Genomic DNA, 57,671 nt, shown 5'->3' with positions numbered 1-57,671 from the left:
CGAGCACCACATGATCTCGGTCGCGAAGCTGAACAACACGCGCATCGCGATCGACATCGCGCGCGATGCGCGCACGGTGCTCGGCGGGAACGGCATCACGCTGGACTACTCCCCGCTGCGGCACGCCAACAACCTCGAGTCGGTGCGCACGTACGAGGGCACCGACGAAGTGCACACGCTCATCCTGGGTCAGCACATCACCGGTCACGCCGCGTTCCGCGGGTGACGAGCGGGCGCCCGGGCCGTCCTAAGCTTGCGGGGTGACATCGGCCCCCTCCCGCTCGCTCTGGCGGGGTCGGGCGATCGCCCTCATCGGGATCGTGCTGTTCGCGTTCTCGCTGCGCACCGCCGTGGCATCCCTCTCGCCCCTGCTCGCGAAGATCGGCGAGGACTTCACGGTGCCCGCCGCCGTGGTCGGTCTCATCGGCACGGCGCCGCCGGTCTGCTACGCCGTGTTCGGCATCGTCACGCCGCTCTTCGAGCGCCGTTACGGGCTCGAGCGCACGGGACTGGCGGCGATGGTCGTCGTGGCCGTCGGTCTCGTCCTGCGCGGCTTCGCCGTCGACGCCACGACCCTGCTGCTCGCGACGGCGCTCATCTTCGCCGCCGTCGGCGTCGGGAACGTGCTGCTGCCGCCGCTGGTGAAGAAGTACTTTCCCGACCGCATCGGCCTCGTGACGTCGGTGTACTCCACGATGCTCGCGATCGCGACGTTCACGCCGCCGCTCATCGCCGTTCCGGTGGCCGATGCCGCATCCTGGCGGCTGTCGATCGGCGTCTGGGCGGTCTTCGCCGCGATCGCGATGATCCCCTGGGTCATCCTCGTCGTGCGGAGTCGGCGCGCGGGTGCGGCCGCCGACGACATCGAGACGGCGAACCCGCGCGTCTTCGGCCGGCTGTGGCGGCTTCCGCTGGTGTGGGCGCTCGTCGTCACGTTCACCGCCTCCGCCGTCGTCGCCTACGTCTTCTTCGCGTGGTACCCGCAGGTGCTCATCGACATCGCGGGACTCTCACCGGCCGAGGCCGGCGCGATGCTCGCACTGTTCGCCTCGATCGGGATGCCGTGCTCGCTGCTCGTGCCCATGCTCGTCGTGCGCTTCCACGCGACGCGTGCGCTGTTCGCCGTCGCCGTCGTGACGGGCCTCGGCGGGATCGCGGGGCTGCTCGTCGCGCCGTCGCTCGCCCCCGCCGTGTGGACCGTGCTGCTCGGCGTCGCCTCGCTGCTGTTCCCGCTCAGTCTCGTGCTGCTCGGGATCCGGACGCGCACGCACGAGGGCGCCGTGGCCTTGAGCGGGTTCGTGCAGAGCATCGGCTACGGCATCGCGGCGGTCTTCCCGCTCGCGTTCGGGCTGCTGCACGACGCGACGGCGTCGTGCAGCAGCCGCTCGTGCTGATCGGCGTCACGCTGCTCGCGCTGATCCCCGCGGGGGTCGTCGCAGCACGCTCCCAGACGGTCGAAGACGCCTGGGAGCAGCGGCACGGAGCCTGGTGACCCGTCGGGTCAGGCCGTTGTGCCGTACGAGAACGAGTCTTCGTCCTCGTCTTCGTCCTCGGTGGCCCACTTGTCGACGTATTCGTCGTCCGTGGACGGGTGAGCAAGCTCACGCTCGAGCGCCGCATAATTCACGCTCGGGCTGAACGACTTCAGTTCGCGAGCGATCTTTGTGTGCTTCGCCTTCTGACGGCCACGCCCCATGCGAGACCCCCTCACTTCTGAGCCGCGGACATTGCGCGGGCCCGACGCATTCACGATCCGGCATGTCGGCCGGGAAGAGTAGCATTCAGAATAACACGCAAGCCCAAGACCCCGGCGGTTCGTGAGCTGCTCGGGCAGCCCGAGAGGCGGAGGACGTATGGCCGACGACGAAGTCCGACCTGCTGACGCGAGCAGCGACGACGCCTTCCGAGGTGCTGTGCTGGCCGGGATCATCCCCGACCAGTCCCCTCGGGTCCTGCGGGAAGCGGCTCGCTATGCGCGGATGCTGGGGGCTCCGCTGATCGTCGTGCACGTCGACGTGACGCGCTTCGTGACCTACGAAGACCCCGATGGCTACGTGCACTCCGCGCCCATCGACATCGACATCTCGGCGGGCGAGGGTGCGCTCGAGAGCGTTCGCGCCGCGGCATCCGCTGTTCTCGAGGGCGCCGGGCTGCAGTGGAGCGTGCGGCAGCTCGTGGGCGACCCCGCCCTCGCGATCAAGCACCTCGCCAACCTGGTCGACGCGAAGCTCATCGTCGTGGGCACCCGCAAGCGGGGCATGGGCGAGTCGATCCGAGAGTTCTTCACGGGCTCGGTCGCGGCGCGCCTGTCGCACCGCCAGCATCGTCCCCTGCTCGTCGTGCCGCTGGGCGACCCCGTCCCCGACGACGAGGACATCTGGCCCGCTTGACCGCGAGACTGCAACGGCGGGCCGAGACTGCGGGTGAACCCCGCAGTCTCGGCGCCCCGATGCAGTCTCACCGGTATTGGGTACGGGGTCAGCGGTCGAGGGCGCGGGTGAGGGTGCGAGCGGCGTCGTCGATGGCGCGTTCGAGCTCATCGACGACGGATGCCGCGAGCTCACCGCCCCGCGCGACGTGCGAGCGCACGTCGCTGCGCACGCGTCCGCGGAATGCGCTCACGAGCGCGTCGGCGCGGTGCAGCTGCTCGCGGCTGCGACTGCGCACGTCATCCGACGGCGCGGGGGGTGCAGACTCCGCCTTCTGGCGCTCCTGCTTGCTCGCCGCCGCGAGGTCGGCACGCAGGCTCTTCATCGCTTCGCGCACACTGCCGCGCACTTCGTCGGCGATGAGGCGCACGCTGTCGGCGAGGCCCTCTTCGATGCCCTGCAGGTCGTCGGCGCGAGCGGCGACCTCGGCGCGGCCGGCCGGGGTGATCTCGTAGACGGTCTTGCGGCCGTCGACGGACTTCGTGACGAGCCCCTCCTCCTCGAGCTTCGCCAGGCGCGGATACACCGTGCCCGCACTCGGGGTGTAGGTGCCGCCCGTGCGGTCGGACAGCGCCTGCATGATGTCGTAGCCGTGGCGCGGGCCCTCATCGAGCAGGTTGAGCAGGTACAGGCGCAGGTCGCCGTGCGAGAAGACGGGGCTCATCACCACTCCTCCTCGTCGGCGCCGGCGGCATCCGTCTGCACGCCCACCCGCCGCAGCACCGTCAGGTCGCCCGAGACGGAGTTGGCGCGGATGTCGACGAACGTGCCGCTGAGCTCGCCGGTCGAACCGGTAAAGTTCGTCGCGGGACCCGTCTTCTGGCCGGAGCGCACCGTGCCGTCGATCTGCACGCGTCCGCTGACGCTGCGCACGACGTAGTTCGCGGCGAGGCCGTCGTCGAGCCGGATGGTCGCGTTGCCCGAGATGGTGTTCAGGTTGACGGTGTGGATCGCGCCATCGGGGTCGACGAAGACGGCCCCCGAGACGGTGTCGATCGTCACCTTGCGCAGCGCGCCCGTCACGGCGACGTCGCCCGAGACGCTGTTCGCCGACAACGACCCGTCGAGGCCGCGCAGCTGCACATCGCCCGAGACGGCGTTGACCGTCACGTCGCCGGTCAACCCGTCGACGATGATGTCGCCGGAGACGGTGTTCAGTCGCGCATCGCTGTCGAGTCCGGTGACGAGGGCGCTCGCCGACACGACCCCGAGGGTCAGCGCGATCGAGCGGGGCACGGCGACGCTGATCTCGGCCTTCGGGCCGCCGTCGCCGAAGTTGCGGAACACTTCGAGGAAGTTGTCCCAGCGCAGCTGCGGATGGTCGATCTCGACGGTGCCGTCGGTCACGTCGATCCGCAGATCCTTGACCGTGACGCTGTGCACCTCGATGCGGACACCGGGCTCGTCGTGCGCGACGACGTCGATCTGGCCGCCGACGAGTCCGATCTTGAGTGCGCGCACCGTCTCGATGTCGATGACGCGCGTCTCGCCGGGGTGGACGACCCACTTCTCGTAGTCCATGCTTCCTCCAGGTTTCATCTCGCGATATATCGCGTGCCGCGACAGTAACACGATATATCGCGTCATGCCGAGGAAATTCAGGGAACATCCACTTGACCTTGACGTTACGTCAACCTTTAGCGTGGGTCACACGAAGACAGGAGAGCCCATGGAGTGGTCGATCCAGCAGATCGCCAAGCTCGCCGGCACGACGAGCCGCACGCTGCGTCACTACGACCAGCGGGGGCTGCTCGCGCCCTCGCGCATCGCATCGAACGGCTATCGCCACTACGACGAGAGCGCCCTCGTGCGACTGCAGCGCATTCTGCTGCTGCGCGACCTCGGGCTCGGGCTGTCCCAGATCGCCCAGATCCTGCAGCGCGAGGGCTCCGAGGAGGCGGCTCTCAAGAGCCATCTCGCCTGGCTTCGGCAGGAGCAGGAGCGGCTGGCGCGACAGATCGCGTCGGTCGTATCGACCGTGACGGCATTGAGAGGGGGTGAACAACTCATGGCAGAGAAGATGTTCGACGGCTTCGACCACACGAAGTACAAGGACGAAGTCGAACAGCGCTGGGGCGCGGATGCTTACGCGGCGGGCGATGCCTGGTGGCGAGCGCAGGACGACGCGGCGAAGGCCGCGTGGATGCGACGCGTCTCCGACCTCAACCGCGACTGGATAGCGGCCGCGCACAGCGGTGCAGCGCCCGACAGCGACGAGGCGCAGGCGCTCGCGGAGCGCCACGTCCAGTGGCTGAGGTCCGTGCCCGGCGCACCGACGGCTCGCGACACGATCCGGGGCTACGTGCTCGGCCTCGGCGAGATGTACGTCGCCGACCCGCGATTCGGCGCGAACTACGCGACGGATGCCGGCGGGTCGGCCGGCGCCGAATTCGTGCGCGATGCGCTGCGCGTGTACGCGGACGCGAATCTCTGAGCCGAGAGACGACGGATGCCGCAGACCAGACCGGTCTGCGGCATCCGTTCTCTCAGCGTCGCTGCCCCGACAGCGCGACGCGAACTTATGTGCGGCGGCTGCCGCTGATGAGCCGGAACAACAGGGCGATGAGCGCGATGACTCCGACGATCAGGGCGACCCACAGCAGCCAGCTCAGGGCTTCACCGAGTCCGCCCACGATGGCGAGCACGATCGCGACCACGATGATGATGATCAGCGCGATGTTCATGGAGAGTCCTCCTTCTCTGAACGGCACGATCTGATCGCACCGCGTGCTTGAGCACGTCTCTACCATGGCACTCCCGTCGCGAACGTCGACAGGGGTTGCACCCCGGATTCTTATGGTGCTAGTGGGGTCGCGGCGCACGGGTGTCAAGCCCCTGCGCCCGCCCACGGCGTCCGCGTACCGTTCGAGGCACGACGAAGGAGGAGCCATGCCCCGAGGACGCGGATCGAATAGTCTGAAGAAGCCCGAGCTCTACGAAGAGCTGCGCGACGACGGAGCCTCGAAGGAGAAGGCCGCCCGCATCTCCAACGCCGCGGCCCGCGACGGCGCGAAGGAAGTCGCCCGGCGCGGGGGCAAGGCCGGCGACTACGAGGACTGGACGGTCGACGAGCTTCGCAAGCGCGCGAAGGAGCTGGGCATCACCGGGTATTCGGGCAAGCGCAAGGCGGAGCTCATCTCGATGCTCCGCAACCACTGACGGCGGTGGCGGATCGACTCATCCGGGTGCGTCCCGACGAGGACCCCGGACTGCGTCGCGTGCGCTCCGGTTCCGGCTTCAGCTACGTGCAGGCGGACGGGCGGGCGGCGACCGGCGCCGACCGCGAGCGCATCTCGCAGCTCGTCATCCCGCCGGCCTGGCAGGACGTCTGGATCTCCGCGGAGCCGTTCGGCCACATCCAGGCGGTGGGGACGGATGCCGCGGGCCGGCGCCAGTACGTCTATCACTCCGCGTGGCGGGTTCGACGCGACCGCGGGAAGTTCGCCCGTGCGCTCGCGCTCGCGGCCGCGCTGCCGAGCGCGAGGCGGCGCGTCACGGTGGCGCTGCGCGCCGACGAGCTGGACCGCGAGCGCGTCCTGGCCGTCGCGTTCCGACTGCTCGACACGGCGGCACCGCGCGTCGGCTCGACCCGGTACCTCGACCGTCACGGCAGCCGGGGGCTGACGACCCTGCAGCGACGCCACGCCGTCGTCGAGGAATCCGTCGTGACGCTCTCGTTCCCCGGCAAGAGCGGCAAGCGGGCGCTCCTCGAGATCGCCGATGACGACCTCGCCGTCGTGATGCCCCTGCTCGTCGAAGGGCGGCCGGGTGCGGCCCTGCTCGCCTACCGGCACGGCAGGAGGCGCGTCGCGCTCCGCCCGGGTGACGTCAACGACCATGTGCGCGCCCTCACGGGCGGGCGCTTCACGGCGAAGGACTTCCGGACGCTCCGCGGCACGATCCTCGCCGCCGAGGCGCTCGCGCGGATCGGGCCGGCGGCGACGGCCCGAGAGCGCAAGCAGGCCGAGAAGCTCGCCGTCGACGCGACGGCCGCCGCGCTGGGAAACACACCCGCCGTCGCCCGGGGGAGCTACATCGATCCCCGGGTCTTCTCGGCGTACGGGCGCGGAGAGCTGCTCGACCTCGGCATCACGCCCGAGTCGGCGATCCGCGATCTCGTCGTCCGCGCCGCCCGGCGCCGGGCGCGGTGACAGCGATCCGCGCTGTCGGCGGAGGCTCAGAAACGCCGTGGGATACTGAGCCGGATACGTTCTCGTATCCGCAGCGCCGGCTCTCGCAGCGCGAGTATCGCGCCGCGGCATCCTTCACGATCACGCAAGGGCCCCCGTGTCGAACCTCGCCGTCCTGAGCTTGAAGAACCGCGCGCTCATCGCGCTCATCACGATCGTCGCCGCGATCTTCGGCGGGCTCGCGCTGACGAGCCTCAAGCAGGAGCTCATCCCGTCGATCGAGTTCCCGGCGCTCATCGTCGTCTCGGCCTACCCCGGCGCGTCGCCCGAGGTCGTCAACAACGACGTCTCCACCCCCATCGAAGCGGCGATCCAGGGGGTTCCCGGCCTCGAGACGACGACGGCGACGAGCACGACGAACGCGTCGATCATCCAGGCGTCGTTCTCGTACGGCACGAACCTCGCCACGGCCGAACAGAAGATCGCTCAGGCGATCAACCGCGTACAGGGTCAGCTGCCCGACGGCGTCGAGCCCAACGTCATCTCCGCGAGCATCGACGACTTCCCCGTCATCCAGCTCGCCGTGACGGGCTACGACGACGCCGAGACGATCCAGGCGCGCTTGGAGTCCATCGTCATCCCCGAGCTCGAGGACGTCGACGGCGTCAATGCCGCCGAGATCGTCGGCGGGATCGGCCAGCGCGTCACGATCACTCCCGACCAAGCTGCGCTCGCCGCCGCCGGCTACACGCAGCAGGCGATCACCGACGCCCTCGACCAGAACGGCGTGCTGTTCCCTGGCGGCGATGTCACCGAGGCCGGGCAGACGCTCACGGTGCAGACCGGCACCAAGATCGACTCCGTCGAGCAGATCGCCGCGCTGCCGCTCGTGCCCTCTTCGGCCGACCAATTCGCCGCCGGTCAGCGCACGATCGGCGATGTCGCTTCGGTCGTGCAGGACCAGGACCCCGTCACGTCGGTGTCGCGCGTCGACGGCGAGCCGGCGCTCACGATCGCGGTGACCAAGCTGCCCGCCGCCAACACGGTCGACGTGAGCACGGGTGTGCTCGCGGTGCTCCCCGCACTCGAGAACGACCTGGAAGGGGCCGAGTTCACGGTCGTCTTCGACCAGGCGCCCTACATCCAGGAGTCGATCGACGCGCTCGCGAAGGAGGGCCTGCTCGGCCTCGTCTTCGCCGTGCTGGTGATCCTCGTCTTCCTGATGTCGGTGCGTTCGACGCTCGTGACGGCGATCTCCATCCCCACGAGCGTGCTCATCACGTTCGTCGGCATCCAGGCGCTCGGCTACTCGCTCAACATCCTCACGCTCGGTGCGCTCACGATCGCGATCGGACGCGTCGTGGACGACTCGATCGTGGTGATCGAGAACATCAAGCGGCACTACGTCGGTGACGCCGACAAGAAGCGCTCGATCCTGATCGGTGTGCGTGAGGTCGCCGCGGCGATCACCGCCTCGACGGTCACGTCGGTGGCCGTCTTCCTGCCGATCGCGTTCGTCGATGACGTCACCGGCGAACTGTTCCGGCCGTTCGCGCTCACCACCACGATCGCCATGCTCGCCTCGCTCTTCGTCGCGCTCACGATCGTGCCGGTGCTCGCCTACTGGTTCCTGCGTCCGGGCACGCAGATCCTGGATGCCGCGGGCCGGGCGATCGACCCCGAAGACCCCGCCGCCCCGCCGAGCCGACTGCAGAAGTCGTACCTGCCGGTCCTGAACTGGACCCTGAAGCACTCGTGGACGACGCTTCTGCTGGCTGTCCTCGTGCTCGGCGGCACGGCCGCCGCAGCGCCGTTCATGAAGACGAACTTCCTCGGGGACTCCGGCCAGAACACCTTCACGATGACGCAGAGCATCGGGCCGGCGGCATCGCTCGAGGCGGAGTCTGCGGCAGCCGAGCAGGTGGAGGCCGTGCTCGCGGACATCGAGGGCATCGAGACGGTGCAGGTGTCGATCGGGTCGAGCGGCTCCGCGCTGCGTGACGCCTTCGCCGGCGGCGGCACCGGCGTGACCTACTCGATCACGACGAACCCCGGCGTGGACCAGGTGCTCCTGCGCGAAGACGTCCAGGATGCCATCGCCGATCTCGAGGATGCGGGTGAGATCACGATCGCCGCGAGTGGCGGGGGCTTCGGGTCGAGCGACATCGCCATCGACGTCACGGCACCGGACAGCTCGACGCTGCAAGAGGCCACGGATGCCGTCGTCGCTGCGCTCGCCGGAGGTGAGGGCCTCGGTCAGGTGACGAGCAACCTCTCCGCCTCGCTGCCCTACATCGCCGTCTCGGTCGATCGAGACGCCGCGGCATCGCTCGGCCTGTCCGAGGTCGCCGTGGGCGCTCTGGTGTCCAACACGATGCGTCCGCAGCAGGTCGGCTCGGTCGAGATCGACGACACGTCCCTGACGGTCTTCCTCGCCGCCTCGCAGACCCCCGCGACTCTCGACGAGCTGCGCGCCCTCGAGGTGCCGACCGCGGTCGGGCCGGTTCCCCTGTCCGAGGTCGCGACCGTCCAGGAGAGCGAGGGCCCGACCTCGATCACGACGCAGCGCGGCCAGCGCACCTCGACGGTGACCGTCACGCCGTCGACCGATGATCTGACGGCGGCGTCGGCCACCGTCACGACCGCGCTGGCCGACGCCGACCTGCCGGCATCGGCCGACGCGTCGCTGGGAGGCGTGGTCTCGCAGCAGGCGGATGCCTTCTCGCAGCTGGGTCTGGCTCTGCTCGCGGCGATCCTCATCGTCTACATCGTCATGGTGGCCACCTTCAAGTCGCTGCGACAGCCGATCCTGCTGCTCGTCTCGGTGCCGTTCGCGGCGACGGGCGCGATCCTGCTGCAGATCGTGACGGGCGTGCCGCTGGGTGTGGCATCCCTGATCGGCGTTCTGATGCTGATCGGCATCGTCGTGACCAACGCGATCGTGCTCGTGGACCTCGTCAACCAGTACCGCGAGAAGGGGCTGACCGCGCGCGACGCCACCGTCGCCGGAAGCTCGCGACGCCTGCGTCCGATCCTGATGACCGCGCTCGCGACGATCTTCGCGCTGACGCCGCTGGCCCTGGGGATCACCGGTCAGGGCGGGTTCATCTCGCAGCCGCTCGCGATCGTCGTGATCGGCGGCCTGATCTCGTCCACCGTGCTGACGCTGCTCGTGCTGCCGACCCTCTACAACCTCGTCGAGGGCGCGAAGGAGCGCCGCCGTGCGCGACGCGGCGAGCCTGTCGTCGTCGGCGCATCGACCGCCGACGCACCCGCGACGCGTCGCGAGCGTCGCCTGCAGGAGGCCGCCGCCGCGGGGGGAGTCTCAGCCATCGCGGTCGCTGAGCCTGCCGACGCGTCGTCGTCTCGCGAGTCCGACGCTACGTCTCCCGCGCGTGAGCTCGAGCCCGAGAGCGGGCACGAACAGCAGCCCGCAGCCGCAGACGTGCCCGAGCCCGAGCACGAGCCAGGTTCCGCGGGTGACCCGACGGACGACGCCACGACGACCGGCGACGCAGCTGAGGAACGGCCGGCGCGCGAGGACTGATGCGCTCGCGCGTCGACGGCTTCGACGGACGAACGGCGCGGATCGGCGCGGGGTAGGTCGTCAGGATGTTCTCGCGCGGCGACGAGCGGGGGGTGAGCGCGGGGGATGCGGCATCCGCGGTCTCGTCGTCCTGCGCGCAGATCGCACGCGGAAGGCCCAGCAGCCAGACGCCCATCGTCGAGAAGGCGAGCGATTCGTAGAACGCGAGCGTGATGAGACCGGCGGCCAGCACGACCATGCCCGTTGCGAGCAGGATCACCCCGACCACGGCGAAGCGGCGGAATGCGTTCGACAGCGCGCGGCAGCGCAGGCCCGACGCGACGAACGAGAGGAACGACAGGGCGAGCCCCGTCGCGGCGATGTCGTGCAGGATCGAACTGACCGGGATCGGGATCAGCCCGACCATCATCATGTGCGCGCCGGCTGACGAGATCGAGCAGCGGATCCACATCGCCCGGCGCTGCGAGATCCGCTCGGGCAGGTCGACGCCGATCACGATGCCGTACACCGTGAGGAGCAGGCCCGACACGATCACGGTCGCGTTGAAGGCGCGCGCTGAGAAGTCCTGGAACGTGCCGAGCTGTGAGTAGTGCAGGTGCCACCAGTACGGGTCGCTCGTCGTGAGGATCGCCACGGCGACCCCCAGCACGAGTGCGCCGGTCGCGAGTGTGCCGAGGCGGTGCGACCCCGAGACGCGCAGAGCGGGTCGCTTCGAAGGGGCCCCCGACATCCCGATGGCGGCCAGGGCGACAGGTCGGGGTGTCTCCGAGAGCAGATAGGTCATGAAGTTACCGTGGGTAGCGGCAACGCCTCGCACGTGTACACCCGACCTCCCCCAGGCCCGGCTCGTGCGCGGAGCATGCCGGTGGCTTAAGTTCTCCCCAGCTGACGGCAAGTCACCGACCTTTCATAGGGTAATGGGTGTAAGAGGCGTTCGGTGAACAGTGATCTTTCAGCCGATGACCGGTAATGTTGACAAGTCGGCTTCAGGACGCCGCGCCGTGTTCATCGCACGCGCGGATGGGTTTGTGAGTCCAAAGGGGCCGATGGTGAGCGTCGATCGACGCACATGACCATCACTGAGAATGGCCCCCGGCCGACGGATGTCCGGGTACGCCCGCGCGCTGCGCGGGCGCTGTTTCGTGCGAGAAAACCCACAAGGACATCATCATGCCCAAAAACAAGAAGCCCGCCGGCGGTCGCCCCGCCAAGAACTTCGAGCCGCGCTATGGCGAGAAGAAGGGGTCGTACCAGGATCGCAAGCGCCGACCGGATGCCGCCGCTCCCGGCCGTGCCAGCGCGAACAAGCCCGGCAGCAAGAGCCCCCACCACCGCGGATATCGTCCCGCCGAGACCGACGCGGCCGAACCGAAGCGCCGCTGGTCGGCGCAGGAGAAGGCGGGCCGCGACGAGGCTCGCGGCATCCGCACGCACGCGCGCAGCGATCGTCCCCGCTTCGACGAGGACCGGCCGCGGCGCGACGAGCGAGCCCGCTCGGACCGGCCCACCTACTCGCCGCAGGGCGGATCGCGCTCGTTCGACCGCAACGACCGCGATGCTCGCGGCACCGGCCGCCCCGCGGCACGTACCGAGCGCCCCGCCGGTGACCGCGACCGCGGTCGCCCGCCGTACGCCGACCGGGTCGACCGCACCGAACGCCGCACGCACGGCGACGCGCGCCCGTCGTACCGCCGCGAGGAGCGTCCTCGGTTCGACCGGGATGACCGCGGCCCGCGCCGGGAGTCGGGCGAGCGTCCTCGGTTCGACCGGGATGACCGCGGCCCGCGCCGTGAGTCGGGCGAGCGTCCTCGGTTCGACCGGGATGACCGCGGCCCGCGCCGTGAGTCGAACGACCGAGCACCGTACCGATCGCAGGACCGGACGCGTTCGTCCGACCGCAGCTTCGGCGGCCGTGACGCGGGTCGCCCCGCGCCTCGCGCCGACCGTCGCGACGACCGCCCTCGCCGTGGCACGGACAACCGCCCCGGTCGCTCGGACTGGACGGCCAAGCCCGCGCGCGACGAGCAGCGGGTCGATGTCGTGCACGAGCGTCTGCAGGCCGAGGCACTGCAGGCCGGCGACGTCGCCGATCTGACGTTCGGCGACCTCGGACTCGGCGAGAACATCGTCCGCGTCCTCGCCGAACTGGGCGCCGCGCGCCCCTTCCCGATCCAGGCCGCCACGATCCCCGCCGTTCTCGAGGGTCGCGACGTGCTCGCGCGCGGACGCACGGGCTCGGGCAAGACGATCGCCTTCGGGGCGCCGCTGGTCGAGAGCGTGCTGCGCAGCCAGGCCGGCAAGCGTCGTGAGTTCGCCCGTGCGCCGAGGGCACTCATCCTCGCCCCGACGCGCGAGCTCGCACTGCAGCTCGACCGCACGATCCAGCCGATCGCCCGCAGCGTGGGCCTGTTCACGACGCAGATCTACGGCGGCGTGCCGCAGGCGCGTCAGGTCGGTGCGCTCCGCAAGGGCGTCGACATCGTGATCGGCACCCCCGGTCGCATCGAGGACCTCGTCCAGCAGGGCAAGCTCGATCTGTCCGACATCTCGATCGCCGTGCTCGACGAGGCCGATCACATGTGCGAGCTCGGGTTCCTCGAGCCCGTGCAGCGGATCCTGCGCCACACCGCCGAGGGCAGCCAGAAGCTGCTGTACTCGGCGACCCTCGACCGCGAAGTCGCGGCGCTCGTCGACGAGTTCCTCGTCGAGCCCGCCGTTCACGAGGTCGCCGGAGAAGACCAGGAGTCCTCGACGATCGACCACCGCGTGCTCCTCATCGACCACCGCGACAAGGCCGAGATCCTCACGTCGCTCGTCGACCGCGAGGGCAAGACGCTCGTGTTCGCGCGCACGCGTGCGTACGCCGAGATGCTGGCCGAGCAGTTCGACGATGCGGGCATCAACGCCGTCGCGCTGCACGGCGACCTCAACCAGGCCAAGCGCACGCGCAATCTCCACCGGCTCACGTCGGGCCGCGTCAACGTGCTCGTCGCGACCGACGTCGCCGCACGCGGCATCCACGTCGATGACATCGATCTCGTGGTGCAGGCCGATCCGCCGGACGAGTACAAGACGTACCTGCACCGCTCGGGCCGTACCGGCCGCGCGGGTCGTGCCGGCAACGTCGTGACGCTCATCACCCGTCAGCGCCGCCGTCGTATGACCGAACTGCTCGATCGGGCCGAGATCGAGGCGCCCTTCGACGAGGTGCGCCTGGGCGACGATCTTCTCGAGGAGATCTCCGGCCGGCAGGCGGTTCCCGAGTAGGCGACGACGTCGCCGTCGAACGGTCGCAGCGTGACGGCGATCAGGACGCGAAGAGCGTCTCGAGCAGCTCCGCAGCGCGCGGGGCGCCGCCGAGGCTGTTGAGCTGCTGCGCGACTCGGCCGGCGGCATCCTGGAACGCCGGGTCGTCCATGACACGGTCGTAGCCGTCGGCGACCTTCGCCGCCGACGGGGTTCCGGTCCGCAGGTTCACGCCGGATCCCGACCACGCCACGCGCGCGGCGATCTCGGGCTTGTCGAGATCGCCGCCCGCGATCACGAGCGGGACGCCGTGCGAGAGTGCGGCGAGGGTGCCGCCCCACCCGCCGTTGGTGATCATGGCCTCCAGGCGCGGAAGCAGCGCCGAATACGGAAGGACTCCGGCGACGCGCACGTTCGGCGGCACGGGGAAGGGCAGCTCGACACGATCCCGGATCCCGGTCGAGACGACGACGAGCACGTCGCGGTCGGCGAGGGCCTCGACCGCCGGGCGAATGAGATCGGCGGGGTCGATGTTCTGGGTGCCTTGCGACACGTGCACGACGCGTCGTGCGTCCAGGTCACCCCACCAGGCGGGTACTTCGCCCTGCGAAAGCGCCGTGAGGCGCCCGACGAAGTGGACGTGCGCGGGTCGATCCGTGCGTGCGAAGTCGAGCAGCGGGGCGCCGCTGGCGACCACGAGTCGTGGTGAGAACACGACACGATCGAAAGTGCGTCGCGACGGAGCCAGCCCGACGCGTTCGCGAGCGCGCGCGAGCGGGCGGCGCAAGGGCAGCGACAGCAGGGGCACCGCGGCGCGCAGTACCGAGTCTCGCGTGCGCACGATGGCCGTGCGGCCCGGTGCAAGGCCGAGTCCGCTCGGCGGTCCGGACGGAGCCGCCATGTTGAGCGGCAGCACCGATACGGTCGCCCACGGCACACCGCTCCGTTCGGCGAACAACACAGCGCCGACCGATACGTCGTCGCCCGCCATCGCGTCCCACGGCTCGCGGTCCCACTCCGCCTGGAGGTCGTCGACCTGCTCGGGCGCCGTGCCGATGAACACATCGGTGATGTTGATGAAGACCTGGCTGAGGCGCTTCTTTCCGATCAGGCGGGGGAATGTGCTCTGCAGATCGTTCTCGTCGAAGTCAGGCGCTTTCCGCCACGGCAGCAGACGCGCACCGGTTGCCGCCACCTGGTCGGCGAAGGCGGGACCGGTGTAGACCCGCACGTCGTGGCCCCGTGCAGAGAGCGCGTGCGCGACAGAGCACATCGGAGCGACGTGCCCCGTGAAGGGGGCGGCCGAGAGCAGTATTCGCGCCATCGGGTCTTCCGCGACCATTGTCGCGCGTGCCGGACGGTTCGTACAGACTCAGAAGAGCATCGCCGGGGCGGCTTCGGCCGCGCGGCCACGGGTCGTCGTGACGACTCGTGACCGTGTGGCCGCCGCCGACGGCGCGGACCTGCGTGGCGTGGCTTCTTCGTCGTGTCCGTCAAGGCCGTGCACGCGCATGAGGGGACGCACGCGCTTGGCGAGCCACGCTCGATAGGCCTTCGGCGCGGTCGTCGATGCCCCTGGATACAACCCGCGATACGCCGACACGAGATGCGGATGCTCGCGCTCGAGCCAGCGGAAATACCACTGCTTGGCGCCGGGCCGCAGGTGCAGCGCGCCGAAGACGACACGTACGGCACCGGCATCCTTGATGCGTTGCAGAGCATCGTCGATCGCCGCCACCGAGTCGGTCAGGTGGGGCAGGATCGGCATGAGGAAGACGGTGACGCGGAACCCCGCGGCGGTCGCGGCGCGCACGGTCTCGAGCCGCGCCGTCGCCGACGGTGTGCCGGGCTCGACGCTGCGCTGCAGGGTGTCGTCGAAGACGGCGATCGACATCGAGATCGACACGTCGACGGATGCTGCGGCCTCGGCCAGCAGCGGCAGATCACGGCGCAGCAGCGTTCCCTTCGTGAGCACCGAGAACGGCGTGCCCGAGTCCGTCAGCGCCGAGATGATCCCGGGCATGAGTCGGTACCTGCCCTCCGCGCGCTGATACGGGTCGGTGTTGGTGCCGAGAGCGACGTGCTCTCGGTTCCACGAGCCGCGCGCGAGCTCTCGCCGCAGCACGTCGGCGACGTTGACCTTGACGACGATCTGCGAGTCGAAGTCGCGCCCCGCGTCGAGGTCGAGATACTCGTGGGTGCCCCGCGCGAAGCAGTAGCTGCATGCGTGACTGCAGCCCCGGTAAGGGTTGATCGTCCAGTCGAACGGCATCGCCGAAGAGCCCGGAACGTGGTTGAGGGCGCTTTTGCACAAGACCTCGTGGAAGGTCATGTCGGCGAACTCGGGTGTCCTCACGGATCGGACGAGCCCGTTGAGCTGCTCGAGACCCGGCAGGGCCGCGGCATCCGGTACGCCCAGTTCCTGCCCTTGCCATCGCATGCACCTATGGGAACAGAACTACGAAACTATGTCAAGCGACCACGCGCGAAGATTCGAAGTGCCGCGCCGACTCGCGCGACGACTGGCCCCGAGGCCCCTCGGCGGGGGAGAATAGGAGGCGGTGCCCGATTCCGAACAGTCCCCCCTGATGCATCGCGCCGCGCACGCGGCAGGCGATGGCGCCGCCGCGCCCGGGCGGCTCTCCGACGGGATCCCGCTCACGCGTCGAGCGCTGCGCGAAGCTCGCGATGCAGCATCCGCGTCGTCGCAGACCCCGCCGATCTTCAAGGCCTCGCTGCCTCCGCTGCCCCCTGTCGCGGCGCGCCCGGCGCCCCTGCTCCCCGGCCGCCGCCGCCGTGCGCCGATCCGTCACGCGCGGATGAGCCACGCCGTGCAGGCCTCGGTCAGCGCGGCTCTCACGGTCGCCAGCCTCATCGTCGTGGGCTCGGCGTCGGCGGTTACCGTCGCGCTCGCTCCGGCGCCGGTGGCGATCGTCGCCGACGAGGCCGTCGCGGACACGCTCGGTGAAGTGCGCATCCAGGCCCTGCCCGGCCTCGGGGCGCTGCCGCTCACGGCCGAGGCGTTCGCTCCGGATGAGACCTCCGTCATCGTGCGTGATGTCCCCGACCCGTGCGGCGAACCCGCCGTGCTCGCCGCGATCGCGGCCGGAGACGAGGCCGCGGCGATCACCGCGGCGGGCGGCGCGACGGTGTTCCGTGACGCTGTCGCGTCGGGTCTGGCTCCCTGCATCCGTCTCGACGACCCCGCACGCACGTGGCTCGTCGTCGACAAGGCGCGACCGTTCGTGCCGATCGACTACGCCCCCGAAAGCCTTGCCGTGCCCGCCGGCATGCGAGACCTCGGCGGGGGCGAACTGCGTGCCGAAGCCGCCGAAGCGATGACGCACATGGCCGCCGCGTCGATCGCGGGCGGGGCGGGAGAGATCGGCGTCGCCAGCGCCTACCGCTCGTACGCGACGCAGATCGCGACCTATGAGCACCACGCGCGCGTGCGCGGTGGGGACCAGGCCGATCTCGTGAGCGCGCGTCCGGGATACAGCGAGCACCAGTCGGGCCTGGCGGCCGACGTCGTGCCGTGCGCCGAGACGTGCGGCACGATCGACGATCTCGCCTCGACGACCCAGGGGGAGTGGATCGCCGCGAACGCGTGGCAGTACGGCTGGGTCGTGCGCTACGAAGAGGGCGGCACCGACGTCACCGGGTACCTGTCCGAGCCGTGGCATCTGCGTTACATCGGCGTGGAGCTGGCCCGCGAATACCACGAGGGCGGCTGGCGCACGCTCGAGGAGTTCTTCGGACTCCCGCCCGCGCCGCACTACGACCACCAGCACTGACGCCGGGTGGAGGCATCCGACAAAACGAGGTACCGAGTACCGCGAAACGTGGGATGCGATGTCACAACGATGGCTTGACGACGGATGCCGCGGCTAGACTCGCCTGCGGCGACGAGGCCTACCAGGCCCGCCTTTTTTGGCTCACGAAAGGACGCAGCTCATGGAACGCGACATCTACGACGAGGACCACGAAGCCTTCCGCGACGTCGTGAAGGAGTTCGTCAAGCGGTACGCGACCGAAGAGAAGCGCAAGCAGTGGGAAGCCGACGGCGAGATCGACCGCGCGACCATGCTGGCGGCCGGCGAGGCGGGCATCATCGGACTGTCCGTTCCCGAGGAGTTCGGCGGAGCGGGGATGCTTCAGGACTACCGCTTCCGCTCGATCGTGCTCGAGGAGACGATCGGCGCGGGTCAGGGTTCGCTCGCGGGCGCGTTCGGCATCCAGGACGACCTGGCCGTGCCGTACATCGTGCACATGGGCACTCAGGCGCAGAAGGAGAAGTGGCTCCCCGGAATGGCCACCGGTGAGATCCTCGGCGCGCTGGCGATGACCGAGCCCGGTGCCGGTTCGGACCTGCGCGGCATCAAGACCACCGCGAAGAAGGTCGACGGCGGCTACCTCGTCAACGGTGCGAAGACGTTCATCTCGTCGGGCAAGACGGCCGACATGGTCGTGACCTTCGTCAAGACGGGCGAGGGCAACCGCCCCGACGCGTTCAGCCTGCTGATCCTCGAGGACGGCATGGAGGGCTTCGACCACAGCCGCAAGCTCGAGAAGATGGGCTTCCACGGGTGGGACACCGCCGAGATGTCGTTCGTGGATGTGTTCGTTCCCGAAGAGAACCTCATCGGGGGCAAGGAAGGCCTCGGCTTCATCCAGCTCATGATGAACCTGCCCCTCGAGCGCCTCTCGATCGGCGTGGCCGCCGCAGCGGCCGGTGAGGCGGCGTTCGCGTGGACGCGCGACTACACGCTCAGCCGTGAGGCGTTCGGCGAGCGCATCGCCGACTTCCAGAACACCCGCTTCACGCTCGCCGACATGGCCACGACGGTCGACGTGATGTGGGCCTATGTCGACCGGGCGATGCTGCTCTACAAAGACGAGAAGCTCACGGCCGAAGAGGCCGCGAAGGTCAAGTTCTGGACCACCGACCGCGAGGCGGAACTGCTCGACGCCGGTGTGCAGCTGCACGGCGGCTACGGCTACATCACCGAGTACCCGATCGCCCGCGCCTACCTCGACGCCCGCGTGCACCGCATCTACGGCGGCACGAACGAGATCATGCGCGACCTCGTCAGCCGGCAGATCGTCGGCAAGCGCTGACCCGAACCGCTACCTGAGGACGGCGGCGCCGACGAAGAGCGCCGCCGAGACCGCCCAGAACAGCACGACGAAGACGGTGTCGCGCGTTCGCCACGGCACGAGGTGCCGCTCGGTGCGGTCGCGGTGGGCGCCGAAGGCGCGCGCATCCATCGCGAGGGCGACGCGTTCGGCGTGCCGGATGCCGCCGGCCATGAGCGGCACGATGTAGCCGAACCACCGTGCGAGCGCCGCGAACGGGCCGCGTCCGCCGTGCGCCCCGCGCACGCGGTGCGCCTGCCGGATCACGTCGAGCTCGTGCCCGAAGCGCGGCACGAAGCGGAAGGCCGCGAGCGCCGTGTAGCCGATGCGGTACGGCACGCGCAGCTGCTGCACGCTCGCCCGCACGAAGTCGGGCCCCGCCGTCGACAGACCCGCGAGCAGGGTGAGCGCGATGATCGCGGCGAGCCGGAGTCCCGTCGCGAGACCGATGAGCAGGGCGCCCTGGTACATGGTCCAGTCGCCGATCCGCCAGGCGATCGGGGTGTCGGAGACCAGCGCGGCGTCCGCCCACACCGCGAACCCGAGCGCGAGCGCGAGGGTCGCGAGCGGGATCGCGAGCACGAGCATGCCGACGAGACGGGGCGTGAAGCGCACGCCGACCAGGAGGAGGGCGTACGCCAGCCCGAGGAACACCGCGGGCGTCGCGAGGTCGCGCACGAAGACGAGCACGACGATGACCGGCAGCGGGGCGAAGAGCTTCGCCAGCGGGTTGAGGCCGTAGAGGAATCGCAGGGGCGACGCGGCGACGCGCTCGGCGTACGGGTCGAAGCGGCCGCCGGGTGCGACCGTGAGGACGGGCCCCGTCGCGCTCATGACGAACCCCCGTCGGGAAGGTCGGCCAGCCGTGTGATGCGCGAGAGTTCGGGATGCCGCGTGAGCCCGCGCAGTGCGCGGCGCAAGGGCGGCGGGCGCAGCCCCGCGCGCTCGAGCAGTTCGTCGTCGGCGAAGACGTCGGCCGTGGGTCCCGCTCGGAGGACCCTCCCATCGCCGATGACGACCGTGCGGTCGGCGTATTCGGTGACCAGCTGCATGTCGTGTGTCACGACGAGGATGGTCGTTCCCTCGGTGTTGAGTTCGCGCAGAAGGTGCAGCAGTTCGTCGGCGCGGGCACGGTCCTGTCCGAAAGTGGGCTCGTCCAGCGCCAGCACGGGGGCGCCGGCCACGAGAGCGGTGCCGACGGAGAGGCGGCGCTTCTGACCGCCCGACAGCAGGAAGGGGTGCGTCTCCGCCCGGTCGGCGAGACCGAACCGCTCGAGCAGGGCGAGGGTGCGTTCGCGCACGTCGGTGTCGGGCAGGCGTCGCAGGCGCAGTCCGTGCGCGATCTCGTCGTACACCGAGTGGGCGATGAACTGGTGCTCGGGGTTCTGGAAGACGAAGCCGACGTGCGACGACAGGGTGCGGACGTCGGCGCGGGCGACGTCGAGGTCGCCGATCCGCACGGTGCCGCGCGGGGGCGGCACGACGCCGGCGATCGCCTGCAGCAGCGTCGTCTTGCCCGCGCCGTTCGCGCCGACGATGGCGACGAACTCTCCCGCCGCGACGTCGAGGTCGACGCCGTGCAGCACCTCGGTGCGCCCCCGCCGCACGGCGAGCCCCCGCACCTGGATCAGTCCACCCTCGGCCTCTGAGCCCGCCGGAGGGTCACCCCGCCGCGCCCCGGTCCCTGAGCTCGCCGAAGGGTCGCCCCGCTCACCTCGCCCGGTCCCTGAGCTTGCCGAAGGGTCGCCCGCCCCGAGTGCGGCCGCCAGCTCGTCGGGCGTGAGCGGCAGCGGGTCGAGTGCGTAGCCCGCGCGGCGCAGCCGCAGGGCGGCGAGCGCCGACACCGGCAGCCAGACGCCCATGTCGTGCAACTCGTCGGCGCGGTCGCGCAGCACGGCGTCGACCGATCCGTCGGCGACGACGCGTCCGCCCTGGTCGAGCACGACGACGCGGTCGACGAACCCGATGGCGGCGTCGAGGTTGTGCTCGACGAGCAGGATGGCGCGATCTCCGGCCGCGACGAGTTCGGCCAGCGCCGCATAGACCTCCTCGATCCCGCGCGGATCGAGGTTGGCGGTGGGTTCATCGAGTACGAGCAGGGGCGAGCCCATCGCCAGTGCGCACGCGATCGCGAGGCGCTGCCGGCCACCGCCCGAGAGCTTGTCGGGGTTCTCGGTGCGCCGCTCCCACAGGCCGACCCGGCGCAGCGCGTCTTCGGCGCGCGCGAGGACTTCGCCCACCGGCATCCGCAGGTTCTCGGGTCCGAAGGCGACTTCGTCGAGCAGCGTTCCCGTGACCAGCTGTGCGTCGGGATCCTGGAAGACCATGCCCACGTGCGTGCTGAGCTCGGCGACCGTCGCGTCGGTCGTGCGCAGCCCGGCGACCTCGACGTCACCGGTGAGTTCGGCGGGCACAGCGTGCGGAATCAGGCCGTTGAGGGCGAGTGTCAGCGTCGACTTGCCCGATCCGCTCGGCCCCAGCAGCAGCACGACCTCACCGCGGTCGATGTCGAACGACGCGGATGCGGGAAGCGCGATGTCCGCACCCTCGTGCCGGATCGCGAGGTCGCGCACGCGCACGAAGGTACGACGGCCCGATACCGCGGCGCCCGTGGGGCGCGAGGCATTTGGTTCGTGTTCGGGAAGGGTCACCGATGGTCCAGGTTGAGCGGTGGAGCTTCCAACGTAGTCGACCCCTACCCAGCGGCGGCAGCTGTGGCGGTGACGCCCGGCTAGGGACTGAGGTTTGACAGTCGGAATAACCTAGGGTTACTCTCAGTTGTCTAGTCGTATAGACAAATAGCTCATTCTGTTCACAAGGAGAGGCTGACGATGATGTCGCTGAAGGAAGCCCGATACGAGCTTGTCGAAGTCCCCGAGCCGATGGGGCCGGTATCGCAGCTCATCGACCGCCGGTTTGTACTCGACTACGCCTATGCGCAGGACGACTTCGGCGATTGGTACTTCGTAGACTCCCCGTTCGGTGGCCCGGTCGGACATCCTCTCGTGCTCGCGAACGAGCTGCTCTTCCTCTTCTACGACAAGTACGACGGCAACACCGCTCAGGGGCTGCATACGCACGAGCTTCTGCGATTCCGCTCGCCCGTCCGCGTCGGTGAGACGATCACAGTCGAGGGAGGCTACACCGACAAGTACGAGCGCCGGGGACAGGGCTACGTCACCCTCGAAGCGACGGCCCGCGGTGAGGACGGTCGCGTGCTGGTCGAACACGTGGGTCGCGAGATCATGCGCACGGTCGCAGGCGACGTCGTCGGCAAAAGCCGCTCGGCGAGCGGGGAGCGTCATCGCACGGTGCTGGGCACCGTCGACGATTCGGTCCCTGCGATCACCGTTGCCGCGCACGGACTTCCCGCGCGCGCTGCACTGCCGGGCCGCACAACGTCGTTCACTCAGGATCAGATGTCGGTCTTCTCCTGGGCGGGCCGCGGCTTCAGCAACGTCCACACGAGCGTCGAGAAGGCAGCTCTGTCCGGCCTCGACCGCACGATCGTCCAAGCACAGCAGCAGACCGGGCACATCGTGGCGAATCTTGTCGATGTGTTCGGCGCAGCGTGGTTCACCTCGGGTGAGCTCGACCTGCGCTTCATCTCGCCCGCATACGTCGGCGACGTCCTCACGACGAGCGGTGCTGTCGTCGGCGAGGACTCCGGCCGGCTCGAGGTCGAGGTGTGGGTCGACAAGTCGGACGGCACCCGCACCGCTGTCGGCTGGGGGTCCGCCCAGATTTCCGACGACCCCGCTCGTCCCACCACTCTGCTGTGACCCGCGCAGCAGGTATGACCGCCGAACGATCCCGTATGACGAAGGAGTCAGCATGACACAGCAGAACGCGGCCGCGGCGCCGCACGATCAGGCGCAGCGCACGAAGCTCGCGCGCCGGGCCGCCGTCGCGAGCCTCGTCGGCACCGCCGTCGAATGGTACGACTACTTCATCTTCGGCACTGCGTCGGCACTCGTCTTCGGCCGACTGTTTTTCCCGAGCGACGGCGACCCCATCTACGGCACACTCGCGGCCTTCGCCGTGTTCGGTGTCGGATTCTTCGCCCGTCCGCTCGGCGGAGTCGTCTTCGGTCACTTCGGCGACAAGTTCGGACGCAAGGCAGCCCTCATCACGACGCTGATGATGATGGGCATCGCCACCTTCCTGATCGGTCTTCTGCCGACGACCGACCAGATCGGCATCCTCGCCCCGATTCTGCTGGTGTTCCTGCGCCTCGTGCAGGGGTTCGGCGTCGGCGGTGAGTGGGGCGGTGCGGCACTCGTCGCGGTCGAGTACGCCCCCGAGGGTAAGCGCGGCGCCTACGGTAGCTTCCCGCAGATCGGCAACGCGATCGGTCTGGTGATGTCGACCACGATCTTCGCCCTCGTCTCGATGCTGCCCGACGAACAACTCTTGAGCTGGGGCTGGCGCGTTCCGTTCCTCTTGAGCATCGTGCTGATCGGTGTCGGACTCTTCATCCGCTTCAAGCTCACCGAGACCCCGACGTTCCAGGCGGCGCAGGAAGAGCTGGAGGCGAAGGCCGAAGCGGAGAAGCCGAAGGAGCGCATGCCCCTGGCAGAGCTGTTCCGCCGTTTCAAGAAGCCGCTCCTGCTCGCGATGGGGATGCGGTTCGGCGAGGCGGTCTTCGGCTACATCATCCTCACGATCGGCCTGACCTTCGCCACGAACTATACGAACATCGATGGAACCAACGTGCTGTGGGCCTCGACGATCGCGGCGGCGATCGCGATCTACACGTACTACTTCTTCGGCAAGCTCAGCGACAGGATCGGACGTCGTCCGGTGTTCATTCTCGGCTCCGTCGTCGGAGCGCTCGTGTCCTTCCCGTTCTTCTGGATCCTCGCCGCCGACAACATCGTCCTGATGTACATCGCGTACGCGATCGCCTATGCGATCGGCGTCGGGGCGGTGTACGGGGTCGAGCCGTCGTTCTTCTCCGAGCTGTTCGGCACGAAGGTCCGCTACACGGGAGTCTCGCTCGCAGCGCAGATCCCGTCGGTCCTCATCGGGCTGTGGCCGTTCGCGGCGACGGCGATCTTCGCCGCGACGGGCGGAGATCCGTGGCCCATCGCACTGATCACGGTCATCGCGCTGATCATCGGAGGCTTGTGCGCATATCTTGCTCCCGAGACCAACAAGGCCGACATGACCAAAGTGGGAGAGGAGAAGCCGTGACCAGCATCCACCGGGATCTGACCGACCCCGCACGCGCCTTCGAAGTGGACGACCTCGAAGCCGGCCTCAAAGAGCCCGAGTTCGAGAACCTCGAGATCCCCGAGAGGCTCGGCCCCGTGACGGTCCGTGTCGACGACCACAAGATCAAGCGCTTTGCCTTCACGCAGGATGACTACCACCCGTGGTACCTCGATGCGAGCCCGTTCGACGGATGCCGTATCGGCCACGCCGCGCTACTCGGCAACGACCTCGTGCAACTGTTCACGACGGTGTATGCCGCGAGCAAGGTCGTCGGACTGCACACCGAGGAGCAGCTGTGGTTCGACTCGCCGGCATTCCTCGACGAGGAGGTGACGCTCGAGGGCACGTACACCGAAGCCTACGAGCGTCGCGGACAGGGCTACGTCGTCATGGAGGCCACCGCGACTGGCGCCGATGGGCGAAGCATCCTGCGCCACCGCGGTGTCGAGATCTTGCGCACCCGGCCGGGCGATGTCGCGGGACGCGGTAGCGCGACCCCCGCTCAGCCCGAGGAGCGCGTGACGGGCACGGTGCCCGCGGACGCGCCTGCCTTCGATCCGGATGCGCCCGCTGCCGGTCAGGTTCTCGCCCCACTTGAGAAGACCTACACGACCGAGCAGGCCGCGGTGTTCTCTCGTATCGGCGAGTACGTCCGCAACATCCACAATGACCTCGACCTGGCTCGCGCGGGTGGCCTGCGCGTGCCGATCGTGCAGGGCCAGCAGCAGTTCGGCGCGCTCGCCGAGATGATGACCCGCGCGTTCGGCGCCGTCTTCTTCGAGGGCGGATGGCTGCGCATCAAGTTCCTGAAGACCGTCGACGTGCATGAGCCCATCGAAGCCAGCGGCGTCGTCACCGCGGTCGCCGACGGCCGCGTCGAACTGCAGGTGTGGGTGCGCAGGGCCGATGGAGCCCTGAGCGCCGCGGGGTGGGCGAGTGCGCCGCTTCCCGACCGATACCGGAGATGAGAGAGAAGACCATGACCGAGAAGATCACCGGCGGACAGCTGGTCGTGCAGATGCTCGAATCGCTGGGGGTGACGAAGGTGTTCGGCGTCGTGGGCGGGCAGACGCTCGCCATCACGGATGCCATCATCGACACGCCGTCGATCGAGTTCGTCCACACGCGGCACGAGAATGCGGCGGCCGTCATGGCCGACGCTTATGGACGCCTCACGGGTCGCCCCGCGGTGGCGATCTCGACGACCGGTCCCGGCGCGACCAACCTGCTGACCGGCGTCGGCGGGGCATTCCGCGACTCGAGCCCCGCGATCATCATCACCTGCAACAACAACGGCGAGAACATCCACAAGGATGACGCGCAGAACGCCGATCACGTCGAGATCTTCCGGCCCTTCGTGAAGTACGGCCGTCTCGTCGCCCACGCGTCGAGCATCAAGCAGGCGATGGAGGAGGCGTACATCAACGCCATGACGGGCAACCCCGGCCCCGTGCACCTCGACTTCGCGCGGGACACGATCGAGCTGCCTGTCGAGAACTCGCCGGCCGTTCCCGCCGTGCATCCCGCGCGCTCCTGGGTCGGCACGCGCCCCGTCGCCGCCGCCGATGAGATCGCGACCGTGGCGGCGCGCGTGCTCGCCGCCGAGAAGCCGGTCATCTGGGTCGGCAACGGCGGCAATCGGGGGCAGGCGTCGGAGGCCGTGCTCGCCCTGGCGGATGCGCTGAGCATTCCCGTCATCACGACGTTCAACGGCATGGGAGCCGTGCCGACGACGCATCCGCTGGTGTTCGGCGCGCTCAGTCGCATGGGCACGAACCTCACGACGCGAGTGATCGGGGACGCCGACCTCGTCCTTGCTCTCGGCAACAGCCTCAACGCCGTGTCGACGACGCGCTGGCGCCGCCAGCTGCCCGAGATCGTGCAGGTCGACATCGACCCGAGCATGATCGGGCGATACTATGCCGAGGTCACGACGGGCGTCGTGGGCGACCTCGCCGCTTTCGCGACCGACCTCATTGCGGCGACCGTCGACGAGGCGGCGGCAACTCGCGAGGGTCGCGCCGAATGGATCTCGGAGCTGCAGCAGGCAGAACGCGACTGGTGGGCGCTCTCGGACGATCTCGCACCCGAGAACTCGGACGTCGTCTCGCCTGCCGTCGTCGTGCGCGCTCTGCGCGACGTCACACCCCGCGATGCCGTTCTCATCCCCGACGCGGGCAACCCCGGCGTGTGGTCGTTCCTGTGGGAGATGGACGTGCCGTACCGCTACATCAAGCCCGTCGGATTCGGCAACATGGGCTTCGCCCTCCCGGCCGCGATCGCCTCCGTCGTCGACGATGCGTCCCGGCCCGTGCTCGCGCTGATCGGCGACGGATCTCTCGGGATGAGCCTCGGCGAACTCGAAACTCTCGCGCGCGTGGGCGGACCCGTCGTGATCGTCGTGCTAAACGACTCCAGCTACGGAAACATCCGTCAGGAGCAGGTGCTGCATTTCGACGGACGCACGATCGGCGTCGACTTCCACGAAGTCGACTTCGCGCAGGTCGCCCGGGGCATGGGCTTGGATGGAGTGCGGGTGACCGAGGTCGACAGCCTCGTGACCGCCGTGCGCGACGGCTTCGCATCGGGCAAACCGGTCGTGGTCGATGTCGTGCTCGATCGCGCGGCGAACGCGTGGACCTATCCCGCGTTCGTGCCGCACGGTTCCTGAGACGCGCGGAGAGCAAGGAGACACTGTGACGACGCAGCAACAGACGACGGAAGGGACCGCTCCCGGTCCCCTCACAGGGGTGAAGGTCCTCGACCTATCGCGCTTCATCGCGGGTCCGCTGTGCGCGCAGATCCTCGCCGACTTCGGAGCGGAGGTCGTGAAGATCGAGCGTCCCGCCGGTGAGGACTCGCGCCACCACGGCCCCTACTGGCAGGGCGAGAGCATTTACATGTTCCTGTACCACCGCAACAAACAGGCCGCGACGCTGGACACCCGGCATCCGCGTGCTTTGGAGATCCTCGAGGATCTCGTGCGCTGGGCTGATGTCGTGATCGAGAACTTCCGTCCCGGGACGATCGAGCAGATGGGCCTGGGTTACGAGCGGATGAAGGAGCTCAACCCCGACGTCATCCTCGTCTCGATCTCTGGCTTCGGCCAGACCGGCCCGGATTCCCGTCGAGCGCTGTTCGACGCGATCTCCCAGGCGTCTTCGGGGCTTATGAGCATGACGGGTGAGCCCGATGGCAAGCCGACGCTGTCGGGCACTTACATCGCGGACTACACGACGGGCTATCAAGGTGCGATCGGCGCTATGGCGGCACTCATGCACCGCGATCGCACCGGCGAGGGTCAGCTCGTCGACATCGCCAGCTTCGACACAATGTTCTCCGCGCTCGGAACGCGGCTCATCGCAGAACTCATGCTCGGCCTCGAGATGCCGCGCTCGGGCTCGCGCGACCTGCTGACTGCGCCCGTGAACGTGTACGAGGCCGCTGACGGACCGATCTACATCCAGGCGGGAACAGCCTCGCTCTTCCCGAAGCTCTGCGCCGTCATGGCGCGTGACGATCTCGCCGCCGACGAGCGGTTCGCGACGGTTGAGGGCCGGATGGCCCAGCAGGACATGCTCGAAGGCATCATCCAGGAGTGGGCCGCTGGTCTCGAACGCGACGACATCGCGGCTCGGTTGGACGAGGCCGGCGTGCCGTACGCGAAGGTCGCGAGTGTGCGCGAGGTGTCCCAGTCGCCGCAGATCGCTGCTCGCGGCATGATCGCCGAGGCGGAGCATCCTGTTCACGGCACGATCCGGATGCCGGCGAACCCGATCCACATGGAGAAGAGTCCTCCGACCGTACGCAAGGCGCCACCGAGTGTCGGCGAGGATAACGTTCACGTCTACCGCGATATCCTCGGCTTCGACGAGGGCGAGATCGCGAAGCTCAGGGAGGAGGGAGCGATCTGATGCAACGGGCTCCCATGTACCGAGTGATCTACGACGACATCGTCGGCCAGATCCGCTCGGGCGTGCTCGAACCCGCTGCACAGCTCCCGAGTGAGCATGAGCTCGCGAAGCAGTATGGCGTCAGCCGTATGACGGTGAGGCAGGCCCTCGACCTGCTCGGCGCTGACGAGCTCGTCATCCGCAAGCAGGGCAGCGGTACGTTCGTGCGCGAGCGCTCGCGTCGCGGTCGCCGACTCAATCGGCTGCGCTCCTTCTCGGACGAGCTCGCCGAATCGTCTCTGCATATCACCAGCGACGTCATCCGCGCCGAGCTCGCCGAGGCGCCCGACGACGTGGCGGCCGCGCTCGAGCTCGCGCCGGGCGACCTCGTGAATCGACTGACACGCGTGCGCAGTGTCGAAGGCAAGCCGGCGGCCCTCCAAGATGCGTGGATCCCCTATCCGGTGGCGCCCGGGCTCGTGCGCGCACCACTCCTCGAGGGGTCGCTCTACCGCACTCTGTCCGAACGCTACGGCGTCGAGCTGCGCTGGGCAGAGCAGTCGATGACGGCCTCGATGCTGGACGAGGCCGAAGCAGAGCTGCTCGGAGCCGCCACCGGCGGTGCCGTGCTCTTCGGCCTGCGTACGACCTACTCGGCCGCCGGCAGACCCGTCGAGTACACACGGGGCTGGACGCTGCCGGAGTTTCCTCTGCTTCTGCGGATCGATGCCGAGTGAGCGCGAACTCCGCCGTCGTCGCCGTCGACGTGGGCACATCGGCTGTGCGCGCCGCTCTTGTCGACGCTGATGCCGGCGTTGTCCGCTCCGTTCGCGTCGCGCGCGCCTCAAGCGTCGGAGGCGAGGTCTTCGACGCCCTCGCGCTGCTAGCCGAGGTGGAGCAGGCGCTCGCCGAGCTCGACGCGGTCGGCGGCGCTCACACTGTCGCCGCGCTGGCCATCTCGGCCCACATCGGCACGGTGCCCGTTGACGACTTGCTCGCACCGGTTGCCCCCGGCGGGGGCTGGGCGGACACGCGCGGTGTCACGCTGCTCGGCGGAGTGGCAAAGAACGAGCTGGAGGACCTGCTCGCCGCCGCCGGTCGTCCCACGGTGATGGGCGGCGCCCTTGCAGTCGCGCTGGATCTGAGAGCGAGTGGCCTCGCCTCGCGCGTGTCGTCGCTTCTCAGCCCGAAGGATTTCCTCGTCGCCCGTCTCACGGGTCGGCTCGTGACCGACACGATCAACGCCGCCTACACCCTGGCTAGCGACGTGCGTCGGCTCGAGTGGCAGGCGCGGGCGCTCGACTTGTTCGACGTGCCCGCGAATTGGTTCCCCCCGCAGGCGGCGTCCCAGGAGGTCGCGGCGACGCTGCTGCCCGACGCGGCCGCGCGCTGCCGACTGCCGGCGGGTTTGCCGGTCGTCGCGGGCGGTCCCGATGGGTCGGTCGGGATCGGATTCCTACTCGGCGCCACCCAGGGTGCGATCGCCGACGTCGCCGGCACAACGGACGTAGTCGGCCGGCTCGTGAGCGACGTCGAGGGTATCCCCGCGGGTGCAGTTGCGAACCCGGCACTCGTGCCCGGCCGCTGGACGGCCGGCGGCGCGACGGGGATGACCGGAGGTGCCGTCGCGAACTGGCGGCTGCTTGTGGGCGCGGTCTCCGACGCAGCACTTGCGGCGGTCGAGCCCGGTAGCCGCGGGCTTCGCGTCATCCCCACGATGTCGGGCGAGCGCTTCCCCCGTTGGCGGGCGGACACGCGTGGCGCCGTGCTCGGTCGCACGCCCGACCACGGAGCGCCCGAGCTGCTGCGCGCGACGCAGGAGGGGGCGACGTTCGTCGTAAGGGAAGGCGTCGATCTGCTCGACCCCGGGCGCGAGATGCCGTTGATCTTCGCGGGAGGCTCGGCGCGCTCGATGCACGTCGCCCATCTGCGGGCCGCTGCGCTCGGCCGCACCGTGCGGGTCGCGAGCGATCCCGACGTCACGCTGCTCGGTGCTGCGGGGCTTGCCCTTGTGGGCGTGGGGCTGGCGGGTGATCTCGACGACGCGCGCGAACGGCTTGGGGTGACGTTCCACGACGTGGAGCCCGACGCGATAAGCGTGGCGCGCTACGACGCGGTCTTCGCCGAGTGGCTGGACGCCCGGCGCGCGGCGACGTCACGATAAGTCGGCGTCACGGTGCAGAACCGCTTCGCGTAGTCGACCGGCGCCTGGCAGCGGCGTCAGCGTGCTCGCTCGCCGCGGTGGCCGACGCCCGCGCGGCGCAGGCCCGCGCCGATGGCGAGGCCGACGGCCGTCCAGACGACGGGGCCGAGCACCGACACGGTGAGGTAGAGGATCTGCGCCCACAGCGCCATCGTGCCGATGTTCGCGGCGAAGAAGACGGCCGCGGCGACGACGATGCCGATGAAGACGGCCGAGACGAAGAACCGCCACGGGGCCCACGAGCGGTAGCGCACGAGGGCGGCGACGAGCTCTTGGATGCCGCCGAAGAGGATCGCCGTGCCGAGGAACTGCATCGCATACGGCGGCGCGATGGCGCACGAGACGAGCGCCGCGAGCAGGTGCGTCGTGAGGGCGACCCAGGGGAGCCGCAACGATTCCTGCGCGATGATGCCGGGAAGGACATGCACGCCGAGCACGAGCCCGTACACCTGTGGCAGGGCCGCGAGCAGGGGGACGGTCACCCACCCGGCGATGCCGCCGAGCAAGCCCGTCGCGACGCCGATCGCGGCGCAGACGAGCAGCACACGCGTCGACAACAGCGAGGTTCGGGCCACGGTTCGATCGTAGTCCGGGTCACATCCGCCGACGACGGCGGGTGAGGCGCACAGCCGGCATGGGCGGCGCGGGGATGCGTTCGTCGCCGTGCCCGACGACATGGCCGAAGCGGTCGGAGCCTGACTCCCAGTCCTCACGCGCCTCGACGATCTCCTCGTGAGCTCGCCCGACGAAGTTCCACCACATGATGATCTCGTCTTCGAACGGCTCGCCGCCGAGCAGGAAGATCCGCGCGCCGGCATCCGTCGAGACGTCGATCTCTTCCCGGTGGACGCCGAGATAGAGCAGCTCGTCGGCCACCACGCGGGTCGTCTCGGCCTCGGTGTGCACCGTGACGTCGCCGTCGACGCCGACGATCGCGTGCTCCCATGCGGCATCCAGCGGCAGTCGCACATGCGCTCCGGCGGGCAGATCGATCTCGGCGCCGACGATCGGCGTGTGCATCGTGGCGGGCGATGTCGCGCCCGCGAAGGCTCCGACGACGACGGATGCCGCACCCCCGGGTGTGCCGGCCGTCAGGGGCGCGAGCTCGACGCTCGGGAGGTCGACGTGGCGCTCGAATCCGGGCGGCCCGTGGCGCCTGCTCTCGGGCAGCGCGACCCACAGCTGCAACGCGTCGAGCGGGACGGGACCGTCGCCGACCGAGTACTCGGAGTGCGAGATCCCCGCGCCGCTGGTCATGATGTTCAGTTCGCCGCGACCGATCTCGATGTCGCTGCCGACCGAGTCGCGGTGGCGCACTTCGCCGATGAGCGGCCAGGTGACCGTCTGCAGTCCGATGTGCGGGTGCGGCTCGAGCCGCATCTTCACGCTCTCCTGACCGAACCGGTCGAGGAAGCACCACGCCCCCACCATGGGCAGGTCGCGGTGCGGCAGCAGCCGACGCACGCTCATCGCCCGCACGCCGCCGAGCGGCACCTCCCGCGAATCGATCCGGACGACGCGCGGACCGTCGCAGTCCGCCGCCGCGGCGAGCTGCGGCGGCTCGTCGCGCAGCAGTCCCGCCTCGTCGTGGCGCGTCACGTCGTCAGGTCCCGTCGGGCCACGCGACGGTGAGCCCGCCGATCTCGTTCGCGCGGACGTACTTGGCCACGGCCGGGCACACCGGCACGACGGTGTCGCCGCGCGCGGCGCTGTCGGTCATCGCCTCGCCGATCAGCACGCCGGCCAGGCCCTTTCCGCGGAAGGCGGGGTCGACCTCGGTGTGCGGGAACACGACGCGCCCGCGTGAATCCGTGCGGAACTCGGTGAAGCCGGCGAGCACGTCGCCGACGTGCACTTCGTATCTGCTCTGCGCGTCGTCGCGGGTCACGGTCGGCTCGTGGGTCAGGTCGGGCTGGTCGGTCATGCCGGTCCTCTCGTCGGGGAGCGCGTGATCCCAACGTAGGCGGCCGTGGGGTGTTTGGCGAGCCTCAGCACCCGAACGCGGCACGAGGCGGGCCCACCGTCCGCGGCGCGTCGGGCAGACTCGACGGGTGAGCCTTCTTCCCCCGCCGGTCGGCACAGATCCGGATGCCGTGTACGACATGTTCGTCGAATGGGCGACCGACCGCGGGCTGACGCTCTATCCGGCGCAGGACGAAGCCGTCATGGAACTCGTCTCGGGCGCGAACGTCGTGCTGTCGACGCCCACCGGAACGGGCAAGTCGCTCGTCGCGGTGGCCGCCCACGCGGCATCCCTCGCCCGTGGCGGTCGCACGTACTACACGGCACCCATCAAGGCCCTCGTGAGCGAGAAGTTCTTCGCCCTCGTCGAGATCTTCGGCGCGACGAACGTGGGCATGGTGACCGGCGACTCGTCGGTGAACCCCGACGCGCCGATCGTGTGCTGCACGGCCGAGATCCTCGCCAACATCGCGCTGCGTCGAGGGCGCGATGCCGAGATCGACCAGGTCGTGATGGACGAGTTCCATTACTACGGCGACCCCGAGCGAGGATCGGCGTGGCAGGTGCCGCTGCTGATCCTCGAGCGCGCGCAGTTCCTGCTGATGTCGGCCACGCTCGGCGACGTCACGCCGATCGCCGACGACCTCACCCGTCGCACCGGCCGCCCGACGGCGCTCGTGACGGGCGTCGAGCGTCCCGTGCCGCTGCACTTCTCGTACTCGCGCGAACCTGTGCCCGAGGTCGTGCAGAACCTGCTCGACGAACGCGAGACGCCCGTCTACATCGTGCACTTCTCGCAGGCGGCGGCGCTCGAACGCGCGCAGGCCCTGGTCAACACCAAGATCGCTTCGCGCGAGCAGCGCGACGCGATCGCTGAGGCGCTCGGTGCGTTCCGGTTCAACACGGGCTTCGGCAAGACGCTCTCGCGCCTCGTGCGGGCGGGGATCGGCGTGCATCACGCGGGCATGCTGCCCCGTTATCGCCGGCTCGTCGAGACTCTCGCGCAGCAGGGACTGCTCAAGGTCATCTGCGGCACGGACACCCTCGGTGTGGGCATCAACGTGCCGATCCGCACCGTCATCGTGACGGCGCTGACGAAGTTCGACGGACAGCGGATGCGGCAGCTCTCGGCCCGGGAGTTCCACCAGATCGCTGGGCGCGCGGGCCGGGCGGGCTTCGACACGCACGGCAACGTCATCGTCATGGCGCCGGAGTGGGAGATCGAGAACGCCGCGGCGCTGCGCAAGGCCGGCGACGACGCCGCCAAGCGCAAGAAGATCGTGCGCAAGAAGGCGCCGATGGGCACCGTCAACTGGGGTGAGGGCTCGTTCGACCGGCTCGTCGCGGCCTCGCCCGAGCCCCTCGTGCCGCACCTGCAGCTGACGGCTGCGATGCTCATCAACGTCATCGCGCGCGGAGGCGACGTGTTCGGCAACGTGCGCTCGCTCGTCTTCGACAACCACGAGCCCCGCGCGCGCCAGTACGCCCTCGCGCGCCGCGCGCTCGCGATCTTCCGCACGCTCGTGACGGCGGGCGTCGTGCAGGCGGGGCCTTCCGGTATCGCCCTCACGGTCGATCTGCAGCCCAACTTCGCGCTCAACCAGCCGCTGTCGCCGTTTGCGCTCGCCGCGATCGGGCTGCTGTCGCCCGACGACGACCGTCCGGTGGGCGGTGCGGGTGCAGCATCCGCCGTCAACCTCGGAGAGTCGCGCGAAGTTCGCAGCGACGCGGACGAATCCTCCGAGGCACGCGCGGATCTCCGAACCTCGTCGAGCCCATCCGGCGTGGGCACGGGCCACTACGCGCTCGACGTGCTGAGCGTCATCGAGTCGACCCTCGACGATCCGCGCGCGATCCTGTCGCAGCAGGAGCACCGCGCCCGCGGCGAGGCGATCGGCGCGATGAAGCGCGACGGCATCGAGTACGACGAGCGGATGGCGCTGGTCGAGCAGATCACCTATCCCAAGCCGCTCGCCGACCTGCTCACGCAGGCGTTCGAGACGTTCGCCTCGTCGCAGCCGTGGGTCCTCGATTTCGAGCTGTCGCCGAAGTCGGTCGTGCGCGACATGTACGAGCAGGCGCTGTCGTTCGGCGAGTTCGTCTCGCTCTACGACCTGACGCGCAGCGAAGGCCTCGTGCTGCGCTACCTGTCGGATGCGTACCGGGCCGTGCGGCAGACGGTGCCGGCCGAGGCGCGCACCGACGATCTCGACGACCTCGTCGAGTGGCTCGGCGAGCTCGTGCGCCAGGTCGACTCGTCGCTCGTCGACGAGTGGGCCGCGCTCGTCGATCCGGTCGCGGCGGGCGAGGCGCCCGTTCTTCCGCCCGCGCCCCCGTCGATCCTGACCAACCGCCGGGCGTTCACGGTGCTCGTGCGTAACGAACTCTTCCGGCGTGTGCAGCTGGCCGCGCTGCAGCGCGACGACGCCCTCGTCGAACTCGATCCCGACGTCGACTGGCCCGCCGTGCTCGATGCGTACTACGAGGAGCACGACGAGATCCTCACGGGCGGTCCCGCGCGCTCGCCGCGGCTGTGCGCGATCGACGAGACCTCCGCCGAGGGTCGCTGGCTCGTCGAGCAGACGATCGACGATCCCGCCGGGAACCACGACTGGAGGATCCGCGCCGAGGTCGACCTGGCAGCATCCGTCGAAGCGGGCGCCGCCGTCGTGCGGGTCACCGAGGCGGTGCGGCTGTAGCGACCCCCTGTGCGAAAGGGGGGTGCCGCGAGCGCGTCGCGCGCAATACCGTAACGGCATGGCCGCATACTTCGGGTTCCTGAGGGCCATCAATCTCGGCCCCACGCGCAAGTTCTCCAAAGCCGACATCAGCCGGGTCGTCACGGATGCCGGTTTCGACGACGCCGAGACCCACATCAACACCGGAAACGTGCGGTTCACGACGTCGATGCGCTCGCTCGCGCGCATCGAGCAGACCCTCGAGCGGGCCTTTCTCGCCGATCGCGGATTCGAGGTGCCCACGATCGCGTTCCGGCCGACCGAGTTCGCCGGCATCGCGACGGATGCCGCCGAGCTGGCCGCCGCCCACCCGCGCGCGATCCGCCACTACGTCTCGCTGATGAGGTCTGCGCCGCAGCCGGCGGTGGCGGCCGACATCGAGGCGACGTCGACGGAGGCGGGGAGCGTCTACGTGCGTGGGCGTGCCGTGCACGCGCTGCTCGTGCCGGGCTACGAAGACGCCGACGTGCCGGCGCTGCGCGCCGCGAAGCTGCTGGGCGTCAGCACGACCCGCAACGCCACCGTCGTCGCGGCCATCGCGGCGAAGTGGTGCTGAGTCCCCTTCCACAGGCGGGGCCGGGCGTCGGCGGCCATGGCTACGCTGGAAGGATGTCCCGCGAAGCCGAGCCCGCCGCGTCGTTCGCGACGGCGGACGCGGCCACCGATCCCTACGCCGACCTCGCGTGGGATCCCGACGAGTTCGCCCCGCCGCCCGACGGCGACGAACCCCCGTACGGGCTCGACGTGCCCTTCGCCGACCCCTTCGCCGGCACGTCGCGGCGGGATTTCACGGGCACCGACCCCGGGGTCGTCCTCAAGGAGGTCTTCGGCTACGACGCGTTCCGCGGCGACCAGGGCGGGATCGTCGAGCACGTCGTCGGGGGAGGCGACGCCGTCGTGCTGATGCCCACGGGCGCCGGCAAGAGCATCACCTACCAGGTGCCCGCGCTGGTGCGGCCGGGCACGGGGCTCGTCGTGAGTCCCCTCATCGCGCTCATGCACGACCAGGTCGACGCGCTCGTGGCCAACGGCGTGCGCGCGGCCTATCTCAATTCGACGCAGGCGCCGGCCGAGCGTGCGGCGGTCGAGCGGGCGTATCTCGCGGGCGAGCTCGACCTGCTCTACGTCGCGCCCGAGCGCCTGTCGGGGCCGGCCACGACGAAGCTGCTGCAGCGCGGGCGACTGAGCGTGATCGCGATCGACGAGGCGCACTGCGTGTCGCAGTGGGGGCACGACTTCCGGCCCGATTACCTCGCGCTGGGCGACCTCCACGAGCGATTCCCCGGTGTGCCGCGCATGGCGCTGACGGCGACGGCCACCCGCGAGACGCACCGCGAGCTGACGCAGCGACTGCACCTGCCCGAGGCACAGCACTTCGTCGCGAGCTTCGACCGCCCCAACATCCAGTACCGGATCGAGGCCAAGGTCGACCCGCGGCGTCAGCTGGTCGCCTTCATCCGGTCTCTCGGCGCGGGCGCCGACGAGTCGCAGCCGGCGGGCATCGTCTATGCCCTGAGCCGCAAGTCGGTCGAGCAGATGGCTGAGTTCCTGCAGACGCAGGGCATCGACGCGCTGCCCTACCACGCGGGGCTGCCGGCCGAGGTGCGCGCGGCGAACCAGTCCCGCTTCCTGCGCGACGACGGCGTCGTCATGGTCGCGACGATCGCCTTCGGCATGGGGATCGACAAGCCCGACGTCCGGTTCGTCGCGCACATCGACCTGCCGAAGTCGGTCGAGGGGTACTACCAGGAGACGGGCCGCGCGGGCCGTGATGGAGCGGCATCCATCGTCTGGATGGCCTACGGGCTCGGCGATGTCGTGCAGCAGCGGCGCCTCATCGATCAGAGCCCCGGCGATCGTGCGTTCAAGATGCGGCTCGGTCAGCACCTCGACGCGATGCTCGCGCTGTGCGAGACGGTCGGATGCCGCCGGCAGAATCTTCTCGGATACTTCGGTGAAGACTCCGCTCCGTGCGGCAACTGCGACACGTGCCTCGAAGCGCCCGACACGTGGGACGGACTCATCCCCGCCCAGAAGCTGCTGTCGACGATCGTGCGGCTGCAGCGCGAGCGCGGTCAGGCCTACGGCGCCGGGCATCTGATCGACATCCTGCGCGGCGCATCGACCGATCGCATCCGCCAGCAGGGGCACGACGCCCTGTCGACCTACGGCCTGGGCGCCGACCTGTCAGACCAGGACTGGCGCAGCGTCGTCCGCCAGCTGCTCGCACGCGGCATCCTCGTGGCTCGCGGCGAGTACGGCACGCTCGCGCTCGGTGAGCCCGCGTCGGGCGTGCTGCGCGGCGAGGCGCCCGTGCCGCTGCGTCGCGATGTGCTCGGTCGCGGCGCCGCACCCGCGCGGCTGCGCAAGAGCTCGGCGCCCGTCGACGTCGCCGAAGGCGACCGCGACCTGTTCGAGGCGCTGCGTGCCTGGCGTGCGGGCGTATCGAAGGAGCTCGGGGTTCCGGCCTACATCGTGTTCGGCGACGCGACCCTGCGCGCGCTCGCCGAGCGTCGTCCCGCTGCGCTCGCCGACCTCGACGGCATCACCGGCATCGGCGCGAAGAAGCGCGAGGCCTACGGCGACGCCGTGCTCGCCGTCGTCGCCGGCGCCTGACGCCGGCCGCGTCGCGCTCGCTGCACGCGTCGCGCTTGCCGCGCGCGTCGCCCTCCGCGCGCGCCGGCGGCCGCGGCGCGCGCCCGGGTCCCACCATGACCGCGAGACTGCAACGGCACGCCGAGAACGTGGGTTTCACCCGCAGTCTCGGCCGCCGGTTGCAGTCTCGCGGTCAATCGCGGGGGGTCTGACGGTCGGGACGGTCGGGGTCCTCACCCTCGGCCTGCGACGGGCGGCCGGTCGGCTCGGCTCGACCCTGGTCGGGGCGGTCGGGGTCTTCGCCTTCGGCTTGCGACGGCTTCTCGGTGTCGCGATTCATCGGATGCTCCCTCCTCGAGCGATGCTGCAACGATGCGCGCGACCGGGGCAGCACGGCAGGGGGTTGCTCTCGCCGGGTGGGTCGTGCTGTCGGGACCGCACAACCGGCCTGGACGGCGTCCGAACCTCGAGTTGTGGCATCCCGCCAATGGGGTTGGCTCTCACTTGTGGAAGTTCTACGGTTGAGAGAGATTTTGCTGCTGCACGAGAGGTGATACTCCATGGCTGATGCCGTCGTCCGGTCCACGAAGCCCGCCACGAGCAAGCGCACGCCTGCCGGCGGCGCGCCGACCGCCGCGCACACGGCGGCCGAGGCGTCCGAACCGCGCATCGACACGTCGGCGGTCACCGATCTGCTGCTGGGCACCTGGGCCGACACCCGCCGCACCGCCCGCGCCATGATCAAGGACCCCGTGTTCTGGCAGATCCCCGGCATGCCCATGGCCGAGCACCGCGAGCGCGTGCTCACCCAGCTGCACCTGCTGGTCGACAACGGTGCATCCGGTCGGGCATACCCCGAGGAGTACGGCGGCAACGCCGACAACGGCGCGAACATCTCGGGCTTCGAAGAGCTCGTGCTCGCCGACCCGAGCCTGCAGATCAAGGCGGGCGTGCAGTGGGGGCTGTTCGGGTCGGCGATCCACCAGCTCGGCACGAAGAAGCACCACGACCTGTGGCTCGAAGGCGCCATGAACCTCGAGATCCCGGGCGCGTTCGCGATGACCGAGACGGGGCACGGTTCCGACGTCGCCGCGATCGGCACGACGGCGACGTACGACCCCGAGGCCGAGGAGTTCGTCATCCACACGCCGTTCCGCGGCGCCTGGAAGGACTACCTCGGCAACGCCGCCCTGCACGGCAAGGCCGCGACGGTCTTCGCGCAGCTCATCACGGGCGGCGTCAACTACGGCGTGCACTGCTTCTTCGTGCCGCTGCGCGATGACGAGGGCGGCTTCCTGCCGGGCATCGGCGGAGAAGACGACGGCGTCAAGGGCGGCCTCAACGGCATCGACAACGGCCGCCTGCACTTCGATCACGTGCGCATCCCGCGCGAGAACCTGCTCAACCGCTACGGCGACGTGGCGGCCGACGGCAGCTACTCGAGCGACATCGCGAGCCCCGGCCGCCGCTTCTTCACGATGCTCGGCGCCCTCGTGCAAGGACGCGTCTCGCTCGACGGCGCGGCGACCACCGCGACGGCGCTCGCGCTCACGATCGCGATCACCTACGGAAACCAGCGCCGCCAGTTCGACTCGGGCAGCGGCACCGACGAGGTCGTGCTGCTCGACTACGGCAAGCACCAGCGCCGCCTGCTGCCGCTGCTCGCCCAGAACTACGCGCAGTTCTTCGCGCACGATGAGCTGCTGCGAAAGTTCGACAGCGTCTTCTCGGGCCGCAACGACACCCCGGACGAGCGCGAAGATCTCGAAACGCTCGCCGCCGCTCTCAAGCCGCTGTCGACGTGGAACGCCCTCTCGACCGTGCAGGAGGCGCGCGAAGCCTGCGGCGGCGCCGGCTACCTCGCCGAGAACCGCATGGTGAACCTGCACCAGGATCTCGACGTCTATGCGACGTTCGAGGGTGACAACAACGTGCTGCTGCAGCTCGTCGGCAAGCGTCTGCTGTCCGATTACGCCAAGCAGTTCAAGAACAAGGATGCCGCGGCTCTCGCCCGTTTCGCCGTCGGGCAGACGGCGGGCAAGGTCTTCCACGGGGCGGGCCTGCGTCAGTTCGGGCAGGCCGTCGCCGACTTCGGTTCGACGGCGCGGTCCGTCGAATTGGGACTGCGCGCCGATCAGCAGCACGAGCTGCTCGCGGGTCGCGTTCAGCAGATGGTCGCCGATGTCGCGGGGCGTCTGCGTCCGGCGTCGAAGCTCCCGGCCCCCGAAGCGGCCGACCTGTTCAACCAGAACCAGGCCGCGCTCATCGAGGCGGCGCGCGCGCACGGTGAGCTGCTGCAGTGGGAGGCCTTCACCGATGGCATCAACGAGCTGACCGACACGTCGACGCAACAGGTGCTCACGTGGCTGCGCGACCTGTTCGGGATGCACCTGATCGAGAAGCACCTCGCGTGGTATCTGATCAACGGTCGGCTGTCGGCTCAGCGCGCAGCATCCGTCTCTCGGTACATCGACCGGCTGGCGGCGCGGTTGCGTCCGCACGCGCAGGATCTCGTCGAGGCGTACGGGCTCGAGCCCGAGCACGTGCGGGCCCCGATCGCGTCGGGTGCCGAGCGCGAGCGTCAGGACGAGGCCCGCGACTATTACGCCGCGCTGAAGGCTTCGGGGGCGGCGTCGGTCTCCGAGAAGTCGCTCAAGAAGAAGAAGAAGTAGTCACGCCCGAACGTCGGCGATGACCTCGAGCATGCCGCGCAGCGGTGCCCGAAGCGCGCGCACGCGCAGCAGCGGGAGCGAGAGGCGCAGCAGGCGAAGCCCGTGTTCGAGCAGACGCTCGGTGCGCTGCCGGGTCGGTGTGGAGTCGTAGACCCAGAACAGGGTCAGCAGCAGGTGCGCGAGCAGGAGCGCTTCGGGCAGGCGCTCTTCGAGATCGGTGGGGAGTCTGCGACGTGCGCCGACGAGCGCGTCGCGGAACAGCCCCACGACGACTTCGCGCGATGGCCGGGACTCCTCGGACAGGGGGTTGATCGACGCCTTCGGCGACACGGCGGCCGAGAGGAACTCCGGCGCAGACGCGTGATACGGCTCGAGTACCGCGAGCCCCGTGCGGTAGACGATGGCGAGGCGCGCGACGAGGTCGTCCTCATCGGCCAAGAGGGGGCGAGCCGCCGCTTCGTGCTCGCGTTGCACCTCGAGGTAGAGCTCCTGCACGAGGCCGTTCTTGTTGGAGAAGTGGTAGTTGGTCGTGCCGACCGAGACGCCGGCCTCGTTCGCGATGAGCCGGATCGTCGTGGCGTCGTACCCACGCTCGCGGAAAGAGCGCAGCGCGATCTCGCTGAGCAGCGCGCGCGTGCGCTCGCTCTTCTGTGTGGGTGCGGTCATCGCGGCATCCTCTCGGGATCGGTCAGGGGCACGTGCGCGAAGGTGAAGGACCCGGCGTAGCGGAAGACGTCGCCGAGGAGCGGCATCCGAATTCTCACATCGACATGCTGGATGCCGCCGGCCCAGCGCTCCCGGACGCTGACGCGCGCCCAGTGGGGGAGCGGGATGCGCAGACGCCGGAGGTGGAGCGCGAGCCGTTCGGACGACAGGTGGAGTTCGCCGTCGACGACGCGGATGCCGAGGGTGACTTCGAGTCCGCCGCGGCGACCCAGTCGGTCGCGGAGTCGCTCGCCGTCGGCGGTCATGCGGTCGCACATGCGGCGGGTGCGGCGGGTGCGGCGGGGAAAGTCGAAGGTGCGCGTCGCGCTCAGCGAGCCATCGGGCTCAGCGATGTTCACGACCGTGAAGGGCACATCGCGGACGAAATCGGGGAAGAGGATGCCGCGCCACGCCATCATCGCGAAGACGGGGCGCAGCCACGCGATGCGCGATCCGGCGACGGAATATATGCCGCTACCGACACCTGCCGTGCCCGTCGGGATCGCACCGAAGTACGCGTGCAGACCCGGATCGAGCTGGGAGAACCGCGATCCGAGCGCCTGCTGGTAGATCGATGGTGTCGCCACGGCCTCAGGTTAGCGTAATCTGAACATGTTCAGTTATGCGGAAGGCGATCAGGATGCAGCCTCGTGTCGTCATTGCGGGTGCGACGGGATTCGTCGGTGAGCGCGTCGCGGAAGCATTCGCGGCCGACGGGTACCGTGTCGACACGATGGGGAGGACGGCCGCCGTCACGTGGGGGGACGACGCCGCGATCGCACGTCTCGTCGACGGCGCCGATGTCCTGATCAACCTCGCCGGCAAGTCGGTCGACTGCCGGTACGTCGACGCGAACCGCGATGAGGTCTACCGGTCGCGCATCGCCACGACGCGCGCGCTTCGTGAGGCCGTCGCGGCTGCCGTCCGGCCGCCGCATGTGTGGTTCAACGCCTCGACGGCGACGATCTACCGCCACACGATGGATCGGCCGAACGCAGAGGCCGACGGTGCTCTGGGCTCGGGCTTCTCGGTCGACGTCGCGCGGGACTGGGAACGGGAGTTCTTCGCGGGCGATCTTCCCCAGACAAGGCGCGTGGCGCTGCGCATGGCGATCGTGCTGGGAGACGGGCCCGCGACGCGGATGCTGGCGACTCTTGCGCGCGTGGGACTCGGTGGCCCGCACCTCGATGGGTGGTGGCCGCAGCATCGTCGCTACCGGGGCATCGGTCCTACGCCGAGCGGCGACGGGCGTGCTCCGCACCATGACACGCGCGGACGGCAGCGCTTCAGCTGGATCCACATCGACGATGTCGTCGGCGCGGTCCGGTTCTTGCGTGACCATGACGACATCGACGGCGTGGTCAATCTCGCCAGTCCGATCGCGTCGGACAACCGTGAGCTGATGGCGACCCTGCGCCGTGTCGTGGGGGTGCCGTTCGGCATGCCGATCCCACGGTGGATGCTCGAGCCGGCGATGTGGGTGCTGCGAACCGAGCCCGAACTCGTGCTCAAGAGCCGGTGGGTGACGCCGGAGCGTTTGCTTCGCGCGGGCTTCGGGTTCGCGCACGTCGATCTCGAAGGGGCTCTTCGGGTGTCGCTGTCTCGCCCGTGATCCCGCTGGGTCTCTCGCTGGTGTCGCTGTTCGTTGCCGTCAGAAGGGTGGGGGTTCGGTGGAGGTGAATCCGGTGGGTGTGGTGACTTCGACGGTGCCGTTGTCGCGGGTGCGGTAGGCGAGCTTGGTGTGATGTCGGTGGGTGTGGTCGGGTGGGCAGAGGGGGCGGAGTTGGCGGATGTTGGTGGGTCCGCCGTGTGCCCAGGGGGTGGTGTGGTCGATGTCGGCGTCGAGGGCGAGGCGGGTGCAGCCGTCGCGGGCGCAGGTGCCGTGTTGGAGGGTGAGCCAGTCGCGTTGGGCGGTGGTGGGTCGGTAGGTGCGGCGGTCCATGTCGAGGATGACGCCGGAGATCGGGTCGGTGATGATCCGGTGGAAGGCGTTGGTGTCGAGGAAGATCTGTTTCGCCGCGAGGGGTGACAGGGGCCCGTGTCCGACGATGGTGGCGCTCTCACCGAGACCCGCGCGGACATCCACGCCGGCACCCGTGCCGGCGCCGACACCGGCCTGATCACCGTCGCCCGCGCCAGCATCGGCCTGCTCGACGCCGTTCGCCTGGCTGCCACTGGCGAGGAGGGTGGCGGGGATGGTGACGAACACTTTGGTTTTGACGGCGGTGGGGGTGCCGGTGCCGCGGGCCCAGGCGGAGAGCAGGTCGGCGCGGATCTGGTCGCGGGATCGGGTTTCGCGGGTGTCTTTGGCCAGGTGCTTCGCGGTCGCTGTCAGGCGGCGTTTGATCGCGATCGCATCGATCGAGGGCACCAGGGCGGATACCCATGCCATGCCGTCGCCGACGTGTTCGACCAGGACCTTGCGATCCCGCAGCGCCGCGGTGTGCCGGGCGTCAGCGGTGCGGGCATCGAGGGTGTCCAGCAGGCGGGCCAGGCGGGACCGGAACCCGGCCGGTGTGACGGTGACCGCCCATTCCTCGGCCCGGGAGTCCAGTTCGCGCAGCGCCGCCGCGGAGACGGCGCGTTCGTCATCGGAGGCTCCGAACGGGGGGAGCAGGCGGGCGGCGCCGGTGACGGCGGACTCCACGAGCGAGAGCGAGAGGAAGCCCTCTTCGGCACGCTGCCACAGCATCGGCAACCGGGTACGCGCGTCACGGACCAGCCGGGCCACATCCTGCACCGCCCGCTCGGACAGCTGCAGCCGCAACGCGATATCGACGATCACGGCACGCTCGGCCAGATTCGACCCCGCCCGGCCCTCGACCGACGTGTACACGTACGGGTGCCGCACCGCGGTATCGATCGCCTCGACGATACGACCCGCACGAAGAGCCAGACGACGATTCGCGTCCATATGGTCGGCCAGCGCAGCATCCAGAAGATGACCCAAGATCTCTTCCGCAGGCAGGCGCACCGGTGTCACTTCTTCGGGATACGGGTCCTCCGCCATGCCCCCAAGTGTAGTACAAAGCTACGATACAGGGAAGGGTTCACTCGAAAGGAAGTGCGAACAGAGGCATCGTAGAGTCGAACGATGACAGCCGACACGATGACGGGAGTCGACGGCCGTGCTCGGTGCGCGTGGGTCGGTGCGGACGCCGAGTACGCGCGCTACCACGACGAAGAATGGGGCGTGCCCCTGCACGGCGACCGGCGCTTGTTCGAGAAGATGGCGCTCGAGGGATTCCAGGCAGGGCTGTCGTGGATCACGATCTTGCGCAAGCGGCCGAGGTTTCGCGAGGTCTTCGCCGGGTTCGATCCGGCGGCCGTCGCGCAGTTCGATGAGCGCGACGTCGAACGGCTCATGGCCGATGCGGGCATCATCCGCAATCGCGCCAAGATCGAGGCCACGATCTCGAACGCGCGGATCGTGAGCGAGATGGATGCCGGTGAACTCGACGCGCTGATGTGGTCCTTCGCGCCCGAGCCGGGCACGCGTCCCGACTCCCTCGCCGACGTTCCCGCGATCACCGCCGAGTCGACGGCGCTGAGCAAGGAGCTGCGCCGTCGCGGCTTCCGGTTCGTCGGCCCGACGACGATGTACGCACTCATGCAGTCCGCCGGCATGGTCGACGACCACGTCATCGGCTGCTGGCGCGCTCTCCCCTGACAGCGAGACCGCATCCGCACGCCGAGACCGTGGGTAAACCCCGCAGTCTCGTCGTGCCGTTGCAGTCTCGCGGTCACGTGGTCGAACCCACGCGGCGGGCGCGGACCCACGGGTGGGCGCGGGCGCGGACCCACGCGGCGGGCGCGGGCCGGAGCCGTATGGCGGGCGCGGGCCGGACCCGTGCGGCGGTCGCGGGCCGGAGCCGTGCGGCGGTCGCGGGCCGGACCCGTACGGCCGACCACGGGCCGTCCCGCACGGCCGACCCGCACGGTCGACCCGCACGGCCGACCCGCACGAATGAGGACGCGGAGTGTCCGGGGTGTGCGGCACAATGTAGCCGACTCGAGGGGGACCATGTCCGACAAGCACGTCGCCGATTCGCACGAAGTCATCCGCGTCACGGGAGCACGCGAGAACAACCTCAAAGATGTCAGCGTCGACATTCCCAAACGCCGCCTCACGGTCTTCACGGGCGTGAGCGGCTCGGGCAAATCGTCGCTCGTGTTCGCCACGATCGCGAACGAATCGCAGCGCCTCATCAACGAGACCTACCCGACCTTCGTGCAGCAGTTCATGGGGCAGCTGAACCGCCCCGACGTGGATGCGCTCGAGAACATCAGCCCCGCGATCATCGTCGATCAGGAACGCATGGGTGCGAACTCGCGCTCGACCGTCGGCACGGCCACCGACGCGCAGGCGATGCTGCGGATCCTCTTCAGCCGGCTGGGCCAGCCGCACGTCGGCCCGCCCCAGGCATTCTCGTTCAACGTCCCCTCGGTCTCCGGCGCGGGCGCCGTGACGATCGAGAAGGCGGGCAAGCGCATCAAGGAGCGCAGGTCGTTCGAGATCACGGGCGGCATGTGCCCTGCCTGCGAGGGTCTCGGCGAGGCGAGCGACGTCGATCTCGACGAGCTCTTCGACCGCACGAAATCGCTCGCCGACGGCGCCATCACGATCCCGGGATACAACGTCGACGGATGGATGGTGAAGGGGTACACCGAGTCCGGGCTCCTGGATCCGACGAAGCCGATCGCCGACTACACCGAACAGGAGCTGCAGGACTTCCTCTACAAGGAGCCGACCAAGGTCAAGATGTCCGGCATCAACGTGACCTACGAGGGACTCGTCCCGAAGATCACGAAGTCGATGCTGCAGAAGGACCGTGACGCGCTGCAGCCGCACATCCGCGCGTTCGTCGAGCGCGCCGTGAAGTTCATGCCGTGTCCGGCATGCGGCGGGACGCGCCTCAACGACGGGGCGCGCTCGTCCAAGATCCGCGGGATCAGCATCGCGGATGCCGCGGCGATGCAGATCACGGATCTCGCTGCCTGGCTGCGCACGGTCGACGATCCCGAGGTCGCGCCGCTCATGGAGGGTCTGCGCAGCACGATCGACTCCTTCGTCGAGATCGGACTCGGGTACCTCTCGCTCGACCGCGCGTCGGGGACGCTGTCGGGCGGAGAGGCGCAGCGCACCAAGATGATCCGCCACCTCGGGTCATCGCTCACCGACATCACCTACGTCTTCGACGAGCCGACCGCGGGCCTGCACCCTCACGACATCCAGCGCATGAACGATCTGCTCCGGCAGCTGCGCGACAAGGGCAACACGGTGCTCGTCGTCGAGCACAAGCCCGAGGTGATCGAGATCGCCGACCACGTCGTCGACCTCGGTCCCGGCGCCGGCCGCGCCGGCGGCGAGATCCGGTACACGGGAGACGTCGCGGGGCTCCGCGCCTCGGACACGATCACGGGACGCCATCTCGACCACAGGGCACGGCTCAAGGACGCGGTGCGCACGCCGACCGGTGCGCTCGAGGTGCGCGGGGCGGCGCAGCACAACCTGAAGAACGTCGACGTCGACGTGCCGCTCGGGATCCTCACCGTCGTCACGGGTGTCGCCGGCTCCGGCAAGTCCTCGCTCATCCACGGCAACCTCCCCGCCTTCGACGACGTCGTCGTGGTCGACCAGGCGCCCATCAAGGGCTCACGCCGCTCGAGCCCCGCGACGTACACGGGCCTGCTCGACACGATCCGCTCGGCGTTCGCGAAGGCGAACGGCGTCAAGCCGGCCCTGTTCAGCGCCAACTCGCAGGGCGCGTGCCCCGCGTGCAAGGGACTCGGCGTCATCATCACGACGCTCGGCTTCACGCAGAGCGTCGAGACGCTGTGCGAGCTGTGCGACGGCACGGGCTTCAGCGACGACGTGCTGGAGTATCGGCTGGACGGCAAGAACATCGCCGAAGTGCTCGCGATGTCGGCATCCGAGGCGGCGGAGTTCTTCACGAAGGGACCGGCGCACACGGTGCTCGCACGCCTCATCGACGTGGGCCTCGGCTACATCACGCTCGGTCAGGCGCTCAACACGCTCTCGGGCGGAGAGCGGCAGCGACTCAAGCTCGCCATCTCGATGGCGAAGAAGGGGGCCGTCTACGTGCTCGACGAACCGACGACGGGCCTGCACCTCGCCGACGTCGACAACATGCTGGGGATGCTCGACCGGCTCGTCGAGGCGGGCAACTCGGTCATCGTCATCGAACACCACCAGGCGGTCATGGCGCACGCCGACTGGATCATCGACATCGGGCCGGGAGCAGGTCACGACGGCGGTCGAATCGTCTTCGAGGGCACGCCGGCCGACCTCGTGGCATCCGGTGACACCCTCACCGCGCGGCACTTGAAGGAGTACGTCGCGCGGTGACCGATGGGGAATCATCCCCATGTCCGCGATTCCCGGCTCGGAAAACCCCCGGTTAGGCTGATCCGGTCACTCGTCTGCGAGCGACCCGATGCATCGCGTCGGCAGTGCCCTCGGGGGAGGCCCATTCCATGAAGTCGGTCGCGTGGCTGCGCGCGCGTCCGCGCGCTTTCGCGTCGGCCGGTGTCGTGACGGCGTCGGCGGTCGCCCTCACGACGATGGCCTTCGTCTACCAGGGCTTTCCGACGACCGAAGTCGACCTGCACGACGGCGGGGTCTGGGTCACGAAGCAATCGAGCCTGCTGGTCGGCCACATCAATCACGAGTCCCAGGTGCTGGACGGCGGTCTGCGCACGACGACGAGCGACTACGACGTGCTGCAGTCCGGCGACACCGTCTTCCTCGTCAACGACACGGATGCGACCCTGACGACGATCGACCCCGCGATGGTCGTGCTCGCAGACTCCGCACCGCTGCCCGCCGGGGCGCAGACGGCACTCGGCGGCCCGACCGTCTCGATCCTCGACCCGGCCTCGGGCGATCTGTGGGTCGTGCCGGCGAAGGGCGTGGGTGCGTTCAAGGTGCAGGGCACGGACCCGACCGTCTCACTCGGCAAGGGCGCCGCGTCGACGGTCGGTGTCGACGGCACCGTCTACGGCGTCTCGGTCGAGACCTCTGAGCTCGTGACGATCCCGGTCGACCCGCAGGGCACGCCCGGCGACCCGCAGCGCTCCGCCCTCGACGGCATCGACACCACCAGCACCGCGAGCGTCACGGCCGTCGGCACGACCGCCGTCGTGCTCGACACCGCCTCCGGCACGATCTTCACGTCCGCCGGCCGGAGCACGGTTCTCGACGACGGCGACACCGCGGTGCTGCAGCATCCGTCCGCAGCGACGGATGCCGTGACGGTGGCGACCAGGTCAGCGCTCGTCCGCGTCCCGTTCGACGGCGCCGCACCGACGGTCGTCACGACGACCGCGGGCGCCCCTGCCGCGCCCGTTCACATGGAAGGCTGCGCGTACGGGGCGTGGGGTGGTTCGGGCGCGTTCGTGCGCGACTGCGTCGGCGAGGAGCACGACCTCCAGGCCGACATCGACGGCCTGGAGGACACGGCGGTGCTGCGGTTCCGCACGAACCGCGACGTTGTCGTGCTCAACGACATCGTCGGCGGCGCTGCATGGATGGCGAGCGCCAGCCTGCAGAGGGTCGACAACTGGAACGAAGTGACGCCGCCCGAGAGCGACGAGGAAGACAACGAAGAGACCACGGAGGAGTCGGTCGAGACGACGCTGCCCGAGCGAACCGACGTCAATACTCCGCCGGTCGCGAACGACGACGACTTCGGAGTGCGACCCGGTCGCACCACCGTGCTGCCGGTGCTCGACAACGACAGCGACGCCGACGGTGATGTGCTGACCGTCACCCTGCCCGAAGGCGACCCGGCGCTCGGAACCGTGCAGCCGGTCAACAACGGCGCCGGTCTGCAGATCGCCGTGCCCGAGGATGCGACCGGCGGGGACTCCTTCACGTATCGGGTCGATGACGGTCGCGGGGGGACAGCCACCGCGACGGCGCGGCTGAGCGTCCACGGGTGGGACGTCAACGCGGCCCCCGTGCAGAAGCGGATCACGGCGGTGACCGTCGAGTCCGGCGGCACCGTGTCGTACAACGTGCTGCCCGACTGGATCGACCCCGACGGCGACGATGTGTACCTCGCCCTCGCGACGCCCGCGGAGGGCGATGAAGCGGACTTCACCTCGGACGGCCGGATCACCTACCGCGCGGTCGGCGGCACGCAGGGGCGCAAGGACGTCGTCGTGCTCGTCTCTGATGGCGACAAGGTCGCCGAGGGCATCGTCCGGTTCGACGTGCGCCCCGTCGGCTCGACCGTGCCGGTGACCAACGCCGATCACGTCGTCGTGCGGGCGGGCCAGACGGCGACGGTCGCCCCTCTCGTGAACGACACGAGCTCGAGCCGTGAGCCGTTGCGCTTGACGCGTGTCGACGAGGTGAAGAACGCGACGGTGATCCCGGACTTCGCCAACAAGACGTTCTCGTTCACCTCCGACATCCCGGACACCTACTACGTGCAGTACCTCGCGTCGGCGGGTGCCAACGGGGTTCCGGGGATCGTGCGCATCGACGTGCTCGACGAGGCCGACACCGACCGTGCGCCCGTCGCGGTGCGTGACATCGCGCTGCTGCCCAGCGGCGGTGATGTGCTCGTGAACGTGCTCGCGAACGACTCCGACCCCGCGGGCGGAATCCTCGTCGTGCAGTCGGTGACGGTCGAACCGGACAGCGGCATCGCCGTATCCGTGCTCAACCACGAGACGTTGCGGATCACCGATCAGGCGGCACTGGCGCAGCAGGTGCGCATCTCGTACCGCATCTCGAACGGCGCGAAGACGGCGGAGGGTGAGGTCATCGTCATCCCGGTGCCCGCGCCGGAGCAGCTGCGCCCCCCGGTCGCAAACGACGATCAGGTGATCGTGCGCGCGGGCGACGTCGTCACGATCCCCGTGCTCGACAACGACTACCACCCGAACGGCGACAGGCTGCGCGTCGCCCCCGACCTCGTGGCACCGCTGGTCGATCCCGCCGACGGCGAGATGTTCGTCACCGAGGACACGCTCCGCTTCCACGCCGGCGACGAACCCAAGACGGTCTACGCCACGTACGAGGCCGTCGATTCGACGGGACAGAAGGATGCCGGATACGTCACGATCCAGATCCTCCCGGTGAACGAGGAGACGAACACCGCTCCCCGGCCGCGCGACCTCACGGCCCGCGTCCTCAACGGCGCGAGAGTGAAGATCGCGGTGCCGCTGGACGGCATCGACCCCGACGGCGACTCGGTCGAACTCGTCGGCCTCGCCTCGGCGCCCGGCAAGGGCCGCATCGTCGAGGTGGGCGCCGACTACATCATGTACGAGGCGTTCGGAGACGCGGCGGGTCTCGATTCGTTCGCGTACCGCGTGCGCGACTGGCTCGGCAAAGAGGCCACGGCTCCCGTCCGGGTGGGCATCGCGCCCGCCGAGGCGGTGAACCAGGCGCCGTACGCCGTCAAGGACTCGATCATCATGCGACCCGGTCGCTCGGTCGCCGTGCCGGTGACCGCGAACGACTCCGATCCCGACGGTGATCCGTTCAGCCTCGTCCGCGACGGCCTCGTGGTCCCCGACGTGCCGGGCCTCACCGCGACGGTCCAGGGTCAGCGTGTCGTCGTCACCTCGCCCGACGAACCGATCGAAACGTCGATCCAGTACAAGATCCGAGACGCCCGCGGTGCCGAGGCGACCGCCGTCCTGCAGATCACCGTCGACGAGGACGTTCCGCTCTCGCGGCCCATCGCGCGCGACGACCGCGTCCCCACGGAGAAGATCGACGGCGGCACCGTCGATCTCGCGGTGCTCGACAACGACGAGGACCCGGACGGCACGAAGGATGCGCTGACGGTCGAGGTCGACGCGGGTGCAGCGCGTGTCCTGGCCGACGGCCGGGTGCGTGTGACCCTCGCCGACGAGCGCCAGCTGCTCAGCTACACCATCACCGATGCCGACGGGCTCTCGGCATCCGCTTTCATCTTCGTGCCCGCCCTCGGCACGCTGCCCCCGACGATCATCGACACGGGAGCCGTCGAGGTCGGCAGCGGCGAGACGATCGAGATCCTCCTCGCCGATCACGTGCGCACGTCGGACGGGAGCAAGGTCGTGATCACCGAGGCGGCCAAGGTGTCGGCCGGGCACTCGAACGGTGCATCCCTCGTGAAGGACCAGACGACGCTCGTCTACACATCGGCCGACCGCTACTTCGGACAGGACGCGATCAGCTTCGAGGTCACCACCGGCACCGGCCCCGACGACCCGAAGGGCATCAAGGCGCTGCTCACGATCCCCATCACGGTCCTCCCGCCGGAGAATCAGCAGCCCACGTTCGTCAACGGGCAGATCGATGTCGCACCCGGCGAGGATCCGGCGTCGCTCGATCTCGCCGCCCTCACGACCGATCCCGATCCCGGCGACGCGGACAAACTCCAGTTCACGCTCGTGGGCGGTGCGCCGAGCGGCTACACCGCCCGGATCGACGGCGGCACCCTCGCGGTCGGCGCGAGCGCCGGCACCCCCAAGGGATCGGGCGCGACGCTGAAGATCCGCATCACGGACGGCGAGACGGAGCCGATCGAAGGCGCCGTGAGCGTCAGGGTCACGGCATCCACGCGCCCGCTCGCCACGGCGAACGACGACACCGTGCCCGAGGCGCACCAGGGCAAGACGGTCAGCGTTCCCGTGCTGGCGAACGATTTCAACCCGTTCCCCGATCAGACGCTCACGGTCACGACGGTGACGCTCGAGACGGGTTCCGGTCGGTCCGAGATCGCGGGCGATCAGGTGCGCGTCACGCCCGATGCCGACTTCTTCGGCACGATGGTCGTGCGGTACCGGATTCAGGATGCGACGAAGGATGCCGATCGCGAGGTCGACGGTCGCATCCGCCTGACGGTGCAGGGTCGCCCTGATGCGCCGGGTACGCCCACCGTGTCGAGCGTGCAGGATCGCACGGTCGTGCTGTCGTGGAGCCCGCCGCCCAACAACGGCGCCGAGATCGAGAAGTACGTGGTCACCTCGACCGCGGGCGACTACACGAAGGACTGCACGGCGACGACGTGCACGCTGGACCGCCTCACCAACAATGTCGAGTACAACTTCACGGTCGTCGCGGTGAACCGGGTCGGCACATCCGATGCGTCTCCGACATCGGCGACGGCGCGACCGGATGCCCGCCCCGACACTCCGAACCCCCCGGCGCTCGTCTTCGGCGACCGCAGCCTGCAGGTGTCGTGGGTGACGCCGTCGACGCCGGGGTCACCCGTCGAGTCGTTCACGCTCGAGATCTCACCGGCCCCGCCGTCGGGGATCACGCAGAAGACGGGCCTCACCGGCACCTCCACGACGTGGGAAGGTCTCGAGAACGGCACGAACTACCAGGTGCGCGTGCGCGCCCACAACCGTGCGCCCGACCCGTCGAGCTGGAGCGCGTTCTCGGCCGGCATGGTGCCCGCGGCCCCGCCCTCGGCCGCTGCCGCGCCGACGACCTCCCGCCTGGACCCGGTCGGCGGGCAGGCGCAGATGCAGGTGGCGTGGGAGCCGCCCGCGGCGAACGGCGACGCGATCGACCAGTACCGGCTCAACGTCATCCGCGGCGGATCGGTCGTCAGCACGGTCACCAGCATCCCCGGCAGCGCCCGGTCGCAGGCGGTCGTGATGGCGGCATCCGAGACCGATTACACCTTCACGGTCGAGGCGCACAACAAGGCCGGCTGGGGCGCGGTCAGTCCCGCATCGGCTCCGCGCCGCGGGTTCACGCAGCTCGGAGCGCCGACGAACGTGCAGGCGACGACCCCCGCCGCCGACAGCCGCATCGTGGTCGACTACGGCGCCGCCGCCGGCAACGGCGCGCGGGCCGGCGAGATCGCCTACGAATACAACGTCGGAGGTGGCTGGCGCAGCGATTGGGACGGCCGCATCATCACGGCCGGCATCTCGAACAACTCCAGTTACACGGTGCAGGTGCGCGGCTACACGACGATCGACGGCGTCCGCTACGACGGTCCCCCCGCGTCGGCGCCCGCACAGGCCGCACCGTACGGTCCCGTGAACAACCCCGGGGTGTCCGCGCAGAACCTGGGCACCTCGGTGCGCGTCAACTGGTCGGCCCCCGCACCGAACGGGCGTGCGATCGCGGTGACCCAGATCAGCGTGAACAACGGCGGATGGCGTGATGTCGCCGCCAGCGGGTCGGAGACCCACGGCAACGGCTACCAGCAGACGCATTCGATCCAGGTGCGTTCGCGGGATGCCGCGGGCCAATGGTCGGCGGTCGTCTCGGCGAGTGCCCGGACCAACAACCCGCCCCCGCCGACGACCTGGTCCATCACACCGCCGCCGAACGGCACGTGCGTGCAGCCCGACTTCAACTACAGCCGGTTCACCAACGGCAACTGCTCCTCGTACTGGCTGCGCGCGAGCGACGGCCCGCAGACCGCGACGTGCTTCCGCGACTTGACCGGCTGGGCGGTCGAGGGCGACACGATCTGGTACTGGCTTTCCGGGCGTGGCGTGTACATGAGCCGCAAGGGCGTGAGCGGCAGCGCGTCGGGGATGCCGGCATGCTGACGGCCGCCGGCCCGGAGCCGACCGGTGCGGCGAGGGTTAGGCTGTTCGAGTTGTTCGTGATCGCTTCACGCACCGCGCCCCGGGGGAGGCCGATTTCATGAAGTCGTTCGCTTGGCTGCGGGCGCGCCCGAAAGCACTCGCGTCGGGGGCTGTCGTCACGGTGTCGGCGGTGGCGCTCACGACGATGGCCTTCTTCCACGAGGGGCTTCCGACGACCGAGGTCGATCTGCACGACGGCGGTGTGTGGGTGACGAAGCAGTCGAGCCTGCTCGTCGGCCACTTCAACCACGAGTCCCGCGTGCTCGACGGCGCCCTGCGCACGACGAGCGACGACTACGACGTCCTCCAATCCGGCGACACGGTGCTCGTGCACAACGGCACCGACGCGACGCTGACGACCGTCGACCCCGCGATGGTGGCGCTCACGACGGCGGCGAAGGTGCCCGGTGACGCACAGGTCGAACTGGGCGGACCCACCGTCGCGGTCCTCGACCGGCCGTCGGGCGACCTGTGGGTCGTGCCGGCTGCCGCGGCAGGCTCCTTCGAGCTGCAGGGCACGGACCCGATCGCGTCGCTCGGCGCGGGTGCTGCCGTGACGGTGGGCGCCGACGGCACGGCGTACGCCGTATCGCGCACGACGGGCGAACTCGTGACCGTCCCCGTCGACCCCGACGGCGCGGCTCTCGATCCGGAGCACCGCGAGATCGCCGGCGTCGACGAGACGAGCGAGGTCAGTATCACGGCGGTGGGTGAGATCGCGGTCGTCCTGGATGCGGCATCCGGCACCGTGCACACCTCGACGGGCCAGTCCACCGAGATCGAGCGCGGCGACACGGGTGTGCTGCAGGAGCCGTCGGTCGCGACCGACGCGGTGGTCGTGGCGACGTCGTCGTCGCTGGTGCGGGTGCCGCTGGACGGGTCGGAGCCGACGGCGACGTCGTCCGGCGCGCAGGGCACCCCGGCGGCGCCGGTGCAGCTGCGGGGCTGCACGTACGGTGCGTGGTCGGGCTCGGCGGTGTTCGCCCGCGACTGCATCGGGACCGACAACGATCTCACGACGGAGATCGAGGGGGCGGATGCTGCGACCGTGCTGCGTTTCCGCGTGAACCGCGACGTGATCGTGCTCAACGACATCGTCGGAGGCGCGGCGTGGATGGCCAGCGACAGTCTGCAGCGCGTCGACAACTGGAACGATGTGACTCCGCCCGAGAGCGAGTCCGAGGAAGAGGACGAGCAGACGACGGAGGAGTCGGTCGAGACGACGCTTCCCGAGCGCACGGAGGAGAACACGCCGCCGATCGCCACCGACGATGACTTCGGTGTGCGTCCGGGCCGCACGACGGTGCTTCCCGTGCTCGACAACGACAGCGACCCCGACGGCGACGTGCTCACGGTGACGCTGCCCGACGGCGACCCGGGTCTGGGCGCGGTGCAGCCGGTCAACAACGGCGCCGGGCTGCAGATCGCCGTGCCGGAAGAGGCGACCGGGTCGGATGCCTTCGTCTATCAGGTCGATGACGGCCGCGGCGGCACGGATACCGCGACGGCGCGGCTCACGGTGCACGGCTGGGACGTCAACGCGGCTCCCGTGCAGAAGCGGATCACCTCCGTCACGGTCGAATCCGGCGGCACGGTGTCGTACAACGTGCTGCCCGACTGGATCGACCCCGACGGTGACGACGTCTTCCTCTCGGCGGTCGCGCCCTCGGAGGGCGATGAGGCCGACTTCACGTCGGACGGACGGATCACCTATCGCGCGGTCGGTGGCACGCAGGGCCGCAAGGACGTCCCGATCGTCGTGTCCGACGGCGACAAGGTCGCCGAGGGCGTCGTGCGCTTCGACGTGCGCCCCGTCGGCTCGACCATCCCCGTCACCAACGCCGACCACGTCGTCGTCCGCGCCGGCCAGACGGTGACCGTCTCACCGCTCGCGAACGACACGAGCTCGAGCCGTGAGCCGTTGCGCCTGACGCGTGTCGACGAGGTCGCCGGCGCGACGATCGTGCCGGACTTCGCCAACAAGACCTTCTCGTTCACGTCGGACATCGCCAAGACCTATTACGTGCAGTACCTCGCGTCGGCCGGCGCCAACGGCGTGCCCGGCCTCGTGCGCGTCGATGTGCTCGACGACGCCGATCTCGAGCGCGACCCGATCGCGGTGCGCGATGTCGCTCTGCTGCCCAGCGGCGGCGACGTGCTCGTCAATGTGCTCGCGAACGACAGCGACCCCGCCGGCGGCATCCTCGTCGTGCAGTCCGTCACGGTCGAGCCCAACAGCGGCATCGCGGTGTCGGTCCTCAACCACGAGACCCTGCGCATCACCGACCAATCCGCGCTCGGCGAGCAGGTGCGCATCTCGTACCGGATCTCCAACGGCGCCCGCTCCGCGGAGGGCGAGGTCGTCGTCATCCCCGTGCCGGCCCCGTCGCAGCTGCGGCCTCCCGTCGCGAACGACGACGAGGTCATCGTGCGTGCCGGCGACATCGTGACGATCCCCGTGCTCGACAACGACTACCACCCCAACGGTGACACGATCCACGTCTCGCCCGACCTGATCCCGCCGTTCATCGACCCCGCCGACGGTGAGATCTTCGTCTCCGAAGACACCCTGCGCTTCCGCGCCGGCGACGAGCCCGGCACGGCGTACGCGACGTACGAGGTCTACGACAGCACGGGACAGAAGGACGCCGGCTACGTCACGATCCAGATCCTGCCGGTCAACGAGGAGACGAACACGGCTCCGCGGCCGCGTGACCTGACCGCCCGCGTGCTCAACGGCTCCCAGGTGAGAATCGCGATTCCGCTGGACGGCATCGATCCCGACGGCGACTCGGTCGAGCTCGTCGGCGTCGCGAGCGCGCCCAAGAAGGGACGCATCGTCGAGGTCGGCCCCAACTACCTGACCTACGAGGCCTTCAACGAATCGGCGGGCCTCGACTCGTTCACGTATCGCGTGCGCGACCGGCTCGGCAAGGAGGCGACGGCACCCATCCGTGTCGGCATCGCCCCGGCGGAGGCGTCGAACCAGGCGCCGTATGCCGTGAAGGACTCCGTCATCATGCGCCCCGATCGCTCGGTCGCCGTTCCCGTGACGGCGAACGACTCCGATCCCGACGGGGATCAGTTCGGCCTCGTCCGCGACGGTCTCGTCGTGCCGGACATCGAAGGGCTCAAGGCCGTCGTCCAGGGGGAGCGCGTCGTCGTGACGTCGCCGCCCGTGCCGGTCGAGACGAGCGTGCAGTACACGATCCGCGACGCGCGCGGTGCCGAGGCGATGGCGGTCCTGCAGATCACGGTCGCCGAAGACGTGCCGCTGCAGCGTCCCATCGCCCGCGACGACCGGATCCGCCCCGAAGACATCGACGGCGAGACGGTCGACGTCGAGGTGCTCGCGAACGACGAGGACCCCGACGGCACGAAGGACGGCCTGACGGTCACGACCGACGCCGCGACGGCGCGGGTCGTCGGCGGCGACACGCTGCGGGTGACGCTCACCGACGAGGCGCAGCTGCTGACCTACACGATCACCGATCAGGATCGCCTGACGGCGTCGGCGTTCGTCTTCGTCCCCGGCCTCACGACGATTCCGCCCGTGCTCACGACGGTGCAGGGCATCGAGGTGGTCAGCGGCGAGACGGTCGAGATCCCGCTCGCCGAGCACGTGCGTGCGGCGGCGGGCAAGCGGGTCGTCATCACCGAGGCGGCGAAGGTGCAGGCGTCGAACGCGAACGGCGCGAACCTCGTGAAGGACCAGACGACGCTGGTCTACACGTCGAGAGACGGCTACTTCGGTCCGGATGCCATCACCTTCGAGGTGACGGACGGCACGGGGCCCGATGACCCGGCCGGCATCAAGGCGATGCTGACGCTCCCCATCACGGTCCTGCCGCCCGACAATCAGCAGCCCTCGTTCACGAACGGCCAGATGGACGTGGCTCCGGGTGAGGATGCCGCGACGCTCGACCTGCGTGCGCTCACGACGGACCCCGACAGCGGTGACCTCGAGCGCATGCGCTATCAGCTCGTCGGCGGTGCTCCGTTGGGGTTCTCGGCCTCGATCGACGGCGGCAGCCTCCTGGTGAGCGCGTCGGCCGGCACGGCCAAGGGCACGACCGTGACCCTCGCGATCCGCATCGCCGACGGCGAGACCGAGCCGATCGAGGGCAGCGTGACGGCGCGCGTGACGGCGTCGACGCGTCCGCTGCCGACCGCCAACGACGACACGATCCCCGAAGCGCACCAGGGCAAGACCGTGACGGTGCCCGTGCTCGCGAACGACTTCAACCCGTTCCCCGACACCCCGCTCAAGGTCACGACGGCGATCGTCGAGACCGGGGCCGGCACGGTCGATGTCGCGGGCGATCAGGTGCGCGTCACGCCGAACGGCGACTTCTTCGGAACGATGGTCGTGCGCTATCGCGTGCAGGATGCCACCGCCGACGTCGATCGTGAGGTCGAGGGCCGCATCCGTCTCACGGTGCAGGGCCGGCCCGACGCGCCGGGCACCCCCACCGTGTCGAGCGTGCAGGATCGCACGGTCGTGCTGTCCTGGAGCCCGCCGCCCAACAACGGCGCCGACATCACGACCTACACGGTCGAGTCGGTCACCGGCAACTACACCAAGGCGTGCGCCGCCACGACGTGCACCCTGG

41 protein-coding genes (2 of these 41 cut by a window edge) are annotated in these 57,671 nt (G+C 69.6%); 26 read left to right on the top strand and 15 right to left on the bottom strand.

Annotated features, from left to right (window positions below; translation table 11 throughout):
• Together ACWIBS_RS07770 and ACWIBS_RS07765 are read left to right on the top strand one after the other, a co-directional pair.
• A protein-coding gene (locus ACWIBS_RS07770; protein ID WP_376130663.1) for an acyl-CoA dehydrogenase family protein crosses the window boundary here: on the top strand, window positions 1-226 show its 3' portion. The gene continues 938 nt to the left of window position 1, outside the view; only the last 226 of its 1,164 coding nucleotides appear in the window; the start codon falls outside the window, past its left edge; its stop codon occupies window positions 224-226.
• Between the two features lie 34 nt (window positions 227-260).
• Window positions 261-1,394 (top strand): MFS transporter, encoded by a 1,134-nt coding sequence (locus ACWIBS_RS07765; protein ID WP_376130660.1) that lies wholly within the window; start codon window positions 261-263, stop codon window positions 1,392-1,394.
• A gap of 107 nt (window positions 1,395-1,501) precedes the next feature.
• Here ACWIBS_RS07765 and ACWIBS_RS07760 read toward each other — a convergent pair whose 3' ends face one another.
• On the bottom strand, window positions 1,502-1,696 hold the full coding sequence (locus tag ACWIBS_RS07760) for a DUF3073 domain-containing protein (RefSeq protein ID WP_376130657.1): 195 nt from the start codon (window positions 1,694-1,696) through the stop codon (window positions 1,502-1,504).
• Between the two features lie 157 nt (window positions 1,697-1,853).
• Here ACWIBS_RS07760 and ACWIBS_RS07755 point away from each other — a divergent pair, with 157 nt between their 5' ends.
• Window positions 1,854-2,390, top strand: a complete 537-nt coding sequence (locus ACWIBS_RS07755; RefSeq protein ID WP_376130654.1) for a universal stress protein — start codon at window positions 1,854-1,856, stop codon at window positions 2,388-2,390.
• Window positions 2,391-2,478: 88 nt separating this feature from the next.
• On the opposite strand, the gene ACWIBS_RS07750 is transcribed toward ACWIBS_RS07755, so the two are convergent.
• Window positions 2,479-3,093: a PadR family transcriptional regulator gene (locus tag ACWIBS_RS07750; protein WP_376130034.1), complete on the bottom strand. Its 615-nt coding sequence runs from the start codon at window positions 3,091-3,093 to the stop codon at window positions 2,479-2,481.
• Window positions 3,093-3,950, bottom strand: a complete 858-nt coding sequence (locus ACWIBS_RS07745; protein WP_376130031.1) for a DUF4097 family beta strand repeat-containing protein — start codon at window positions 3,948-3,950, stop codon at window positions 3,093-3,095. The genes ACWIBS_RS07750 and ACWIBS_RS07745 overlap by 1 nt, the downstream gene beginning before the upstream one ends.
• 148 nt (window positions 3,951-4,098) lie before the next feature.
• Here ACWIBS_RS07745 and ACWIBS_RS07740 point away from each other — a divergent pair, with 148 nt between their 5' ends.
• Window positions 4,099-4,863 carry a MerR family transcriptional regulator gene (locus ACWIBS_RS07740; RefSeq protein ID WP_376130028.1) on the top strand — a complete coding sequence of 255 codons (765 nt, stop codon included), beginning with the start codon at window positions 4,099-4,101 and terminating at the stop codon, window positions 4,861-4,863.
• 85 nt (window positions 4,864-4,948) lie between these two features.
• Here the strand turns inward: ACWIBS_RS07740 and ACWIBS_RS07735 are convergent, their stop codons facing one another.
• Complete coding sequence (locus tag ACWIBS_RS07735) at window positions 4,949-5,113, bottom strand: hypothetical protein (RefSeq protein WP_179520274.1); 165 nt, start codon at window positions 5,111-5,113, stop codon at window positions 4,949-4,951.
• 205 nt (window positions 5,114-5,318) lie between these two features.
• Here ACWIBS_RS07735 and ACWIBS_RS07730 point away from each other — a divergent pair, with 205 nt between their 5' ends.
• From ACWIBS_RS07730 to ACWIBS_RS07715, 4 genes are all read left to right on the top strand, one after another.
• Window positions 5,319-5,588, top strand: coding sequence for a DUF7218 family protein (locus tag ACWIBS_RS07730; protein ID WP_376130025.1), 270 nt, complete (start codon window positions 5,319-5,321; stop codon window positions 5,586-5,588).
• 5 nt (window positions 5,589-5,593) lie between these two features.
• A complete protein-coding gene (locus ACWIBS_RS07725) occupies window positions 5,594-6,580 on the top strand; it encodes a DNA topoisomerase IB (RefSeq protein WP_376130022.1) in 987 nt (328 codons plus the stop codon).
• Between the two features lie 136 nt (window positions 6,581-6,716).
• Window positions 6,717-10,106, top strand: a complete 3,390-nt coding sequence (locus ACWIBS_RS07720; protein ID WP_376130019.1) for an efflux RND transporter permease subunit — start codon at window positions 6,717-6,719, stop codon at window positions 10,104-10,106.
• 1,170 nt (window positions 10,107-11,276) lie between these two features.
• The gene (locus ACWIBS_RS07715) at window positions 11,277-13,373 is read left to right on the top strand and encodes a DEAD/DEAH box helicase (protein WP_454136745.1); all 2,097 of its coding nucleotides are present in this window, start codon (window positions 11,277-11,279) and stop codon (window positions 13,371-13,373) included.
• Window positions 13,374-13,413: 40 nt separating this feature from the next.
• Here ACWIBS_RS07715 and ACWIBS_RS07710 read toward each other — a convergent pair whose 3' ends face one another.
• Together ACWIBS_RS07710 and ACWIBS_RS07705 are read right to left on the bottom strand one after the other, a co-directional pair.
• The gene (locus ACWIBS_RS07710) at window positions 13,414-14,676 is read right to left on the bottom strand and encodes a glycosyltransferase (protein WP_376130013.1); all 1,263 of its coding nucleotides are present in this window, start codon (window positions 14,674-14,676) and stop codon (window positions 13,414-13,416) included.
• 48 nt (window positions 14,677-14,724) lie between these two features.
• Window positions 14,725-15,792: an Rv2578c family radical SAM protein gene (locus tag ACWIBS_RS07705; protein WP_376130010.1), complete on the bottom strand. Its 1,068-nt coding sequence runs from the start codon at window positions 15,790-15,792 to the stop codon at window positions 14,725-14,727.
• A gap of 121 nt (window positions 15,793-15,913) precedes the next feature.
• Here ACWIBS_RS07705 and ACWIBS_RS07700 point away from each other — a divergent pair, with 121 nt between their 5' ends.
• Both ACWIBS_RS07700 and ACWIBS_RS07695 read left to right on the top strand, forming a co-directional pair.
• A complete protein-coding gene (locus tag ACWIBS_RS07700; RefSeq protein WP_376130007.1) occupies window positions 15,914-17,146 on the top strand; it encodes a D-alanyl-D-alanine carboxypeptidase family protein in 1,233 nt (410 codons plus the stop codon).
• Between the two features lie 160 nt (window positions 17,147-17,306).
• Complete coding sequence (locus tag ACWIBS_RS07695; protein ID WP_376130004.1) at window positions 17,307-18,470, top strand: acyl-CoA dehydrogenase family protein; 1,164 nt, start codon at window positions 17,307-17,309, stop codon at window positions 18,468-18,470.
• 9 nt (window positions 18,471-18,479) lie between these two features.
• Here the strand turns inward: ACWIBS_RS07695 and ACWIBS_RS07690 are convergent, their stop codons facing one another.
• Complete coding sequence (locus tag ACWIBS_RS07690; RefSeq protein WP_376130001.1) at window positions 18,480-19,322, bottom strand: energy-coupling factor transporter transmembrane component T; 843 nt, start codon at window positions 19,320-19,322, stop codon at window positions 18,480-18,482.
• Window positions 19,319-21,067 (bottom strand): ABC transporter ATP-binding protein, encoded by a 1,749-nt coding sequence (locus ACWIBS_RS07685; protein WP_376130040.1) that lies wholly within the window; start codon window positions 21,065-21,067, stop codon window positions 19,319-19,321. Before ACWIBS_RS07685 ends, ACWIBS_RS07690 begins: the two co-directional genes overlap by 4 nt.
• A gap of 255 nt (window positions 21,068-21,322) precedes the next feature.
• On the opposite strand from ACWIBS_RS07685, the gene ACWIBS_RS07680 reads away from it, so the two are divergent.
• Genes ACWIBS_RS07680 through ACWIBS_RS07650 form a run of 7 tightly spaced genes read left to right on the top strand, consistent with a single transcriptional unit; the run spans window position 21,323 to window position 29,762 of the window.
• Complete coding sequence (locus ACWIBS_RS07680) at window positions 21,323-22,270, top strand: MaoC/PaaZ C-terminal domain-containing protein (protein WP_454136741.1); 948 nt, start codon at window positions 21,323-21,325, stop codon at window positions 22,268-22,270.
• A 52-nt stretch (window positions 22,271-22,322) separates the two neighbouring features.
• Entirely contained in the window at window positions 22,323-23,684 is a 1,362-nt protein-coding gene (locus ACWIBS_RS07675; RefSeq protein ID WP_376129995.1) for an MFS transporter, read from the top strand.
• Complete coding sequence (locus tag ACWIBS_RS07670; protein WP_376129992.1) at window positions 23,681-24,673, top strand: hypothetical protein; 993 nt, start codon at window positions 23,681-23,683, stop codon at window positions 24,671-24,673. Before ACWIBS_RS07675 ends, ACWIBS_RS07670 begins: the two co-directional genes overlap by 4 nt.
• 11 nt (window positions 24,674-24,684) lie before the next feature.
• Entirely contained in the window at window positions 24,685-26,376 is a 1,692-nt protein-coding gene (locus ACWIBS_RS07665) for a thiamine pyrophosphate-binding protein (protein ID WP_376129989.1), read from the top strand.
• 25 nt (window positions 26,377-26,401) lie between these two features.
• Complete coding sequence (locus tag ACWIBS_RS07660; protein WP_376129986.1) at window positions 26,402-27,619, top strand: CaiB/BaiF CoA transferase family protein; 1,218 nt, start codon at window positions 26,402-26,404, stop codon at window positions 27,617-27,619.
• Window positions 27,620-27,633: 14 nt separating this feature from the next.
• Window positions 27,634-28,335, top strand: coding sequence for a GntR family transcriptional regulator (locus ACWIBS_RS07655; RefSeq protein WP_376129983.1), 702 nt, complete (start codon window positions 27,634-27,636; stop codon window positions 28,333-28,335).
• Complete coding sequence (locus ACWIBS_RS07650; protein WP_376129980.1) at window positions 28,332-29,762, top strand: xylulokinase; 1,431 nt, start codon at window positions 28,332-28,334, stop codon at window positions 29,760-29,762. Before ACWIBS_RS07655 ends, ACWIBS_RS07650 begins: the two co-directional genes overlap by 4 nt.
• Window positions 29,763-29,818: 56 nt before the next feature.
• Here the strand turns inward: ACWIBS_RS07650 and ACWIBS_RS07645 are convergent, their stop codons facing one another.
• Genes ACWIBS_RS07645 through ACWIBS_RS07635 form a run of 3 tightly spaced genes read right to left on the bottom strand, consistent with a single transcriptional unit; the run spans window position 29,819 to window position 31,725 of the window.
• Window positions 29,819-30,376 carry an ECF transporter S component gene (locus tag ACWIBS_RS07645; protein ID WP_376129976.1) on the bottom strand — a complete coding sequence of 186 codons (558 nt, stop codon included), beginning with the start codon at window positions 30,374-30,376 and terminating at the stop codon, window positions 29,819-29,821.
• A gap of 19 nt (window positions 30,377-30,395) precedes the next feature.
• Window positions 30,396-31,400 carry a pirin family protein gene (locus ACWIBS_RS07640; RefSeq protein WP_376129973.1) on the bottom strand — a complete coding sequence of 335 codons (1,005 nt, stop codon included), beginning with the start codon at window positions 31,398-31,400 and terminating at the stop codon, window positions 30,396-30,398.
• Between the two features lie 4 nt (window positions 31,401-31,404).
• Window positions 31,405-31,725 carry a GNAT family N-acetyltransferase gene (locus ACWIBS_RS07635; RefSeq protein WP_376129970.1) on the bottom strand — a complete coding sequence of 107 codons (321 nt, stop codon included), beginning with the start codon at window positions 31,723-31,725 and terminating at the stop codon, window positions 31,405-31,407.
• 178 nt (window positions 31,726-31,903) lie between these two features.
• Between ACWIBS_RS07635 and ACWIBS_RS07630 the strand changes: the two genes are divergently transcribed.
• From ACWIBS_RS07630 to recQ, 3 genes are read left to right on the top strand one after another with little or no spacing between them, the layout of a single operon-like run.
• Entirely contained in the window at window positions 31,904-34,462 is a 2,559-nt protein-coding gene (locus ACWIBS_RS07630; protein ID WP_376130037.1) for a DEAD/DEAH box helicase, read from the top strand.
• A gap of 58 nt (window positions 34,463-34,520) precedes the next feature.
• Complete coding sequence (locus ACWIBS_RS07625; RefSeq protein ID WP_376129967.1) at window positions 34,521-35,057, top strand: DUF1697 domain-containing protein; 537 nt, start codon at window positions 34,521-34,523, stop codon at window positions 35,055-35,057.
• Window positions 35,058-35,110: 53 nt separating this feature from the next.
• Window positions 35,111-37,117: a DNA helicase RecQ gene (gene recQ / locus ACWIBS_RS07620; protein ID WP_376129964.1), complete on the top strand. Its 2,007-nt coding sequence runs from the start codon at window positions 35,111-35,113 to the stop codon at window positions 37,115-37,117.
• Between the two features lie 172 nt (window positions 37,118-37,289).
• Here recQ and ACWIBS_RS07615 read toward each other — a convergent pair whose 3' ends face one another.
• A complete protein-coding gene (locus tag ACWIBS_RS07615) occupies window positions 37,290-37,436 on the bottom strand; it encodes a hypothetical protein (protein WP_376131467.1) in 147 nt (48 codons plus the stop codon).
• Between the two features lie 220 nt (window positions 37,437-37,656).
• Between ACWIBS_RS07615 and ACWIBS_RS07610 the strand changes: the two genes are divergently transcribed.
• A complete protein-coding gene (locus ACWIBS_RS07610) occupies window positions 37,657-39,768 on the top strand; it encodes an acyl-CoA dehydrogenase family protein (protein WP_376131470.1) in 2,112 nt (703 codons plus the stop codon).
• Here the strand turns inward: ACWIBS_RS07610 and ACWIBS_RS07605 are convergent, their stop codons facing one another.
• Both ACWIBS_RS07605 and ACWIBS_RS07600 read right to left on the bottom strand, forming a co-directional pair.
• Window positions 39,769-40,434, bottom strand: coding sequence for a TetR/AcrR family transcriptional regulator (locus tag ACWIBS_RS07605; RefSeq protein ID WP_376131473.1), 666 nt, complete (start codon window positions 40,432-40,434; stop codon window positions 39,769-39,771).
• The gene (locus ACWIBS_RS07600; protein WP_376131475.1) at window positions 40,431-41,060 is read right to left on the bottom strand and encodes a DUF4166 domain-containing protein; all 630 of its coding nucleotides are present in this window, start codon (window positions 41,058-41,060) and stop codon (window positions 40,431-40,433) included. The genes ACWIBS_RS07605 and ACWIBS_RS07600 overlap by 4 nt, the downstream gene beginning before the upstream one ends.
• A gap of 53 nt (window positions 41,061-41,113) precedes the next feature.
• Here ACWIBS_RS07600 and ACWIBS_RS07595 point away from each other — a divergent pair, with 53 nt between their 5' ends.
• On the top strand, window positions 41,114-42,085 hold the full coding sequence (locus tag ACWIBS_RS07595; RefSeq protein WP_376131478.1) for an epimerase: 972 nt from the start codon (window positions 41,114-41,116) through the stop codon (window positions 42,083-42,085).
• A 39-nt stretch (window positions 42,086-42,124) separates the two neighbouring features.
• Here ACWIBS_RS07595 and ACWIBS_RS07590 read toward each other — a convergent pair whose 3' ends face one another.
• The gene (locus tag ACWIBS_RS07590) at window positions 42,125-43,483 is read right to left on the bottom strand and encodes a DUF222 domain-containing protein (protein ID WP_454136734.1); all 1,359 of its coding nucleotides are present in this window, start codon (window positions 43,481-43,483) and stop codon (window positions 42,125-42,127) included.
• An 84-nt stretch (window positions 43,484-43,567) separates the two neighbouring features.
• Between ACWIBS_RS07590 and ACWIBS_RS07585 the strand changes: the two genes are divergently transcribed.
• From ACWIBS_RS07585 to ACWIBS_RS07570, 4 genes are all read left to right on the top strand, one after another.
• On the top strand, window positions 43,568-44,143 hold the full coding sequence (locus ACWIBS_RS07585; protein WP_376128306.1) for a DNA-3-methyladenine glycosylase I: 576 nt from the start codon (window positions 43,568-43,570) through the stop codon (window positions 44,141-44,143).
• 354 nt (window positions 44,144-44,497) lie between these two features.
• A complete protein-coding gene (locus ACWIBS_RS07580; RefSeq protein ID WP_376128304.1) occupies window positions 44,498-46,843 on the top strand; it encodes an ATP-binding cassette domain-containing protein in 2,346 nt (781 codons plus the stop codon).
• A 128-nt stretch (window positions 46,844-46,971) separates the two neighbouring features.
• Window positions 46,972-53,019: an Ig-like domain-containing protein gene (locus ACWIBS_RS07575; RefSeq protein WP_376128303.1), complete on the top strand. Its 6,048-nt coding sequence runs from the start codon at window positions 46,972-46,974 to the stop codon at window positions 53,017-53,019.
• Between the two features lie 97 nt (window positions 53,020-53,116).
• On the top strand, window positions 53,117-57,671 hold the 5' portion of the coding sequence (locus tag ACWIBS_RS07570; RefSeq protein ID WP_376128301.1) for an Ig-like domain-containing protein. 1,520 nt of this gene lie beyond the right edge of the window; 4,555 of the gene's 6,075 nt are visible here — the first part of the coding sequence; its start codon is at window positions 53,117-53,119; its stop codon lies off the right edge, out of view.

It is taken from the genome of Microbacterium sp. NPDC055442 (genome assembly GCF_053644215.1).
This window is presented reverse-complemented; position numbering and strand designations above follow the sequence as displayed.

Coding starts and splice junctions, on each gene's coding strand:
- ACWIBS_RS07760 (WP_376130657.1), bottom strand. CDS start 1,696: ATGGGGCGTGGCCGTCAGAAGGCGAAGCACACAAAGATCGCTCGCGAA.
- ACWIBS_RS07690 (WP_376130001.1), bottom strand. CDS start 19,322: ATGAGCGCGACGGGGCCCGTCCTCACGGTCGCACCCGGCGGCCGCTTC.
- ACWIBS_RS07735 (WP_179520274.1), bottom strand. CDS start 5,113: ATGAACATCGCGCTGATCATCATCATCGTGGTCGCGATCGTGCTCGCC.
- ACWIBS_RS07705 (WP_376130010.1), bottom strand. CDS start 15,792: ATGCGATGGCAAGGGCAGGAACTGGGCGTACCGGATGCCGCGGCCCTG.
- ACWIBS_RS07715 (WP_454136745.1), top strand. CDS start 11,277: ATGCCCAAAAACAAGAAGCCCGCCGGCGGTCGCCCCGCCAAGAACTTC.
- ACWIBS_RS07625 (WP_376129967.1), top strand. CDS start 34,521: ATGGCCGCATACTTCGGGTTCCTGAGGGCCATCAATCTCGGCCCCACG.
- ACWIBS_RS07695 (WP_376130004.1), top strand. CDS start 17,307: ATGGAACGCGACATCTACGACGAGGACCACGAAGCCTTCCGCGACGTC.
- ACWIBS_RS07595 (WP_376131478.1), top strand. CDS start 41,114: ATGCAGCCTCGTGTCGTCATTGCGGGTGCGACGGGATTCGTCGGTGAG.
- ACWIBS_RS07590 (WP_454136734.1), bottom strand. CDS start 43,483: ATGGCGGAGGACCCGTATCCCGAAGAAGTGACACCGGTGCGCCTGCCT.
- ACWIBS_RS07745 (WP_376130031.1), bottom strand. CDS start 3,950: ATGGACTACGAGAAGTGGGTCGTCCACCCCGGCGAGACGCGCGTCATC.
- ACWIBS_RS07755 (WP_376130654.1), top strand. CDS start 1,854: ATGGCCGACGACGAAGTCCGACCTGCTGACGCGAGCAGCGACGACGCC.
- ACWIBS_RS07615 (WP_376131467.1), bottom strand. CDS start 37,436: ATGAATCGCGACACCGAGAAGCCGTCGCAAGCCGAAGGCGAAGACCCC.
- ACWIBS_RS07605 (WP_376131473.1), bottom strand. CDS start 40,434: ATGACCGCACCCACACAGAAGAGCGAGCGCACGCGCGCGCTGCTCAGC.
- ACWIBS_RS07575 (WP_376128303.1), top strand. CDS start 46,972: ATGAAGTCGGTCGCGTGGCTGCGCGCGCGTCCGCGCGCTTTCGCGTCG.
- ACWIBS_RS07630 (WP_376130037.1), top strand. CDS start 31,904: ATGTTCGTCGAATGGGCGACCGACCGCGGGCTGACGCTCTATCCGGCG.
- ACWIBS_RS07740 (WP_376130028.1), top strand. CDS start 4,099: ATGGAGTGGTCGATCCAGCAGATCGCCAAGCTCGCCGGCACGACGAGC.
- recQ (WP_376129964.1), top strand. CDS start 35,111: ATGTCCCGCGAAGCCGAGCCCGCCGCGTCGTTCGCGACGGCGGACGCG.
- ACWIBS_RS07665 (WP_376129989.1), top strand. CDS start 24,685: ATGACCGAGAAGATCACCGGCGGACAGCTGGTCGTGCAGATGCTCGAA.
- ACWIBS_RS07750 (WP_376130034.1), bottom strand. CDS start 3,093: ATGAGCCCCGTCTTCTCGCACGGCGACCTGCGCCTGTACCTGCTCAAC.
- ACWIBS_RS07610 (WP_376131470.1), top strand. CDS start 37,657: ATGGCTGATGCCGTCGTCCGGTCCACGAAGCCCGCCACGAGCAAGCGC.
- ACWIBS_RS07635 (WP_376129970.1), bottom strand. CDS start 31,725: ATGACCGACCAGCCCGACCTGACCCACGAGCCGACCGTGACCCGCGAC.
- ACWIBS_RS07675 (WP_376129995.1), top strand. CDS start 22,323: ATGACACAGCAGAACGCGGCCGCGGCGCCGCACGATCAGGCGCAGCGC.
- ACWIBS_RS07710 (WP_376130013.1), bottom strand. CDS start 14,676: ATGGCGCGAATACTGCTCTCGGCCGCCCCCTTCACGGGGCACGTCGCT.
- ACWIBS_RS07730 (WP_376130025.1), top strand. CDS start 5,319: ATGCCCCGAGGACGCGGATCGAATAGTCTGAAGAAGCCCGAGCTCTAC.
- ACWIBS_RS07680 (WP_454136741.1), top strand. CDS start 21,323: ATGTCGCTGAAGGAAGCCCGATACGAGCTTGTCGAAGTCCCCGAGCCG.
- ACWIBS_RS07580 (WP_376128304.1), top strand. CDS start 44,498: ATGTCCGACAAGCACGTCGCCGATTCGCACGAAGTCATCCGCGTCACG.
- ACWIBS_RS07585 (WP_376128306.1), top strand. CDS start 43,568: ATGACAGCCGACACGATGACGGGAGTCGACGGCCGTGCTCGGTGCGCG.
- ACWIBS_RS07655 (WP_376129983.1), top strand. CDS start 27,634: ATGTACCGAGTGATCTACGACGACATCGTCGGCCAGATCCGCTCGGGC.